At 66.7% G+C, this 48,797-nt stretch carries 46 protein-coding genes, 1 pseudogene and 1 riboswitch (1 of these 48 only partly in view); of the genes and pseudogenes, 30 read left to right on the forward strand and 17 right to left on the reverse strand.

The genetic code is table 11. The features are described from left to right. The 9 genes from VE25_RS07570 to VE25_RS07610 form a co-directional block, all read left to right on the forward strand. Positions 1 to 448, forward strand: partial view of an ABC transporter permease gene (locus VE25_RS07570; RefSeq protein ID WP_083988787.1) — the final stretch only. It extends 740 nt beyond the left edge of the window; only the last 448 of its 1,188 coding nucleotides appear in the window; its start codon lies beyond the left edge, outside the window; it ends in the stop codon at positions 446 to 448. 10 nt (positions 449 to 458) lie between these two features. Beyond that, on the forward strand, positions 459 to 1,517 hold the full coding sequence (locus VE25_RS07575) for an ABC transporter ATP-binding protein (protein ID WP_046107991.1): 1,059 nt from the start codon (positions 459 to 461) through the stop codon (positions 1,515 to 1,517). Next, positions 1,514 to 2,569, forward strand: a complete 1,056-nt coding sequence (locus tag VE25_RS07580; protein WP_046107992.1) for an ABC transporter ATP-binding protein — start codon at positions 1,514 to 1,516, stop codon at positions 2,567 to 2,569. Before VE25_RS07575 ends, VE25_RS07580 begins: the two co-directional genes overlap by 4 nt. Before the next feature lie 79 nt (positions 2,570 to 2,648). Beyond that, positions 2,649 to 3,524 (forward strand): phosphoenolpyruvate hydrolase family protein, encoded by an 876-nt coding sequence (locus VE25_RS07585; RefSeq protein WP_046107993.1) that lies wholly within the window; start codon positions 2,649 to 2,651, stop codon positions 3,522 to 3,524. Further along, positions 3,521 to 3,931, forward strand: a complete 411-nt coding sequence (locus tag VE25_RS07590) for a cupin domain-containing protein (RefSeq protein ID WP_046107994.1) — start codon at positions 3,521 to 3,523, stop codon at positions 3,929 to 3,931. Before VE25_RS07585 ends, VE25_RS07590 begins: the two co-directional genes overlap by 4 nt. A gap of 3 nt (positions 3,932 to 3,934) precedes the next feature. Further along, a complete protein-coding gene (locus VE25_RS07595; RefSeq protein ID WP_046107995.1) occupies positions 3,935 to 5,179 on the forward strand; it encodes a Tm-1-like ATP-binding domain-containing protein in 1,245 nt (414 codons plus the stop codon). 180 nt (positions 5,180 to 5,359) lie between these two features. Then, complete coding sequence (locus VE25_RS07600; protein ID WP_046107996.1) at positions 5,360 to 6,181, forward strand: SDR family oxidoreductase; 822 nt, start codon at positions 5,360 to 5,362, stop codon at positions 6,179 to 6,181. Continuing rightward, a complete protein-coding gene (locus tag VE25_RS07605; RefSeq protein WP_046107997.1) occupies positions 6,175 to 6,909 on the forward strand; it encodes a FadR/GntR family transcriptional regulator in 735 nt (244 codons plus the stop codon). The genes VE25_RS07600 and VE25_RS07605 overlap by 7 nt, the downstream gene beginning before the upstream one ends. After that, entirely contained in the window at positions 6,909 to 7,583 is a 675-nt protein-coding gene (locus VE25_RS07610) for an RraA family protein (protein ID WP_046107998.1), read from the forward strand. Before VE25_RS07605 ends, VE25_RS07610 begins: the two co-directional genes overlap by 1 nt. A 76-nt stretch (positions 7,584 to 7,659) precedes the next feature. On the opposite strand, the gene VE25_RS07615 is transcribed toward VE25_RS07610, so the two are convergent. From VE25_RS07615 to VE25_RS07630, 4 genes are all read right to left on the reverse strand, one after another. Next, a complete protein-coding gene (locus VE25_RS07615) occupies positions 7,660 to 8,448 on the reverse strand; it encodes an IclR family transcriptional regulator (protein WP_046107999.1) in 789 nt (262 codons plus the stop codon). Between the two features lie 80 nt (positions 8,449 to 8,528). Next, positions 8,529 to 9,161 carry a DAK2 domain-containing protein gene (locus VE25_RS07620; protein WP_046108000.1) on the reverse strand — a complete coding sequence of 211 codons (633 nt, stop codon included), beginning with the start codon at positions 9,159 to 9,161 and terminating at the stop codon, positions 8,529 to 8,531. A gap of 6 nt (positions 9,162 to 9,167) precedes the next feature. Then, positions 9,168 to 10,163 carry a dihydroxyacetone kinase subunit DhaK gene (locus VE25_RS07625; protein WP_046108001.1) on the reverse strand — a complete coding sequence of 332 codons (996 nt, stop codon included), beginning with the start codon at positions 10,161 to 10,163 and terminating at the stop codon, positions 9,168 to 9,170. 54 nt (positions 10,164 to 10,217) lie between these two features. Beyond that, positions 10,218 to 11,153 (reverse strand): dihydrodipicolinate synthase family protein, encoded by a 936-nt coding sequence (locus VE25_RS07630; RefSeq protein WP_152664551.1) that lies wholly within the window; start codon positions 11,151 to 11,153, stop codon positions 10,218 to 10,220. A 337-nt stretch (positions 11,154 to 11,490) separates the two neighbouring features. On the opposite strand from VE25_RS07630, the gene VE25_RS21755 reads away from it, so the two are divergent. The 3 genes from VE25_RS21755 to VE25_RS07650 all read left to right on the forward strand — a co-directional run bounded on the left by VE25_RS21755 (position 11,491) and on the right by VE25_RS07650 (position 15,353). Continuing rightward, positions 11,491 to 13,023, forward strand: coding sequence for a tripartite tricarboxylate transporter substrate-binding protein (locus VE25_RS21755; protein WP_052731807.1), 1,533 nt, complete (start codon positions 11,491 to 11,493; stop codon positions 13,021 to 13,023). Between the two features lie 3 nt (positions 13,024 to 13,026). After that, positions 13,027 to 14,541, forward strand: coding sequence for a tripartite tricarboxylate transporter permease (locus VE25_RS07645; RefSeq protein WP_046108003.1), 1,515 nt, complete (start codon positions 13,027 to 13,029; stop codon positions 14,539 to 14,541). 84 nt (positions 14,542 to 14,625) lie between these two features. Next, positions 14,626 to 14,738: riboswitch (TPP riboswitch) on the forward strand. Then, entirely contained in the window at positions 14,730 to 15,353 is a 624-nt protein-coding gene (locus VE25_RS07650; protein ID WP_046108004.1) for a YkoF family thiamine/hydroxymethylpyrimidine-binding protein, read from the forward strand. Its footprint overlaps the riboswitch before it by 9 nt. Here the strand turns inward: VE25_RS07650 and VE25_RS07655 are convergent. After that, positions 15,343 to 16,329, reverse strand: a complete 987-nt coding sequence (locus VE25_RS07655) for an MDR family oxidoreductase (protein WP_046108005.1) — start codon at positions 16,327 to 16,329, stop codon at positions 15,343 to 15,345. The two genes, VE25_RS07650 and VE25_RS07655, sit on opposite strands and share 11 nt — an antisense overlap. Positions 16,330 to 16,588: 259 nt before the next feature. Between VE25_RS07655 and VE25_RS07660 the strand changes: the two genes are divergently transcribed. The 8 genes from VE25_RS07660 (at position 16,589) to VE25_RS07695 (ending at position 26,104) form a co-directional block, all read left to right on the forward strand. Then, on the forward strand, positions 16,589 to 17,629 hold the full coding sequence (locus VE25_RS07660; protein WP_046108006.1) for an ABC transporter substrate-binding protein: 1,041 nt from the start codon (positions 16,589 to 16,591) through the stop codon (positions 17,627 to 17,629). 194 nt (positions 17,630 to 17,823) lie between these two features. Then, positions 17,824 to 18,648, forward strand: a complete 825-nt coding sequence (locus VE25_RS07665; RefSeq protein WP_046108007.1) for an ABC transporter permease — start codon at positions 17,824 to 17,826, stop codon at positions 18,646 to 18,648. Further along, positions 18,645 to 19,436, forward strand: a complete 792-nt coding sequence (locus VE25_RS07670) for an ABC transporter permease (protein ID WP_046108049.1) — start codon at positions 18,645 to 18,647, stop codon at positions 19,434 to 19,436. The genes VE25_RS07665 and VE25_RS07670 overlap by 4 nt, the downstream gene beginning before the upstream one ends. A gap of 9 nt (positions 19,437 to 19,445) precedes the next feature. Continuing rightward, positions 19,446 to 20,519, forward strand: coding sequence for an ABC transporter ATP-binding protein (locus VE25_RS07675; RefSeq protein WP_046108008.1), 1,074 nt, complete (start codon positions 19,446 to 19,448; stop codon positions 20,517 to 20,519). 175 nt (positions 20,520 to 20,694) lie between these two features. Beyond that, positions 20,695 to 22,020, forward strand: coding sequence for an amidohydrolase family protein (locus VE25_RS07680; RefSeq protein ID WP_046108009.1), 1,326 nt, complete (start codon positions 20,695 to 20,697; stop codon positions 22,018 to 22,020). Further along, on the forward strand, positions 22,017 to 23,402 hold the full coding sequence (locus VE25_RS07685; RefSeq protein ID WP_046108010.1) for a M20/M25/M40 family metallo-hydrolase: 1,386 nt from the start codon (positions 22,017 to 22,019) through the stop codon (positions 23,400 to 23,402). Before VE25_RS07680 ends, VE25_RS07685 begins: the two co-directional genes overlap by 4 nt. A gap of 7 nt (positions 23,403 to 23,409) precedes the next feature. Beyond that, positions 23,410 to 25,209: an adenine deaminase gene (locus tag VE25_RS07690; RefSeq protein WP_201776058.1), complete on the forward strand. Its 1,800-nt coding sequence runs from the start codon at positions 23,410 to 23,412 to the stop codon at positions 25,207 to 25,209. Beyond that, positions 25,202 to 26,104 carry a nucleoside hydrolase gene (locus tag VE25_RS07695; RefSeq protein ID WP_046108012.1) on the forward strand — a complete coding sequence of 301 codons (903 nt, stop codon included), beginning with the start codon at positions 25,202 to 25,204 and terminating at the stop codon, positions 26,102 to 26,104. Before VE25_RS07690 ends, VE25_RS07695 begins: the two co-directional genes overlap by 8 nt. Positions 26,105 to 26,224: 120 nt before the next feature. On the opposite strand, the gene VE25_RS07700 is transcribed toward VE25_RS07695, so the two are convergent. Beyond that, complete coding sequence (locus VE25_RS07700) at positions 26,225 to 27,391, reverse strand: M20 aminoacylase family protein (protein ID WP_046108013.1); 1,167 nt, start codon at positions 27,389 to 27,391, stop codon at positions 26,225 to 26,227. 73 nt (positions 27,392 to 27,464) lie between these two features. On the opposite strand from VE25_RS07700, the gene VE25_RS07705 reads away from it, so the two are divergent. Then, positions 27,465 to 28,178, forward strand: coding sequence for a phosphoribosyltransferase (locus VE25_RS07705; RefSeq protein WP_046108014.1), 714 nt, complete (start codon positions 27,465 to 27,467; stop codon positions 28,176 to 28,178). Here VE25_RS07705 and VE25_RS07710 read toward each other — a convergent pair. After that, complete coding sequence (locus tag VE25_RS07710; RefSeq protein ID WP_046108015.1) at positions 28,148 to 29,227, reverse strand: citrate synthase; 1,080 nt, start codon at positions 29,225 to 29,227, stop codon at positions 28,148 to 28,150. The two genes, VE25_RS07705 and VE25_RS07710, sit on opposite strands and share 31 nt — an antisense overlap. Before the next feature lie 78 nt (positions 29,228 to 29,305). On the opposite strand from VE25_RS07710, the gene VE25_RS07715 reads away from it, so the two are divergent. The 3 genes from VE25_RS07715 to cydB all read left to right on the forward strand — a co-directional run bounded on the left by VE25_RS07715 (position 29,306) and on the right by cydB (position 33,163). Next, positions 29,306 to 30,430 carry a citrate synthase gene (locus VE25_RS07715; protein ID WP_046108016.1) on the forward strand — a complete coding sequence of 375 codons (1,125 nt, stop codon included), beginning with the start codon at positions 29,306 to 29,308 and terminating at the stop codon, positions 30,428 to 30,430. A 317-nt stretch (positions 30,431 to 30,747) separates the two neighbouring features. Then, positions 30,748 to 32,169 (forward strand): cytochrome ubiquinol oxidase subunit I, encoded by a 1,422-nt coding sequence (locus VE25_RS07720; protein ID WP_046108017.1) that lies wholly within the window; start codon positions 30,748 to 30,750, stop codon positions 32,167 to 32,169. Next, the gene (cydB, locus tag VE25_RS07725; protein WP_046108018.1) at positions 32,159 to 33,163 is read left to right on the forward strand and encodes a cytochrome d ubiquinol oxidase subunit II; all 1,005 of its coding nucleotides are present in this window, start codon (positions 32,159 to 32,161) and stop codon (positions 33,161 to 33,163) included. Before VE25_RS07720 ends, cydB begins: the two co-directional genes overlap by 11 nt. Before the next feature lie 342 nt (positions 33,164 to 33,505). On the opposite strand, the gene VE25_RS07730 is transcribed toward cydB, so the two are convergent. From VE25_RS07730 to VE25_RS07760, 7 genes are all read right to left on the reverse strand, one after another. Continuing rightward, entirely contained in the window at positions 33,506 to 33,886 is a 381-nt protein-coding gene (locus VE25_RS07730) for a YciI family protein (RefSeq protein WP_046108019.1), read from the reverse strand. A gap of 130 nt (positions 33,887 to 34,016) precedes the next feature. Then, positions 34,017 to 34,508 (reverse strand): SRPBCC family protein, encoded by a 492-nt coding sequence (locus tag VE25_RS07735; RefSeq protein WP_201776057.1) that lies wholly within the window; start codon positions 34,506 to 34,508, stop codon positions 34,017 to 34,019. 31 nt (positions 34,509 to 34,539) lie between these two features. Further along, positions 34,540 to 34,881, reverse strand: coding sequence for an ArsR/SmtB family transcription factor (locus tag VE25_RS07740; protein ID WP_046108020.1), 342 nt, complete (start codon positions 34,879 to 34,881; stop codon positions 34,540 to 34,542). A 198-nt stretch (positions 34,882 to 35,079) separates the two neighbouring features. Further along, positions 35,080 to 35,517 carry a VOC family protein gene (locus tag VE25_RS07745; RefSeq protein ID WP_046108021.1) on the reverse strand — a complete coding sequence of 146 codons (438 nt, stop codon included), beginning with the start codon at positions 35,515 to 35,517 and terminating at the stop codon, positions 35,080 to 35,082. Between the two features lie 250 nt (positions 35,518 to 35,767). Beyond that, positions 35,768 to 38,413 (reverse strand): DNA ligase D, encoded by a 2,646-nt coding sequence (gene ligD, locus VE25_RS07750; protein WP_046108022.1) that lies wholly within the window; start codon positions 38,411 to 38,413, stop codon positions 35,768 to 35,770. 4 nt (positions 38,414 to 38,417) lie between these two features. Continuing rightward, on the reverse strand, positions 38,418 to 39,302 hold the full coding sequence (ku, locus tag VE25_RS07755; RefSeq protein WP_046108051.1) for a non-homologous end joining protein Ku: 885 nt from the start codon (positions 39,300 to 39,302) through the stop codon (positions 38,418 to 38,420). 275 nt (positions 39,303 to 39,577) lie between these two features. After that, a complete protein-coding gene (locus VE25_RS07760) occupies positions 39,578 to 40,681 on the reverse strand; it encodes a TRAP transporter substrate-binding protein (RefSeq protein WP_046108023.1) in 1,104 nt (367 codons plus the stop codon). Between the two features lie 225 nt (positions 40,682 to 40,906). On the opposite strand from VE25_RS07760, the gene mctS reads away from it, so the two are divergent. Both mctS and mctR read left to right on the forward strand, forming a co-directional pair. Beyond that, positions 40,907 to 42,283 carry a two-component system sensor histidine kinase MctS gene (mctS, locus tag VE25_RS07765; protein WP_046108024.1) on the forward strand — a complete coding sequence of 459 codons (1,377 nt, stop codon included), beginning with the start codon at positions 40,907 to 40,909 and terminating at the stop codon, positions 42,281 to 42,283. Further along, complete coding sequence (mctR, locus tag VE25_RS07770; protein WP_046108025.1) at positions 42,280 to 42,921, forward strand: two-component system response regulator MctR; 642 nt, start codon at positions 42,280 to 42,282, stop codon at positions 42,919 to 42,921. The genes mctS and mctR overlap by 4 nt, the downstream gene beginning before the upstream one ends. A 15-nt stretch (positions 42,922 to 42,936) precedes the next feature. Here the strand turns inward: mctR and VE25_RS07775 are convergent, their stop codons facing one another. The 3 genes from VE25_RS07775 to VE25_RS07785 form a co-directional block, all read right to left on the reverse strand. Then, a complete protein-coding gene (locus VE25_RS07775; protein ID WP_046108026.1) occupies positions 42,937 to 44,325 on the reverse strand; it encodes a TRAP transporter large permease in 1,389 nt (462 codons plus the stop codon). Then, entirely contained in the window at positions 44,325 to 44,900 is a 576-nt protein-coding gene (locus VE25_RS07780; RefSeq protein ID WP_046108027.1) for a TRAP transporter small permease subunit, read from the reverse strand. Before VE25_RS07780 ends, VE25_RS07775 begins: the two co-directional genes overlap by 1 nt. 142 nt (positions 44,901 to 45,042) lie before the next feature. After that, positions 45,043 to 46,194, reverse strand: coding sequence for a helix-turn-helix transcriptional regulator (locus tag VE25_RS07785; RefSeq protein ID WP_046108028.1), 1,152 nt, complete (start codon positions 46,192 to 46,194; stop codon positions 45,043 to 45,045). Between the two features lie 240 nt (positions 46,195 to 46,434). Here VE25_RS07785 and VE25_RS23820 point away from each other — a divergent pair. From VE25_RS23820 to VE25_RS07800, 4 genes and pseudogenes are all read left to right on the forward strand, one after another. Continuing rightward, positions 46,435 to 46,854, forward strand: a pseudogene (locus VE25_RS23820) (hypothetical protein); the annotation flags it as partial. A 51-nt stretch (positions 46,855 to 46,905) separates the two neighbouring features. Next, positions 46,906 to 47,820, forward strand: a complete 915-nt coding sequence (locus VE25_RS22940) for a YadA family autotransporter adhesin (RefSeq protein ID WP_052731808.1) — start codon at positions 46,906 to 46,908, stop codon at positions 47,818 to 47,820. 3 nt (positions 47,821 to 47,823) lie between these two features. Beyond that, positions 47,824 to 48,117, forward strand: a complete 294-nt coding sequence (locus VE25_RS07795) for a hypothetical protein (protein ID WP_046108029.1) — start codon at positions 47,824 to 47,826, stop codon at positions 48,115 to 48,117. A gap of 112 nt (positions 48,118 to 48,229) precedes the next feature. Beyond that, a complete protein-coding gene (locus tag VE25_RS07800) occupies positions 48,230 to 48,607 on the forward strand; it encodes a hypothetical protein (protein ID WP_046108030.1) in 378 nt (125 codons plus the stop codon). Positions 48,608 to 48,797 lie beyond the last annotated feature (190 nt).

Raw genomic sequence — 48,797 nt, forward strand, 5'->3', positions numbered from 1 at the left:
GGCCGACTGGTCGATATTGCAGATCTACTTCGCCATCACCGTGATCCTGTCGCTGATCGGCTGGACGGGGCTGGCGCAAGTCGTGCGAGGACGCGCCCTCGCCCTTCGCGAAGAAGACTTCATCATGGCCGCGCGCCTCAGTGGCACCAGCCGCACCAGGATCATCGTGCGGCACATGGTGCCCTCCTTCATGAGCCATATCATCGCCGCGCTGACGCTTGCGGTGCCGGAGATGATCATCGCCGAGACGGCGCTGAGCTTCCTCGGCCTTGGGCTGCGCTATCCGGCCATCAGCTGGGGCGTGCTGCTGCAGGAAGCGCAGAATCTTCGTTCCATCGCGCTTGCCCCGTGGCTGCTGGCGCCCGGCGCCATGGTGGTGATCGCGGTGCTCGCCCTCAACTTCTTCGGCGACGGTCTGCGCGACGCGGCCGACCCGTACAAGCGCTAGGGAGGCAGGGATGCAGAACCAGACCGTCCCGTCCGACTCACCACTGCTCGAACTGCGTGACCTGCGCACCGGGTTCGCCTTGCGCGAAGGCTATGTGAAGGCCGTCGACGGCGCGAGCTTCTCGGTGGCGCGCGGCGAGACCATTGGCGTCGTCGGTGAGAGCGGGTGCGGCAAATCGATCACCGCCCGCACGATCCTGCGCATCGCCGGCACCAACGACAGCGAGCTCGGCGGTGAGGCTCTGTTCCGCCGGCGCACGCGTGATGGCCGGCCCGGCGAAGTCGTCGACCTCCTCAAGCTCGCGCCCAATGGACGCGAAATCCGCAGCATCCGCGGCGCCGAGATCGCCATGATCTTCCAGGAGCCGATGACCGCGTTCAGTCCTGTCCATACCATCGGCAACCAGATCATCGAAGCGATCCAGCTGCACCATCCCGTCTCCAAGGACGAGGCGCGCGCCACCGCCATCGACATGCTGCGGCGGGTCGAGATGTCCAACGCCGAACGGCGGATCGATGCCTATCCGCACCAGCTCTCGGGCGGCATGCGCCAGCGCGCCATGATCGCCATGGCGCTGGTCTGCCGGCCGCAGCTCTTGCTCGCCGACGAGCCGACTACGGCGCTCGACGTCACCACGCAGGCTCAGATCCTGGCGCTGATCCGTCAATTGAAGGCCGAGCTCGGCATGAGCGTGATGATGATCACGCACGATCTCGGGGTCGTCGCCGAAACGGCGCAGAACGTCGCCGTGATGTATCTCGGCAAGGTCGTCGAATACGCCGACGTGCGCGCTCTCTTCCACGATCCGAAGCACCCCTATACCCAGGCCCTGCTCGCTTCGATCCCCAAGCTCGGGCGCGAGGCGGGCGCGCGCCTCCACCCCGTCAAGGGCATGGTGCCGAGCCCGTTTAACCGCCCGCGCGGCTGCCCGTTCAACACGCGTTGCCCGAAGGCGATGCCGGGGGTCTGCGACGTGGATATGCCGGGGCCGACGACGATCAAGCCCGGACATACCGTCAGCTGCTTCCTTTACGGAGCCGGCGATACCCGCACGGAGGCCGCACAATGAGCGTCGCAGAGCAGAACGCCGCCCGATCGTCCGACACCGCGCGCGCCAGGCACCGCCTGCTCGACGTGCGCAAGCTGACCAAGCACTACCCCATCACCGAGGGCCTGCTGCGGCGCGAGGTGGCCCGCGTGCGCGCCGTCGACGACGTGACCTTTCACGTCGATACCGGCGAGACATTGGGGCTCGTCGGCGAAAGCGGTTGCGGCAAGACCTCGACCGGCCGCTGCCTGCTGCGCGCCATCGATCCGACCTCGGGCGAAATGGTCTTCGACTACGGCGACGGGCGCGTGGTCGATATCGCCAAGCTGGAAGGCCGGGCGCTGAAGGACCTGCGCAAGGACATGCAGATGGTGTTCCAGGACCCGTTCTCGTCCCTGAACCCGCGCTGGACCCTTCTCGACCTCGTCGGCGAGCCGCTCGTCGCCTTCCGCGTCGCCAAGGGGCGCGAGCTCGAGGACCGCGTCGCCGAGCTGCTGCGCCGCGTCGGGCTGCGGCCCGAATACCTGCGGCGCTATCCGCACGCCTTCTCGGGCGGCGAGCGCCAGCGCATCAGCATCGCGCGGGCCCTGGCGCTCAATCCGCGCCTCGTCGTTGCCGACGAGCCGGTCTCGGCGCTCGACGTGTCGGTGCGCGCCCAGACGCTCAATCTCCTGGAAGACCTGCAGCAGGAACTCGGGCTGACCTACATCTTCATCTCGCACGACCTCAGCGTCGTGCAGCACATCTGCGACCGGGTCGTCGTCATGTATGTCGGTCAGGTGGTCGAGGTCGCCGACACCTCCAGCCTCTTCTTCACGCCGAAGCACCCCTACACCGAGGCGCTGCTCTCGGCGGTGCCCAAGCCCGATCCCGATCTCGCCTCCAGCCGTATCGTGCTGAAGGGCGAGGTCGCCGATCCCAGCAACGTGCCCAAGGGCTGCGCGTTTCATCCACGCTGCCCTTACGCCGTCGATCACTGCCGGCAGGTCGAGCCCAAGCTCGAGACGCTCGGCGACGGCCGGCAGGTCCGTTGCCACAGGGCGCATGAGCTCAGCCTTTCGGGAGTAGAATAGCGTGATATTCCCCGGATCAGTGCGGCGGGGCGCCGGCGCGCGTCCGGTTCGTTCGTAAGTACCACGGAGCTACAGGCCTATGCGCCGACAGGATATCGTTGAAAAGTTGAAAGCGCAGATCGCGGCCGGACGCCCGGTCGTCGGGGCCGGCGCGGGCACGGGGCTCTCGGCCAAATGCGTCGAGGCGGGCGGGGCCGACATCATCGTCATCTACAACTCCGGCCGCTTCCGCATGGCCGGCCGGGGATCGCTGGCGGGCATGATGCCATATGGCGATGCCAACCAGATCGTCGTCGAGATGGCGGCGGAGGTGTTGCCGGTGGTGCGCCGCACGCCGGTCCTCGCAGGCGTCTGCGGCACCGACCCCTTCCGGCTGATGCGCGTTTTCCTGCGCCAGATCAAGGAGATGGGCTTTGCCGGCGTGCAGAACTTCCCGAGCGTCGGGCTGATCGACGGCGTCTTCCGGGCCAACCTGGAAGAGACCGATATGGGCTATGGCAAGGAGGTCGAGATGATCGCCATAGCTCACGAGCTCGACCTGCTGACGACCCCCTATGTGTTCAACCCGCGCGAGGCCGAGGACATGGCGCGGGCGGGCGCGGACATCCTGGTGCCGCATGTGGGGCTGACCACCAAGGGCACGATCGGTGCGCAGACCGCCATAACGCTCGACGACGCGGTGCGCGTCGTGCAGGACATGCACGACGCGGCCAAGGCCGTGAACCCGGACATCATCGTCCTCTGCCATGGCGGCCCGATCGCCGAACCCGAGGACGCGCAATACGTTCTGAGCCGCACATTCGGCATCAATGGCTTCTTCGGTGCATCGAGCGCGGAGCGCCTGCCCACCGAAATCGCCATCACCGAGAACATGAAGCGTTTCAAATCGATCTCCTTCGCCGATGTCAGGGACACACGGCAGGACGAGACAGTGGACCATGGGAGGAACGGATGAGCCTGGTGAAACCCGACAGCGTGCCGACGCAGACCTTCGACTGGGGGATGATCAAGTGGTTCATCACCCCGGGAGCGACGCCGGGCGCCGGCATGACGTTCGGCGAGGTGATCCTGCTGCCGGGCGAAGGACATACACGCCACAACCACCCGGAAGCCGAGGAGATCCTTTACGTGCTCTCCGGGACCGGCCTGCAGATGGTCGACGACAAGCCGCCCTACCCCGTAGGTCCGGGCGACACGATCTACGTGCCCACCGGCATCTATCATTCGACCGTCAACGACGGCTGGGAGCCGCTGCGCCTCATCGCCGTCTACAATCCCGGCGGCCCCGAACGCGACCTCGAGGCCCTGCTGGACTTCCGCGAGGTGCCGGCCGGCACCAGGGCCCGGCTGATCCGGGGTTGAGCCATGGCGCGGGTCGTGCTCCTCGGCACCCTCGACACCAAGGAGGCCGAATACCGGTTCTTGCGTGAGAAGATCCTCGCGGCCGGCCATGACGTTGTCGTCATCGACGCCGGCATCACTCCGTATGTCTCGGGCATCGCCGACTACGACAGCACATTCGTGGCGCGCGCCGCCGGCCATGACGTTGCAGCGCTCGCCAGCGCCGGGGACCGCGGGGCGGCGGTAAACGCCATGGCCGAGGGAGCGGCGGCCGTGGTGCTGGACCTCCTTTCCGGGCAGGGCTTCGACGGCATCTGTGCGCTCGGAGGATCCGGGGGCTCGGCGCTCGCCACCCACGCCATGCGGACCCTGCCGATTGGGGTGCCCAAGCTAATGGTCTCGACGGTCGCTTCGGGCGATATCGGGCCCTATGTCGGCACGTGCGACCTGACGATGATGCATTCGGTCGTCGACATCGCCGGCCTCAACCGCATCAGCGCGCGCATTCTCGAAAACGCGGCGGGCGCCATCTCCGGCATGGCCGCGGCCTATGCCGCGCGCGACCGGCAGGCGAGCCACCGTCCGGTGGTCGCGGCCACCATGTTCGGGGTCACGACCAAGGGTGTCATGGCGGCAAAGGAGTGGCTCGAAGAGCGCGGCTACGAAGTTCTGGTCTTTCACGCGGTCGGCACGGGCGGACGGGCGATGGAAGCGCTCGCGGCCGATGGCTATCTCGACGGCATCCTCGACCTGACGACGACCGAACTCGCCGACGAACTCGTCGGCGGCATCTTCTCGGCCGGCCCCGACCGTCTGCGCGTCGCCGCGCGTCACGCGGTGCCGCAAGTGGTTTCGGTCGGCGCGCTCGACATGGTCAATTTCGGGCCGCGCGACACCATACCCGCGAAGTTCGCCGGGCGCCGGCTCCATAAGCATAACGCCAGCATCACCCTCATGCGCACGACCCCCGCCGAATGCGCCGCCCTTGGCGGGATCATCGGCGAGCGGCTGGCGAGCGGGATATCCCCGACGCGGGTCTTCCTCCCCTTGCGCGGGATATCGGCGGTCGCGGTTCCCGGCGGCATTTTTCATGACGCCGAGGCGGATACCGCCCTCTTCACGTCCCTCCGTTCAGCCCTCCCGACCCATATCGAGATCACGCAGCTGGATACCGACATCAACGACCCGGCCTTCGCGACCGCCGCCGCCGCGGCGCTCGACGAGCTCATCACGAAGGCCGGGCGCCCAAGAAGGGCGAGCGCCGGCTAAGCGCAGCTCCGCTCCGCCGCCGGCGACCGGGGCGAATGCCGGTCTCGACGCCTCAATAGATCGTCCCGCGTTTCCCCACACAGCGTTTGCGATTGCCATGCCGCATGCCGGGTACCCTGCTCTTGCACCGATATTGCACTTATGTCATATGACTTATGTCATAAGTTGCGAGCAGGGTTGATGTCGAATATCTTCAGCGTCGAGGGCAAGGTCGTTGTCGTTACCGGTGGGCTTGGGCAGCTGGGGCGCGAGTTCGCGTCCTCGCTCGCCAACGCGGGCGCCAAGGCCGCCATCTATAGCCGCCGGCCAATCGAGGACGCCGAGCTGGACCGGCTTTTCCCGGGCCTCGGGCGGGACCGGCTGCGCGTCTATGTGGCGAGCGTGACCGACAAGGAGGCCCTGGAGGCCGCGACCGACCAGCTCGTTGCCGACTGGGGCGTGCCGCATGCGCTGGTCAACAATGCCGGCATCGACTCCAAACCCGACGGCGCGGCCGACCAGAACGGCCCCTTCGAGACCTACCCGCAGAAGTACTGGGACGAGATCATCGACGTGAACCTCACCGGCGTGATGCTCTGCACACAGGTCATCGGCTCGCGCATGGCCGAGCTCAAGCGCGGCAGCATCATCAATGTCGGCTCGATCTATGGCATCGTCTCGCCCAACCAGGCGCTCTATGCCTATCGCGAGGCGCGCGACGGCGTGCCCTTCTTCAAGGCCGTTTCCTACGCCGCCTCGAAGTCCGGCCTCGTCAACCTGACCCGCTATGTGGCGACCTACTGGGCGCCCAAGAACGTGCGCTGCAACCTCATTTCCTTCGGCGGCGTCAAGACCGGCAGCTTCGACAAGGAATTCGTCGAGAACTTCCTCGCCCGCGTGCCGCTCGGACGCCAGGCCGAGAAGGGCGAATACAACGGCGTCATCCAGTTCCTGGCCTCCGACGCCTCAAGCTACATGACCGGCTCCAACGTCGTCGTCGACGGGGGCTTTACCGCGTGGTGACCCCTGGCGCTCCCGACCGCGGCAAGCTCTCCGACCTCGTGGTTTCGGCCATCGAAGCCGAGATTCTTGCCGGCGAGCTCAAGGTCGGCGAGCGCCTCGTCTCCGAAGCGGACCTGGCGCGCCGGTTCAACATCTCGACGCGGTCGGTGCGCGAGGCCATGCAGATCCTCGAGACCAAGGGGCTCGTCCGCCGCCGGCACGGCGAGCGCGCCGAGGTGGTGCGCGACGATGTCGGACAGTTCCTCGATTCCCTGACGGCCACCGTCCGCTCGCTCTTCGCGCAGGATCCGGGCTACCTCGTCCAGCTCATGGACGTGCGCAGGATGATCGAGCTCGAGGTCGCCGGCAGGCTCGCGGGCGGCGAGGGAAAGCTTTCGCCGCAGATCGAGGCGGCGCTTACCGATCTCGCCGCCGCCAAGGACTTTTCCCAGTATGCCGAGGCCGACGCCGATTTTCACCGGGCACTGGTGCAGTCGCTGGGCAACGAGATCCTCTCGACCCTCTATGGCAGCCTCTATGGCCTGATCTCCGAGATCATCCGCCTCACCAGCCGGGTGCCCTCCAAGACGCAGGCGGAAGGCGTCGCCGAGCACCAGCACATCTTCAAAGCCATCCAGTCGGGCCAAGTCGAGGAGAGCCGCCGGCTCATGCGCGAGCATATCGACAACAGCACGACCTATCTCCAACAGGCGGTCGACGCCGGAAAAGTGCGGGAGCAGAAACCCTGATGGGCTACGACTACAACAACACCGACTGGGATGCGATCAAGCGCCTCTCCAAGTGGTATTCCGGAGACATCCATGACGTGCTCGACGGGCGCGGACCCTATGGGTACCTCAAGGGCATCAGCCAGTTCGGCGTGCTGCAGCCCGGCCAGGTGATCTGCGGCCCGGTCTCGACCGTGCGCTACGAGCCGAGCACCCGTGTCGGCCAGCCGCAGGACGTCTACCATGGCGCCATCGATGCGGTGGTCAAAGGCGGCATCCTCGTCGTCGATTCCTCCTGTGCCGAAGGCTCGGGAAGCGGCGAACTGATGTGCACCGGCGCCAAGACCAAGGGCGCGGCGGCGACCGTCGTCAACGGTACCGTGCGCGACCTCGCCGAAGTGCGCAAGCTCAACTATCCGCTCTTTGCTAAGGGCATGAGCCCGGTCGGCGTGTCCGGCCGTATGGAGCCGGCCCACTACCAGGTCGAGCTCGATATCGACGGGGTGAAGGTTCGTCCCGGCGACGTGCTCTTTGCCGACATCACCGGATGCGTCGTCATCCCCGCCGGGCTCGTTCGCGAGATCGCAGACGCGGCCGACGCCAACGGCATTGCCGAAGTGCGTTGCCGCGAGCGCATTCTTGCCGGCGAGAACCTGCGCGATATCTGGCCGGTCGGCTCTGCCGGCCCGGTCTGACGAACATCGACCGGCCCCCAACGGGGCCGGCTTCTCATGTTTGCCGCGCTTTCAGAAGGAGGGGCCGGTGGCAGGATCAGCGCTGGAAGCCGAGCCTCTGCGAGATGAGGTTGGCGTGGTAGATCACGACCTTGTTGAGCTCGTCGACTTCGCTCATCGGCAATTGCCATGCCGGCGCACTGACGCTGATGGCCGCGAATACCGCCCCGGTCTGGTTGCGGATCGGCGCGCCGAGGCACCGCAGGCCCGGCTGGTGCTCGCCATTGTCTATGGCAAAGCCACGCTCGCGGGTCGCATGCAGCTCCTCGCGCAGCGCCCCCGGCTCGGTGATCGTCGTCTCGGTGAAGCGCTCGAGGCCGGCCTCGATGACGCGGGTGACGGTTTCCTCGGGCTGGAAGGCGAGGATCGCCTTGCCGACGCTCGTGCAGTAGGCGGGCGAGTTCTCGACGAGCCTGTCGGAGCTTCCCTCGACCTCGGTACGCTGGATGACGACGGCGCGCAGCCCGTCGAAGACGGCCAGGTGCACCGCCCTGCCCGTCAGGCGCTGCAGGGAATCGACGATGGTGCGCCCTTCCCGGTTCAGCTCGAGATTGGCGAGGACGATATTGCCGAGCTCGAAGAGGCGCAGGCCCAACCGGTAGGAATCGCGCTCCCGATCCTGCTCCACGAACCCGACTTCGCGCATGGCCGCCAGCAGCCGGTGCGTCGTCGAGCGCGGATAGCCGGTGCGCGCGCAGATATCGGCAAGGCTCAGCGCACGGTGCGTGGTCGAGAAACAGTCGAGGATACGGGCGACCTTGGTCAGGGACTTGAGCCCCTCGTCGGACCGGCCCGGCTTCGTTTGCGGCGCAGAGATCTCGTTCATCGCGTCTTCTTCGGCTCGCCCTTGCGCGGCGTTTCGCCGCCGACTCCCGTTGATCTTTCTAGATTATCGCACGTGCCTTGTCAGGACGGGGGCCCCGCCTGATGCGCACCCTTCGTCACGGCCCTCACCAACTCGGCCAGCGCCAGCATGCCCGGATCGTCAAGCCCGACGCTCCTGTCGGCGAACATGCGGGCGCGCCCCATGGTGCAGGGTCGGTCGCGGAATTCGGCGAGGACATCGTCCATGGCCGCCACGGCGGCTTTGGCAAGAGCCTCAGGATTGGACTTGCGGTCGAGCGCCCTGGCCAACGCATCGAGCCCGTCGATGATGGTCTTGGCGCCGAGCTCGGCCTTGCCGCGCATCATGGCGGCGTCCCGCACCTTGCCGATGATCGGCCCGAGCCGGTCCCAGCCGATCTCGGCCTGCCCCGCCGTCTCCTTGCCCGCCGTCATCATCGCGGTGATGACGAGGGTGCCGAGGCTCGAGCCCGTCGAGGCCGCGCCGGCTTTGGCAAGCGCCATGAACGCCGCGCCGAGGTCCGGCTGGGCTTCGATGTCGACCGCCGCGAAGGTGGCGATGAGGCGCGCGAGCATCGAGCCGGTGTCGCCATCGCCGAGCTTAGCGTCGGCGGCGTTGAGTTCGTCAGTGAGGGTTTCCATGCGCGCATTCGCCCGTTTGAGGGCAACCGCAAGATCGTGGGCGGTGAAGGCCATGATGTTTTACCCCACCTGCCAGAAGGGACATTGGGCGGGAGCGGCGAGCAGCGGTTCGATCTCCTCGTCGAGATAGCAGAGGCTGATCGAGGCGCCGCCCATTTCCATCGAGGTCACATAGGGCCCGGTGAGGCGCTGACCGATGGCGATCCCCGCCTCGTCCAGCACCTTGGCGACGCGCCGGTAGATGATGAAGAGCTCTTCGAAGGGCGTGGCGCCAAGGCTATTGACGAGAACCGCCACACGGCGCGCGTCCTGCGGGCGCTCGGCCAGCAGCAGGCCCATCATCTCGTCGACCAGCTCGTCGACCGGCCGGATCGGCTTGCGCCAGATGCCGGGCTCGCCATGGATGCCCATACCCATCTCGATCTCGTCGTCGGCGATGGTGAAGTTGGGACCGGCGGCACCGGGAATCTGGCAGGACGAAAGCGCGATGCCGATGGTGCGGGTGCGATCGACCGCCTTCTGCGCGGCAGCCGCCACCGCGTCGAGGTCGCCGCCGGCCGCGGCCTTCGCGCCGGCGGCCTTGTAGGCGAAGATGAGGCCGGCGACGCCGCGGCGCTTGGCCGTCTCGTTCGGGCCGGCACTGGCGATGTCGTCGGTGCCGAGAACGGTGCGGGTCTCGATGCCTTCCATGGCCGCGAACTCGCCCGCCATTTCGAAGTTCATCTTGTCGCCGCCATAGTTGCCGAAGAGGCAGAGAACCCCTGCCCCGCCATTGGCTGCCGCGATCGCGTCCTGGCAGGAATTGATCGTCGGGCCCTCGAAGACGTTGCCGATGGCGCAGGCGTCGAGCAGGCCCTCGCCAACGTAGCCGGTAAAGAGCGGCAGGTGGCCCGAGCCGCCCCCAGAGACGACTCCGACCTTGCCCAAGGGCATGGTGCGGCTGCGCGCGATGGCGCGCCGGTCGTTGCCGACGTGGACGAGCTCGGGATGGGCGGCGCACAGCCCATCGAGCATCTCGTCGACATAGTTGGCGGGATCGTTGATGAGCTTCTTCAAAATCGCCTCCCCAAAGAGTGCGGCCGGCAGCCGGTGCCGTCGGCCGGCATCCTATCAGGCCGCCGAACGGCCGCGTACGGTCACCAGTTCGAGCACGGGGCCGAGCGCGGCGTCGATCTTCTTCTTCTGCTCGTCGGTGACCTTTTCCATGGGCGCGCGCGGATGGAAGAAAGCCAGGCCCTGGCGCGACTGCACGTACTTGACGCAGGCGGGCAGGTTGTCGTGCCGCATGGCGTTCCAGAGCGCGTTGAGGCGGAAGTGGATGTCCTTGGCGGTCTCGTGGTCGCCGGCTTGAACGGCGTCGTAGAGCTTGACGGTCACGCCGGGAACGGCGCAGGTCAGTGCGCTGATCGCGCCGTGGGCGCCGAGCGAGAAGGCGGAATAGAGCAGCGCGTCGATGCCGCTGAGGATGAGGTTCTCGGGCTTGGCGCGCAGCAGCAGGTCGGAAACGGACTTGAGGTCGCCCGAGCTCTGCTTCATGCCGACGACGCCCGGCACCGCCTCCATGATCGACAGCATCGCGTCGACGCTGAGATAGTTCCAGGGAATGACGTTGTAGATGAGGATCGGCGTCTTGGTCTCTTCCCAGATGGCGCGAAAGTGCTCGATGGTGGCTTCGAGCTCCGGCTTGAAGAGGTAGTGCACGGGCGTCACCTGGAGTGCGGCGATCTTCATGTCGCCGAGCGCCTTGACGCGGTCGATGGCCTCACGGGTCGACTGCACGATGAGGCCGGCGACGAACGGCACGCGGCCGGCGGTCGCCTCATAGGCCTCGGTCATGGCCTCGACGAACTCGCCATGCGAGAGAGTATGCCCCTCGCCCGTCGAACCGCCGACGACAACGCCGCGCACGCCCGATTCGACCATGAAGTCGACCTGGGGCTTGAGCGCGCCGCGCACGAGGTTGCCCTGTTCATCAAAGGGCATGGAAAGCGGGGGCAGGATACCCGTCAGGGTCTGGCGCACCGACTGGGCCACCGGGTTGGTCATCGTCTTCCTCCATCAGCGGGCGTGACCGCAAACTGCCGGTCACCCCCTGGTTTCGATCCGGGCGTCGCGCCGGAGAGGCCATCTCTCTGCGCACGACACAAATTCCACTATGCGGAATTCATTTCCACTAACATTGTTTTAGTGCGACACGATCGATGCTGTCAATCCGTCTTTTTGTCGCCAAAGACTGGCCTTAACGGGTCGTAAAGTAGAATGGGAGCACTTCGTTGCTGTCGGAAGCGCCTTGTGCTTAATTCCGTATTGCGGTACAGAGTGCCGCTGTGTGGTAGATTATCTTTCACCAAAAGGCGCCAGGACGGCGCCAACGGGAGGTTCCATGAACATCGTGAAGAAAATCGTGCTCGCGGCCACCGCGACACTGGCCATGGTCGGCTCGGCCGTGGCTCAATACCCCGAGCGTCCGCTCACGCTCATCATTCCCTGGGCAGCGGGGGGCGGCACCGACGCCACCGGCCGCATCATCGCGACCATGCTCGAGGAAAAGCTCGGCCAGCCCATCACCATCAACAACCGCACGGGCGCCGGCGGCATCGTCGGGCACGAGGAAATCAAGGCGGCGGCGCCCGATGGCTATACGCTCGGGATCATCACCACCGAGCTTTCCATGTACAAGCCCGTGGGCACGGCCAACCTCAGCTACGAGGACTATGACCTGATTGGGCTCTTCAACGCCGATCCGTCCGCAGTGTTCGTGCGCGCCGATTCGCCCTACCAGACCATGGCGGACCTGGCCGAGGCGATCAAAGCCGACCCGGCGGCTATCCAGGCGAGCGGGGCCAACTTCGGCGGCCTCAACCACCTCTCGTGGGTGAGCCTGGTGCAGTTGCTGGGCGCTCCGGCCGAGAAGGCCTTCTGGATCCCGACCGACGGCGCCACGCCTTCGCTGCAGCTGCTGGCGTCCGGCGCCATCGACGTCGCCGTCTCGCAGTTCCCCGAGGCGCAGGCCCTGGTCGATGCCGGCGAAATCCGTCCGCTGGCGTATCTCGGCAACGAGGCCAACCCCAAGCAGCCGGACGTGCCGCCGCTGACCGACGCGCTCGGCCTCGAATTCTCGATCGCCGGCTGGCGGGGCCTCGCGGTGCCCAAGGGTACCCCCGAGGAGATCGTGACCCAGTTGACCGGGCCCTTGAGGAGATCGTCAACTCCGAGGAGTTCAAGACCTTCATGGACGGCCGCAACTACGGCGTGGTCTGGGCCGGTGGCGCCGATTTCGAAGAGTATCTGCGCACCCGCGGCGAAGCCTTCGACGCCGCCATTACGACGGCCGGCCTCGTCGCCGGCTGATACGAGACAAGCGTTTCGCCCCGGCCGGCCCTTGGGCCGGCCGGGGCTTCGTCTGCTTGAGGAGGAAAACATGAAATCCAGAAGTCTCGCCGACCTGGCGCTCGGGATCGTCTTCGCCCTGGGCGGAGCGTTCATCCTCAGCCAGGCCCTCGCCATCCGGGGGATGCCGGGCATGCCCGTCGGTCCTGGCCTGTTCCCCACCATCACCGGCATCGGCATGATGGTTTTCGGCGCTGTTCTCGCCTTCCAGGCCTGGTTCGCGCCTGCGAGCGAGGCGAGCGCCATCGTTCCCGAAGGCAGCGATGCGCCGCAGTCGCTCGACACGCAATCGTCGCTGCTCAACCCGTTTTCTCTGGGCATTCTCGCCTGCGTCGTCGCCAGCATCGTCCTCATCCCGATCCTCGGCTTCCTGATCGCCGGCACGCTGGTGACGTTCGCAGTCGTGCTCCTGGGGGGCGGCCGGCTTCTAACGGCGCTGATCTTCGCGCCGCTCGCGACAGGGCTCATCTACGCCGCCTTCGTCTACGGTTTCCGCGTGCCGCTTCCGCACGGACTTCTGGGGTAAACCATGGACGCGTTCGTTACCGCTCTCGGCCTGGTCTTCAATCTCGAGACCCTGCTCGTCATCGTCGCCTCGGCGATCTTCGGCCTTTTCGTCGGCGCCCTTCCGGGCCTGACCGCCACCATGGCGACGGCCCTCCTGGTGCCCGTCACCTTCTACATGGCGCCGATCCCGGCGATCGCCGCCATCATCTCGTGCACGGCCATGGCCATAACCGCCGGCGATTTGCCCGGCACGCTCCTGCGCATCCCCGGCACGCCTGCGTCGGCGGCCTATGTCGAGGACTCCTACCGTATGGCCCAGAACGGCCAGGCGGGCCTCGCCATTGGCATCGGCGTCATCGGCTCGGTGCTGGGCGGGCTCTTCGGCTTCGTCTTCCTGCTGTTCACAGCCCCTGCCCTCGCCAAGTTCGCGCTGGGGTTCTCGAGCTTCGAATATTTCTGGCTTGCCGTGCTGGGTCTCAGCTGCGCCGCGCTCATTTCCTCGGGCGGCATCGCCAAGGGCGCGCTCTCGCTGCTGCTCGGCCTCTTCATTGCCCAGGTCGGGCTTGACCCTCTGACGGCCGCGCAGCGCTTCACGTTCGGGTCGACGGAGCTGGCCGGCGGCATCAGCTTCATTCCGGCCATGATCGGCATGTTCGCCCTGGCCGAAATCCTGCGCGCCGGACGCAGTCCCATCTCCAAGGTGCCACAGGTCAACGTGCGCAATCCCTTCAAGGGCACGCTCAAGGTCATCTGGCAGTACCGCAAGAACCAGGCGCGCGGTTCGATCATCGGCAGCCTCATCGGCGCCCTGCCGGGCGTCGGCGGAGATCTGGCCGCGTGGGTCACCTATTCACTCGCCAAGCGCACCTCCAAGACGCCCGAGAAATTCGGCAAGGGGCACCCGGAGGGCCTGGTGGAAGCCGGCGCCACCAACAACGCCGCCCTCTCCTCCTCGTGGATTCCGGCCATGGTCTTCGGCATTCCGGGGGACGCGGTCACCGCCATCGCCGTCGGCGTGCTGGTCATGAAGGGCCTCGATCCGGGGCCGCAGCTCCTGACCGTCAATCCGCACAACTTCTATGCGGTTATGCTCGTCTTCGTCATCGCCAATCTGCTGATGCTCCCGCTGGGATATGTCGCGGCCCGCTCGGCGCGGCGCATCTTCGAAGTGCCCCGGGCGCTTCTCAACGCGGCGATCCTGCTGTTCTGCATCGTCGGGTCGTATTCGATCAACAATACCATGTTCGGCGTCATCATCATGCTGGTCCTCGGCATCGTGGCGTTCATCCTCGAGTCGCGGCAGTTCGCCATCGCCCCGATCATCCTCGGCATCGTGCTCGGTCCCCTCGTCGAGCAGAACTTCACCACCTCAATGATGATCACCAGCGGCAATTTCCTTGGCTTCTTCAGCCGGCCGATCGCGGGCGCCCTCGGGATAGCGACCCTGGTGATCTGGGGGCTAGCCATCGCCGCCACCATCATGCGGGCCCGCAGGGCGCGCGCCGAGCAGCTTTCCGCACAGACGTCTCCTCCCTGACGTCGACGGGGCCGCCGGGTACATGCCCGGCGGCCTTTCTCCATCCAGCACCTTCTCATGGCGCTCGGAATCCTCTAAGCAGGGCCACATCCACAGGGGTGCCCCGTTATAGCCGGGGCTGAGATGCGGGCGGCAGGCCTGCGGACCCTATAGCTGATCTGGATCATACCAGCGGAGCGAGAGGGACCATGTATTCAGGCGTCCAGTTTTCCCTATATCCCATGGCCGACGATTTCGTCGGCATCATCACCGGCGCGCTCGGCGCGCTCGATTCCTACCGCGATCGGTTGAGGATCGAGACGGACGATATCTCGACCCTGCTCGTCGGCCCGCCGGAACTGCTGTTTCCGGCCATGCGCGACCTCTTCGTCTCGGTGGCGGCGTCGGGCGTCCATTGCGTGCTCTCGGCCAGCGTCTCGCGCGGGTGTCCGGGCGGCGAGGACCAGTCGATCTGCGATACCGACGAGCCCATCGGCTCCGTCGCCGAGCTGCCCCGACGCATCGAGGCCGCGGTTCGCAAGGTTGCGGAAGCGCCACGGACCGGCCAGCCGGTCGCCGGCCAGTTCGCGCTCTACGTCCTCGGCTCGGACACGCACATGCCGGAGGTTTATGGCTGCATAGAGCTGCTGGAGCGCTCGGACGTCCTCGACCGGCCCAAGAATTTCGTGACCAAGGTCAAGGGGGACGCCGGCGCGGTGTTCGAGGCCCTCAGCGAAACCTTCATGCGCTTCGGTCCGAGCGAGGGCCATATCACCCTCGACATCACCATCTCCGCCAACAGCCCCAGCCCTGGGGCTGATCTCAGACCCTGACGATCCGCCGCCCCAGCACCCTGCCCGCCAGGATGTCCTCGGCGGCGGCTGGCAGGTCGGCAAGGCCGATCTCCTCGACGAACGGTTCGTAGCCGGTGGCATCGAAAAGCTCGACAAGCCGCGTCCATGCCTCGACCCGCGCGGCGTAGGGCTGCATGACGCTCTCGATGCCGGCGAGCGTGACGCCGCGCAGAATGAACGGCAGCACGTTCGTCTCGAGCTCGATGCCGCCCGCGTTGCCGAGCGTGGCGACCGTGCCGCCGTAGTTGACCTGCCGCAGCAATTTGCCGAGCACCGCCCCGCCGACGCAATCGACCACACCGGCCCAGCGCGCGCTTTCCAGGGGTTTGTCCGGTTCGGCGAGGAACGCCTCGCGCTCCAGTACCTCACGAGCGCCCCGCGCCTTCAGCATATCCGCATGTTCGGGGCGACCCGAGAGCGCGGTCACCTCGTATCCCAACCGCGCCAGCAATCCGACAACGATCGAGCCGACACCGCCGGCGGCGCCGGTCACCATCACCGGTTCGCCATCAGGCCTCACACCGGATGCCTCCAGCCGGTTGACGGCGAGCATGGCCGTCAGGCCCGCCGTGCCCAGCACCATCGCCCAACGGGTAGTCGCGCCGGCAGGCAGAGGCACCAGCCAGTCGGCCTTGACCCGGGCCCGCTCGGCATAGCCGCCCCAGTGCACCTCGCCCACCCGCCAACCGGTGAGGATGACCTTGTCGCCCTTGGCGTAGCGCCCGTCGCCGCTCTCGCGAACGGTGCCGGCAAAGTCGATGCCCGCCACATGCGGATAGCTGCGCACCAGGCCACCACGGCCGGTAAGACAAAGTCCGTCCTTGTAATTGAGACCCGCCCACTCGACGTCGACGGTCACTTCGCCTTCCGGCAGGTCGTCGTCGACCAGCATGCGCACGGATGAGGTAGGCACCCCATGTTCATTCCTGTCGGTCACCAACGCCCGGAACGTCATGCCTTTGCTCCCTTTGTCCCATCCCCATAGCAGCCTTGCGCGCCACAGGAAAAGGCGGGACGGAATCCATGGGAAAACCCAAATCGCCACATGGACACGAACGGGCAAAAATCGTGGTGATAAACCGCTTCACGTTTCAGCAAGCTTAAACTATGAGCTTGCGCGCCATACGCCGCAAAAATAGGCTGCCGGTTCGGGAGGCCGTATCAACCGGCGCCGGCGGAGCCCCTGGCCGCCATGCAAAAGGAAACCACTCGACATGCGTAAGTCTCTGGCCCAATCCCTCGCCCTGGCGCTTGCCGCCACGAGCGCGCTCACGGCTGCCCCGGCCATGGCGCAATCGCGCACCCTCACCATCTCCTGGTGGGGCTTCAACGGCGAGAAGCTCGAAGCCATCGTCCTCGCGCCCTTCCGCGAGATGTGCGATTGCGAGCTCGTTTTCGAGACCGGCAACAATGCCGACCGTCTCAACAAGCTGCAGATCCGCGGCGGCACCGGCGTCGACGTTGCCTACTTCTCCGACAGCTTCTCGCAGACGGGCATCGAACTCGGCCTCTTCCAGCCGGTCGATCGTTCCAAGATCCCCAATATTGAAGGGATCTACGAGCTGGCGCAGGCGCCGCAGGGCGAGTTCGGCCCGGCCTACACCATCGGCCGCGTCGGCATCGTCTACGACGCCGAGCAAGTCGATCCGCCGATCACCTCGTGGAACGACCTCTGGCGCGAGGATCTCGCCTCGTCGCTCTCGCTGCCGGGCATCACCACCACGGCCGGCCCGATGGTCGTCCTCAAGGCCGGCGAGCACGCCGGGGTCGACGCCTATGCCGACGCGGACGGCGCCTTTGCGGCGGTCACCGAGCTGCAGCCCAACGTCGTCAAGAACTACAACACCGGCTCGGAGATGATTAACCTCTTCTCGACCGGCGAGGTGAAGGCGGCCATCGCCCAGGACTTCACGCTGGGACAGATCCAGGCGGCGGTGCCGTCGGTCGTGTGGGCCGATCTCGAGGAAGGCTCCATCGCCACCCTCAACACCGTCAACATCCCGACGGGCGCCGCCGAAGTCGATCTCGCCCACGAGTTCATCAACTTCATCCTCTCGCCCGAGATCCAGCAGACGCTGGCCGAAGAGGGCGTCGACGCGCCTGTCCACACCGCCGTCGAGCTGACGCCGGAGCAGGCTGCCCTCTGGACCTACGGCGCCGATGTCATCGCGGGCCTGCAGCGCATCGACTACACCGCCATGAACGCCGCCAAGGGCGGCTGGGTCGACCGCTGGAACGAAATCTTCGGCATGTAATAAAGGTTCGGCGCGAGGCTTGCTTCGCGCCGAAAATTTGCACCGGACCGCATCCCCACAGGGTCATCCCCGCGAAAGCGGGGAACTCTGTTGGGTTCATTTTCTGCTGAAAACAGAGGTTCCCGCTTACGCGGGAATGACCCGGAGATATAGATGCGGCATCGGACCTGTGAGCAGCAGTTGGATCTCACCTCATGAAACGCTTCGCCGGCTGGACGCTGGCTTCTCCGGCCACCCTCGTCATCATCGCCTTCCTCGTCCTGCCGGTGCTCGCCACCTTTTGGACGACGTTGACGACGCCCGGCGGACCGCTGGAGCCTTATCTCGCCTTCTTCGGCAGCGGCTTCCGCCGCACCGTGCTGTGGCGGACGATCCAGGTGTCGCTGGCGACGACCGCCATAGCGCTTGTCGTCGGGTTCCTCACCGCCTACGTCATCTCGCGGGCGCCTCGGTGGTTGAAATCGATCCTCATCATCGCCGCCGTCTTCCCGCTGTTGACTGGCGTCGTGGTGCGGTCCTTCGCCTGGCTCATCATCCTCGGGCGCAACGGCATCCTCAACAACTTCCTCATCTCCATCGGCGTCACCGACGAGCCCTTCGCCATGCTCTACACGCAAGGCGCTGTCATAACCGCCATGGTCTACCTCTTCGTGCCGCTGATGATCCTGACGCTTGCGGGGGTGCTCGAGTCCATACCCGACGACCTCATTCAGGCTTCCGCGTCGTTGGGCGCAACGCCGGCGGCGACATTCCGGCAGGTCATCCTGCCGCTCTCGGTGCCGGGACTCATCGTCGGCGCGGTGCTGGTCTTCACAGGCAGCTTCACCTCCTACGCCACGCCCCAGCTCCTCGGCGGCGAAAGCGTGATGATGATGGGCACCCTTATGTACCAGCAGGCCATGGTCACCTTCGACTGGGTCAGCGCCTCGACCATCGCGATGGTGATGGTGGTCATCACCATCGCCATCGTCCTCGCCATGACCCGGCTCGCCCGCCGCCTCAATCCGATGGCCGTCTGATGACCCGCTCCGTACATCCCGCGCTCATCGCGCTCGCCGTCCTCGTCTTCATCTTCCTCGTCGGGCCGCTCGTCATCGTGGTCGGTGCGGCACTCAGCGACACGAGCTATCTCACCTTCCCGCCGCAGGGCCTATCGCTGCGCTGGTTCGAGAACATCTTCGAGATCGCCGCCTTCCGCCGCACGATCGTCACGAGCCTGCAGATCGCCTTCATCTCGACCGGCATCGCGCTCCTCATCGGCATCCCTGCCGCCTATGCAATGAACCGCTACCGCGTGCAGCTGCCCGGGTGGCTCTCGACCCTCTTCGTGCTGCCGGTGCTGGTGCCCGAGCTCGTGCTCGGCTTTTCGCTCCTGAAGTCGGTCGCGGTGCAGTTCACAATCCCCATCTACATCTCGCTCGTCATCGGGCACACTCTGCTCGTCCTGCCTTACGTCGTGCGCGTCATCAGCGCGAGCCTCGCCGGGTTCGACTTTTCGGTCGAGGAAGCGGCGGTCAGCCTCGGCTCACCGCCATTGAAGACCTTCTTCACCATCCTCCTGCCCAATGTGCGCTCGGGCGTGATCGCCGCCTTTATCCTGGCGTTCATCACCTCGATCAACGACGTGTCGATCTCGATCTTCATGACCGGGCCCGGCATATCGACGCTACCCATCCAGATCCTCGCCCATACCGAGCAGTTCTTCGATCCGACGGTCGCGTCCGTCTCGGTGCTGCTCATGGTGCTGACCGTCGCCGTCATGGCGATCGTCGAGCGCACCCTGGGCCTTACCTTCCTTGCCAAGTAGAGCCGCCTCGTGACCCAACGCCTCGTTCTCGATCACATCACCGCCCACTACGGCTCGACCCGCGTGCTCGAAGATCTCTCGCTCGACATCGCCGAGGGCGAGCTGGTCTCGCTGCTCGGCGCCAGCGGCTGCGGCAAGACGACAACGCTGCGCCTCATTGCCGGATTCCTGACCCCCACCGCCGGCACCATCACGCTCGGCGGCAAGGACCTGACGCGCCTGCCTGCCCACAAGCGCGACATCGGCCTCGTCTTCCAGAACTACGCGCTCTTCCCGCACCTTTCCGTCGCAGACAATGTCGGCTTCGGCTTGAAGCAGCGTGGCATTGCCGGCGAAGCGCGAGCCAAGCGCGTCAATGCAATGCTCGAGCGCGTGGGCCTTGCCCACCTTGCCGAGCGCCTGCCCGGCGCGCTCTCGGGCGGCCAGAAGCAGCGCGTGGCGCTCGCGCGCGCCCTCGTCATCGAGCCGCCGCTGTTGATGTTCGACGAGCCCCTCTCCAATCTCGACGCCAAGCTGCGCGTCGACATGCGCGTCGAAATCCGCCAGCTCCAGCGCGCCAACGGCACCACTTCGGTCTACGTGACCCATGATCAGGAGGAAGCATTCTCGATCTCCGACCGCGTCGCGATCATGCATCAGGGCCGCATCATGCAGCTCGACACCCCCGAGATGCTCTACCAGCGCCCGGCCAACGCGTTCGTCGCCCGCTTCGTCGGTTTCGAGAACCTCATCCAGATGAAAGTCATCGCCCGCGAGGGCGGCAACGTCACCGCTGAAGCGGCCGGGGGCGTGCGCCTCTCGCTCTCGGCCGACCGGTTCGGCGCCATTCCCGACCGCTTCATCCTCGCCAGCCGCGCCGACGGGCTGGCTGTCACCGACGATCCGAACGCCGACGGCATTCCGGCGACCCTTGGCCTTCGCACCTATCTCGGCCGCGCCTATCAGTACCAGTGCGAGACGCCCGCCGGTCACCTCCTCGCCAACGGCCCCCTCACCCGTCCCTTCGCGCCGGGAACCGCAGCGCGGCTCGTACCCGTGCCCGAGCAGTGCACCATATTGGCGCCGGAGGACCAGAACCGGTGATCTTGTTGGTGGCCGCAGACACCCCCCTCCCATCCTCCCCCGCAAGGGGGGAGGTGTGGGCCTGTGCTTTTGGAAAGACTTTGCCACGAGCACTATGCGACACCTCCCCCCTTGCGGGGGAGGATGGGAGGGGGGTACCACGCGCCGCGTCCAGCACCGACAGGGTCCAGTCAGAATGACCACCCTCCTCACCAACGCCTGGGTGCTGACGCTCGACGATGCCATGACCCAGCACGAGCGCGGCTGGGTCCATATCGAGGGAGATACCATCGTCGCCCTTGGCTCCGGCGCCCCACCCGACATCCCCGGCGCCGAAGCCGTCGACTGCGATGGCGATATCGTCATGCCGGGCATGGTCAACACCCATTGCCATATGGGCATGTCGGTCTTCCGCGGCCTCGGCGAGGACGTCGACGACCGGCTCTACCGCTATATCCTGCCGCTCGAGCGCAAGTTCGTCACGGCGGCGATGGTGCGCGCCGGCTCCGCCCTCTCGGCGCTGGAGATGATCCAGGGCGGCGTCACCACCGTCGCCGACATGTATTATTTCGAAACCGAAGTCGGTCGCGTCGCCGCCGAGGCGGGCCTGCGCGCCATCGTCGGCCAGACCCTCGCCGATTTCGACCCGCCCGACCACAAGGACTTCGACCAAGGGTTCGCGAGGGTCGAGGAGCTGGTCGATGCGTTCGCCGGCCATCCGCTGGTCACCCCCTCCATCGCCCCGCATGCCCCCTACTCAACCGGCCTCAAGGTCATGGAGCGCGTCGCCCAGTGGTCCGCCGATCACCCGGACGTGCCGGTGCAGATGCACCTCGCCGAAAGCACGCTGGAGGTGAACTGGGCCCGCGACACCCACGGCAAGTCCACAGTCGCCGTCACCCGGGATGCGGGTCTCCTGAAGCCCAACCTCATCTGCGCCCACTGCCTGCAACTGGATGACGCTGACATCACCATGATGTCCGAACACCAGGTCTGCGCCGTCACCAATCCGCGCTCCAACGGCAAGGCCGGCCGCGGCATCGCGCCGGTCGAGAAGCTGCGCAATGCCGGCATCCCGGTCGGCATCGGCAGCGACGGCGCCATGAGCGGCAACACGCTCGACCTCTTCAGCCAGTTCGCGCCCGTCTCGATGTTCGCCAAGCTGCTGGGCGGCTCCCGCAAGCCCCTGCCCGCGGTCGAGGTGGTGCGCATGGCGACCATCGAGGGCGCCCGCGCCCTGAGCCTCAACCTCAAGACCGGCTCGCTGGAATCCGGCAAGCAGGCCGACCTCACCCGCGTCAGCCTCGCGGCCGAACGGCTGCATCCGATCTACGATCCCTATTCCATGCTGGTCTTCGCCGCCCTGCCGAGCGATGTCACCGACACCATGGTCGCCGGCCGCTGGCTGATGCGGGATCGGCAGGTGCTAACCCTCGACCGCAAGAAGACGCTGCGCGACGCGCTACAGATCGCCCGGACCTTCAAGGCGGAAATGATCCGCATCGACGAAGAAAAGTCATGACCACACAACACCTTGCCGCCGTTCTCGATGAAGTTGATTCAACGCTGGACGCGAGCCTTGCCCGCCTCTTCGACTTCATTCGCATCCCCTCGATCTCGACCGATCCGGCCTATGCCGGCGATTGCCGCCGCGCCGCCGACTGGCTCGTCGGCGAGCTGACCGCCCTCGGCTTCGATGCCTCGGCACGCGACACCACGGGCCATCCGATGGTCGTCGCCCATGGTTCCGAGGAAGGCCCGCACGTCCTCTTCTACGGCCACTACGATGTGCAGCCGGTCGATCCGCTCGAGCTTTGGACCGCGCCGCCCTTCGAGCCCTCGCTCGTGCCGCAACCGGATGGCGAAACGCATATCCGCGGGCGCGGCGCCTCCGACGACAAGGGCCAGCTCCTGACCTTCATCGAGGCCTGCCGTGCCTGGAAGGCGGTGACGGGCAAGCTCCCCATCCGCGTCTCCATGCTCTTCGAAGGCGAGGAGGAGGCGGGCAGCCCAAGCCTTGCGCCCTTCCTCGAGGCCAGCGCCGCCGAGCTCAAGGCCGACGTTATGCTGGTGTGCGACACCGACATGTGGGACCGCGACACCCCCGCCATCACCACCATGTGGCGCGGGCTCGTCGCCGAGGAATTCGAAGTCACCGCCGCCGACCGCGACCTGCATTCGGGCATGTTCGGCAATGCGGCGCGGAACGCCGCCGAAGTGGTCGGCGCCATCGTCGGTCGGCTGCGCGACGCGGACGGCCGGGTGTTGGTCCCCGGCTTTTATGACGGCGTTCGCGAATTGCCCGAGGCGATCAAGGCGCAGTGGAGCCGCCTGCCCTTCGACGAGGTGAAGTTCCTCGGCGACGTCGGCCTCTCCGTGCCCGCCGGCGAGAAGGGCCGCAGCGTCCTCGAGCAGATCTGGGCGCGTCCCTCCTGCGAGATCAACGGCGTCAGCGGCGGCTATACCGGCGCGGGCTTCAAGACCGTCATCCCGGCAAAGGCCAGCGCCAAGGTCTCCTTCCGGCTCGTCGCCGGCCAGGACCCCATCGCCATACGCGACAGCTTCCGCGCGTTCGTGCGCAGCCTCGTGCCGTCCGATTGCTCGGTCGAATTCAAGTCCTTCGGCGCCGCCCCGGCGCAGGTAATGCCGCTCGAAGGCGATTTTCTGACCAAAGCCCGCCAGGCCCTGACAGACGAGTGGAACCGCGAGGCGGCGCTCGCCGGCACGGGCGGCTCTATCCCCATTCTCGGCGAGTTCAAGCGCCGGCTCGGCATAGATTCGCTGCTCGTCGGCTTTGCCCGCTTCGACAACCGCGTCCACAGCCCCAACGAAAAGTACGATCTTTCGAGCTTCCACAAGGGCATCCGCTCGTGGGTGCGCATCCTCGCCGCGTTCGCGCAATAGGGAGACAATCATGGCCATCACCCGCTTTTCCGTCGCTCCGCTCTGGCAGCAGACCCGCACCCTTGCCGACGTCGCCAGCGGCCGCGCGCCGGCCGACCTCGTCATCACCGGCGCGCGCATGCTCTCGACCTATTCGGAGCGCATCCTGCCGGAGCGGGAGATCTGGCTCTCGGGCGGACGCATCGCCGCCGTCAAGCCGGCGGGCGCCCACAGCGCCGGCCCCGCGCCCAAGGCCGTCTACGATGCCCGCGGCGGCATCATCGCACCCGGCCTCGTCGACCCGCACATCCACATCGAAAGCTCGATGGTCACCGCCTGCGCCTACGCGGAAGCGGCGCTCCTCAATGGCACGACCACCATCTTCTGCGACAGCCACGAGATCGGCAACGTCATGGACGTCGCCGGTGTCGAGGCTATGCTGGAAGATGCGCGTCTCGCCCCGCTCTCGATCTTCCTGACCGTTCCCTCGACGGTGCCCGCGACCTCGCCCGAGCTCGAAACCGCCGGCGGCGACCTCACGCCCGAAAAGATCGGCGCCATCTTCGACAAATGGCCGGAAGCCGCCGCGCTCGGCGAGAAGATGGACTTCGTGCCCGTCGCCATGGGCGATCCGCGCGCCCATGCCATCATTGCCGAAGCTCTGAAGCGCGGCCGGCCGGTCTCCGGCCATATCTACGGACGCGAGTTCGTCGCGCCTTACGCCGCCGCCGGCGTCACCGACACCCACGAGGCCATCGACCGCGACATCTCCGAGGATTTCGCCGAGGCCGGTATCTGGGTGTTCCTGCGCGGCGGCAATCCGGCGACACCCTGGAATTCCATCGTCGAGGCCATCAAGCCGATCACCGAGCTCGGCGTCTCGCACAAGCGCTTCTGCGTGTGCACCGACGACCGTGATGCCGATGACCTGCTCGCCTTCGGCTTGGACTGGGTCGTGCGCGAGGCGATCCGCTGCGGCGTCAGCCCGGAAAAGGCGTGGTCCATGGGCTCGCTGCACGGCGCCACCCGCTTCGGCATGAGCGAGGAGATCGGCGGCCTCGGCGGCGGACGCCGCGCCGACCTCGTGCTGCTCGATGATGAACTGAAGCCCCGCAACACCTGGTACGGCGGCGAGCTGATGGTCGAGGACCGAAGGGTGACGCCCGTGCTCGAGGAAACGCTGGAGCAGCGCTACCGCTATCCGTCGGCTGCCTACAACACCGTGCATCTGCCCAGGAACCCAAAGCTCATACCCGATCTGCCGACCGAGCCGGTGACGGTCAACGCCATCGGCATCGAGATGCCGGGCATCGTCCTGCCGCACCGCAAGGTCGCCATCGAGCCGGCCAACGACTGGGCGGCGATCCTCGATCAGCACCGGCTGACCTTCGTCTCCGTCATCGAGCGGCACGGCAGGTCCGGCACCGTCGCCAACGGGCTCCTGCAGGATTTCGGCCTGACGAGCGGCGCCGTCGCCTCCAGCGTCGGGCACGACTCGCACAACATCATCGTCGCCGGCACCAACGAGGCCGACATGGCGCTGGCCCTCCAGGCCATCGAGGAGGCCAGTGGCGGCATCGTCGTCGTGCGCGACGGGAAGGTTGCCGCCTTCGTCGGCCTGCCCGTCGCCGGGCTGATGTCGGACAAGCGCGTGCACGAAGTCGCCGCCGAGAACCAGGCGCTGAAAGAGGCCTGGCAGGCGGCCGGCTGCACCATCCCCTATATGGGCTTCAACCTCATCCCGCTCTCGGTGATCCCGGAAATCCGCATCACCGACATGGGGCTGGTCAAGGTGCCGGAGATGACGCTGGTTCCGCTCTATGACTAGGCGCCGCGTCGTCATCGACACCGATCCCGGCCTCGACGACGCCGTCGCCATACTTCATGCCCTCAACTGCGGGCGTTTCGATGTTCTGGGCCTGACGACCGTTGCCGGCAATATCGGCCTCGACGTCGTCACCCGCAACGCCGGCCGCCTGTTGGCGCTGATGGGCCGCGGCGACATTCCGGTCTTCGCCGGCGCCGCTGAGCCTCTGGTGCGCAAGGGGATCGACGAGGCGGCCATTCACGGCGACGACGGGCTCGGCTGCGTCATCCTGCCGGAACCCGCCGCCGCGCCAGGCGAAGATGCCGTCGGCTGGCTCGCCGACCTCCTCGCCCGCGAGGAGCCGGGTACGGTCGACATCTTCGCGCTCGGACCTCTCACCAACGTTGCAACCCTCGTCTTACTCCATCCCGCCGCTGCCAACCGCATCGGCCGGATCATTGCAATGGGCGGAGCGATCGACGAGAAGGGCAATGTCGGCCCGCGCTCGGAGTTCAACCTCGCCTGCGATCCGGAAGCCGCGGACATCGTGCTGCGCGCCGGCCTAGACCTCACGCTCGTGCCGCTCGACGTCACCCGGCGCGTACGCGCCGACCGCGACTACGTCGCAGGCCTGCGCGCTTCCGGCGTCGCGGGCGAGACCGCTGCCGGCTTGATCGAAGCCTATTTCCACAATGCCACCGGCCGCGAGAGCCGCCCCCTGCACGATCCCTGCGTCATGCTGCTGGCGCTCGCGCCGGAGATGTTCCGCATCGAAACGCGCGATCTCGCCGTCGACCTCGGCGGCGGACCGGACGCGGGCGCGCTGGTCGGGGAGGGCGATACGGTTGCAGTGAAAGTGGCGATGGGCGTGGATGCGGATGCGGCGCTGGCACTGTTGGCCGGAGGGCTGGCATAGGACTTGTGCCACGCCCTCGTGGTTCGAGGCTCCGCTTCGCTCCGCACCTCAACAGCCCTCATGGTGAGGTGCGCCGGCAGGCGCCTCGAACCACGAGGGCGTGGCAACGTAGGCCAACCGTTACCGCAACTCCCCCTCCACCAGCGCTCTCCAGAACCGTGCTCCGGTGAGGATCGCCGCGTCGTTGAAATCGTAGCGCGAGTTGTGGTGCAACGCGCCGTCGACCGCCGGCCCGTTGCCCAGCCAGACATAGGCGCCCGGCACCCGATTGCCGAACTCGGCGAAATCGTCGCCGGCCGTCGAGGGCGGAAAGTCCGTCACCACCGGCCGCTCCGTCGCCGCCCGCGCCGCCGCCAGCGCCCGGCGGGCCGCATCGGCGTCGTTGACCACGGGTGGAATGCGCCGCTCGAAGGCGTAGTCGACCTCGATGCCGAAGCTCGCGACCACCCCGCGCGCGAGCGTGCCGATCTCCGCCTCCAGGAGGTCACGCACCCCGCCCGAATAGGCCCGCGCCGTGCCGCCGATGCGCATGGTGTCGGGAATGACGTTGAGCGCGCGAAAATCCCCTGCTTCCAGCGCGCAGGCGCTGACCACCGCCGGCTGCAGCGGGTCGACACGGCGCGCGACGATAGTGTGCAGCATGGTCAGGAACTGCCCCGCCGCCGTCACCGCGTCGCGCCCCAGATGCGGCTTGGCGCCGTGCGTGCCGGTGCCCCGGAACGTCACAGTCCAGCTGTCGGAGGAAGCAAGCTGCGGTCCCGCCACCACCGCCATTTCGTCCGGAGCCAATCCCGGCATATTGTGCAGGCCGTAGACCGCATCGACCGGGAACCGCTCGAAGAAGCCGTCGGCGATCATCGCCTTGGCCCCGCCCCGGCCCTCCTCGGCCGGCTGGAAGACGAAGTGCACCGTGCCCGAGAAGTCGCGCGTGCGCGCCAGATGCCGGGCGGCGGCGAGCAGCATCACCGTATGCCCGTCGTGCCCGCAGGCATGCATGGTGTTGGGCGTCTTCGACATGTAGTCGCGCGCGGCGAGCTCGGGCATGGCGAGCGCATCCATGTCGGCGCGCAGCGCAATGCGCCGGTTGCCTTCGCCCACCCGCAGCGTGCCGACGACGCCCGTCCTGCCGAGGCCGCGGGTGACCTCGATCCCCGCCTCCTCCAGCCACTGCGCGACGATCCCGCTGGTGCGCACCTCCTCGAAGCCGAGTTCGGGGTGGGCGTGGAGATCGCGCCGCAGCGCCGTCATCGCCTCGATTTCGAAGGGGTCGTTATCGCCGGGTTGCATATCGGCCAAGCTGTTGAAATATAGGCGTGCACCATCGGGCAAAGCCGATGGCGCATCAAGGAAAACCTCGCTCTTGCCGCTCTCTCCCCACGATTTCTGGCAGACGCTCGCCCCCGCCGGCACCTATCCCGCGCCGGACGACCCGGCAGGCCATATCGAGGGCTTTCCCGCCCACCTGCCGGACGGGCGCGAGCTGCTCCTGCCGATCCGCGTGCTGCCGGGCGACGGGCAAAGCGCCGTCGCCTCGCTCATCGTCAATCAGGCAAGCTTCGCCGTCGAGGATGCACTTGCGGGCGCCCTTGCGCGGCTCCTCTCGCCGCACGCCCCCGAGGTGATCATCGGTGTGCCGACCCTCGGTCTCACGCTCGCCAGCAATGTGGCGCGCCACCTCGGGCACACGCGCATGGTGCCGCTCGGCACCTCGCGCAAGTTCTGGTATCGCGAGGACCTGGCCGAGCCGCTCTCCTCCATCACCAGCCCGACGCACGGCAAGACGCTGTTCATCGATCCGCGCATGCTGCCGCTCGTCGAGGGCCGGCGCGTCGCCGTCGTCGACGATGTGGTCAGCTCCGGCAAGTCGATGGCCGCCACCCTGCGGCTCCTCGGGAAAGCCGGCGTCTCCCCCATCGTCATCGGCTGCGCCATGCTGCAGGGCTCCGCCTGGCGGCATAGCCTTGCCGACTGGGCCGACCGCATCGTCGCGCCGCTCGCGACACCCCTCCTGACGCTGGCAGGCGACGGGCGCTGGCGGCCGGCTCAGGCCGCTTCCGGCACTGGTCCGATATAGCGCGATTGCGGGCGGATCAGGCGGCCGTCCGTCGCCTGCTCGCGGGCATGGGCGAGCCAGCCGATCATGCGCCCGGCAGCAAAGAGCCCGGTGAAGGAATCGCGCGGGAAACCCTGCGCCTCGAGCAGCAGCACGGTATAGTAGTCGACATTGGTGCGCAGCGGCCGGTCGGGCTTGTGCCGTGCCAGCAGCGCCAGCGCCTCCGCCTCGACCGCCTCGGCGAGCGCGATGCGCGCCTGGTCCACCTGCCCCGTCGCGGTCAGCCGCTCCAGCACCGCTTTCAACGCGTCGGCGCGCGGATCGCGCACGCGGTAGACCCGGTGCCCGAAGCCCATCAGGCGCCGGCCGTGGGCAAGCTCGTTCGCGAGCCACGCGGGTGCATTCTCCGGCCGGCCGATGGCATCGAGCATGTCGAGCACCGGCCCCGGCGCGCCGCCATGCAGCGGCCCCTTCAATGCGCTCAGTGCTGCCAGCGCCGATGACGTCAGCCCCGCCCCGGTCGAGGCGATGACGCGCGAAGCGAAGGTCGAGGCGTTGAGGCCGTGGTCGCTGACCATGACGAGGTAGCCGTCGAGCGCCGCGGCGTGCTCCTCCGTCGGCCGCTCGCCGCGCAACATCTGCAACATGTCGGCCGAATGCCGCAGGCTCTGGTCCGGCGCGACGACCGCCTCGCCCCGCTGCCGTCGCAGGATCGCCGGCAGGAACACGGCCGGCCCGGCCAGCAGGCGCAAGGCGGAAGCTGCGTCATCGCCGTCCTCCAGCCGCCCGAGCAGCACCCGCATGGCGTCGACCGGCGGCATGGCGAGCAGCAGGTCGTCGAGCGCCTCGACATGGACGAAAACCTGCGCCCGCGCGTCGGCAAGCGCAGCCTGGCTGATCGCCGCATTGCCGAAGAACTGCCCGAGCAGCAGGTGCGCCACGTCCTCGAACCGGTATTCCGCCACCAGCCTTGCCAGCGGCAGGCCGCCGATGACCAGGCGACCGGCCGCGCCGTCGACGTCCGACAGGCGCGTTTCGGCCGCGACGATATCTTCCAGTCCGCTTTTCATGGCGTTTCTCCTTTGCTGTTCATCAGTTTGGCGCTAGATTGATTGACGTCAATCTTGATGCAATTGATCAATATCAGTATGCCCTGGCTCACCGCACCACAGGCCCTTGCCCTTCTCGGCACCAAGCCGCAGACGCTCTATGCCAATGTCAGCCGGGGCCGCATCCGGGCCAAGCCCGATCCCGCCGACACCCGGCGCAGCCTCTACAGCGCCGAGGACGTGCGCCGTCTCGCCGCCCGTCCCGGTGGCCGGCGCGGCAGCGAAACGATCGCCGCCGAGGCGATCCGCTGGGGTGATCCGGTGCTCGCCTCATCGATCTCGACCATCGCCGACGGCAGGCTCTTCTACCGTGGCCGTGACGCCGCGCACCTTTCGGCAACCGCGACGCTGGAGGAGACGGCAGCGCTGCTCTGGGATGTGCCCTCGCCGCCCCGGATTTCGTCTGCCGAGCCCGGAATACCGGCGCTGTCATCCGCGCTCAGCGTTCTCGCCACCCACGCCGCCAGCGACGCGCCAACGGCAGACCGCCCCTTTGCCGCCCTGCAAGAGGACGCCGGAACCGTCCTCGATCTCGTCGCCGGCGCGCTGGCACCCGGTGCCGCGCACCCGCTGCACCTGCGGCTAGCGGCGGCCTGGGACCGTCCCGAGGCCACCGATGCCCTGCGCCGCGCGATGGTCCTCCTCGCCGATCACGAGCTCAACGCCTCGACCTTCGCCTGCCGCGTTGCGGTCTCGACCGGCGCGCCGCTTTCGGCGGCGGTGCTCTCGGGGCTCGCCACACTCACTGGCCCACGGCACGGCGGCGCCTGGCGGGCGGCGCGCGCCGCCGTGGCGCAGACGGCCGGCGACGAACAGGCCATCCGCGACTATCTCTCCGAAGGCCGCGCCATCCCCTCCTTCGGCCACGCGCTCTATCCGGATGGCGATATACGGGCGGAAGCGCTGCTCGAAAGCTTCGAGATTCCCTCGCCCTATGCCGCGCTCCGCAGGATCAGCGAGGAGGTGTTCGGCGATCGCGTCAACATTGACTTTGCCCTGGCAGCGCTCGCCAGTGCTCACCGGCTGCCGGACGATGCCCCTCTCGTCCTCTTCGCCCTCGCCCGCTGCGTCGGCTGGCTGGCCCATGCCATTGAGCAGGCGACCAGCGGCGGCCTCATCCGCCCCCGCGCCCGCTATATCGGACCGCCACCTGTGCGGGCTTAGGCACAATTCGGCCCCTGCCCACAGGGTCATTCCCGCGAAAGCGGGAACCTCTGTTTTCTCCTACCTGCGCCGCAAACGGAGGTCCCCGCTTTCGCGGGGATGACCCCGCTGGAGGGGAGAGTTCGCAGAAGCCACGAACCCCCACGGCCAACAGGCGCTTACAGCCCGCCGGGAATCTGCCACCTTGAGGCCCACATTGTGGCGTGCTGTCGCAGACACCTTTGGTCGCATGATCTTTTCGGCCGCAACGGACTTAATATCCTCGTAGCGTTGCCATCGCGACGCATCCCGTTCCGGGCAGATATTGGGGGTTGGCGATGTTCATGGGGATGACGGCGGAAATCCTGGCGCGGATCCAGTTCGCGTTCACGGTCTCCTTCCACTTCATCTTTCCCGCCTTTTCCATCGGCACGGCCGCCTATATCGCGGTGCTGAACGCCTTGTGGCTGTGGAAGCGGGACCCGGCCTACCTCAAGCTCTTCGAGTACTGGAAGACGATCTTTGCCGTGACCTTCGGCATGGGCGTCGTCTCGGGCATCGTCATGAGTTACCAGTTCGGCACCAACTGGGCTGTGTTCTCGGACAGGGCCGGTCCGGTCATCGGCCCCTTGATGGGCTACGAGGTGCTGACGGCCTTCTTCCTCGAGGCCGGGTTCCTCGGCATCGCGCTCTTCGGGCGCAAGCGCGTCGGTGATGGGCTCCACATGTTCGCGGTCGTGATGGTGGCGGTCGGCACGCTGATCTCGGCGACCTGGATCATCTCGGCCAACAGCTGGATGCATACCCCCGCCGGCTTCTCGGTCGACGCCAACGGCAATTTCGTGCCGGAGGACTGGTGGGCGATCATCTTCAACCCGTCCTTCCCCTACCGCCTGACGCACACCGTGCTCGCCGCGTTCCTCACCACCGCCTTCGGGGTCGGGGCCGTCGGCGCCTGGCACCTCCTCAAGGACCGCGAGAACCGGCAGGCGCGCATCATGTTCTCCATGGCCATGTGGATGGCGGCCATCGTCACGCCCATCCAGATCTTCGTCGGCGACCAGCACGGGCTCAATACCCTCGAGCACCAGCCGGCCAAGATCGCAGCGATGGAAGGTCACTACGAGACGCAGCGGGGCGCACCGCTCATCCTCTTCGGCATTCCCGACGACGAGGCGGAAGTGACGCGCTACGCCATCGAGATCCCCAAGCTCGGCTCGCTGATCCTCACCCACGATCCGGACGGCGAAATCCTCGGCCTCAAGGAATGGGCGCGCGAGGACCGGCCGCCGGCGATCATCCCGTTCTTCACCTTCCGCATCATGGTCGGCATCGGCTTCCTGATGCTCGGCGTCGGCCTTTGGTCGCTGTGGGCGCGCTGGCGCAAGACCCTCTACACCAGCACCTGGCTGCACCGGGCCGCGCTCGTCATGGGGCCTTCGGGGTTCGTGGCGGTGCTCGCCGGCTGGTACACCACCGAGGTCGGCCGCCAGCCCTATACCGTCTACAACCTCATGCGCACGTCCGAGAGCCTGTCGCCCGTCGATGCGCCCGCGGTCGGCGCCTCGCTCATCGCCTTCGTCGTCGTCTACTTCATCGTCTTCGGCGCCGGCGTCTTCTACCTGCTGCGCCTCATGCGCCGCACGCCGGTGCTGGACGAGGACCACGAGCTCGACAAGGGGCCGCACCGCGCCGCCGGCATCACCCCCGGCCCCGCCCAGGAAGAGCCGATCCGCTCGGGAGACCAACATGCCAATTGATCTGCCGACCGTCTGGGCCGGGCTCATCGCCTTCGCCGTCCTCGCCTATGTCGTGCTCGACGGGTTCGACCTGGGCGTCGGCATCCTCTTCCCGCTGTTCCCCGAACGCCGCGACCGGGACATCATGACCAACTCCGTTGCTCCCGTCTGGGACGGTAACGAGACTTGGCTGGTGCTCGGTGGCGGCGGGCTGATGGCGGTCTTTCCGGTGGTCTACGCCACCGTGCTGCCCGCCCTCTACATGCCGATCATCCTGATGCTCTTGGGCCTCATTTTCCGGGGCGTCGCCTTCGAGTTCCGCTGGCGCACCCAGCGCGGCTCGATCTGGTGGGACGTCGGGTTCTTTGCCGGCTCGACCATCGCCGCGTTCATGCAGGGCATCGCGCTCGGCGCGCTGGTCAAGGGCATCGCCATCGCCGACCGTTCCTATGTCGGGGGCTGGTGGGATTGGCTAAGTCCCTTCTCGATCCTCACCGGCCTCGCGCTTGTCGTCGGCTATGCGCTTCTCGGCGCCACCTGGCTCAACCTCAAGACGACCGGTGGGCTGCAGGAGCGGGCGCGGCGCATCGCCATGATCACGGGCGTCGGCACCGTCGCCCTCATCGGCGTCGTCAGCCTCTGGACCCCGTTCATCAACCCGGTCTATTTCGACCGCTGGTTCGGCTGGCCGACGGCGTTCTTCTCGGCGTTCGTGCCGCTGCTGGTCGCCGTATGCGTCGCCGCGCTCTGGCATGGGCTGACGACTGACAAGCACCTGCAGCCGTTCCTCGCCGCGCTCGGACTTTTCGTCCTCTCCTTCGTCGGCCTCGGCATCAGCTTCTACCCCTATATCGTGCCGGGGGCCCTCACCATCGAGGAGGCCGCCGCGCCCGAGAGCTCGCTGGCGTTCCTGCTCGTCGGAGCGGTGGTGCTGGTGCCGATCATCCTTGCCTATACCGGCTACGCCTACTGGGTGTTCCGCGGCAAGATCGATCCCGAGGAGGGGTATCACTGATGGCCGGGCGGCAGCTGGGCAGCCGCCTCGTCTGGTTCGTGCTGCTGTGGCTGGGGGGCGTCCTCGCGGTCACGGCAGTCGGATTGGTGATCCGCGCGTTCCTGATGCCCGGTTGACTGCCAGGTCATGTGGACAGCGCGCCGCAAGGCGTGGTTTTCGAGGACCGGCGCGCAGCGTACGTTCGGGTAGGTGAGCACCGGAAGCGCGGAAAATCGCGCTTTGCAGGCCGCCATCACCTGACTGTCCACACGACCTACGCGATGGCCGGGTTGACGAGAAACACCGCCGCCGCCATCGAGACGACGAAGACGATCGTGCTCAGCGCCACAAGGCGTTCCCTGATCATTTTCCTTCTCCTTGCGCTTGGTAGAACATCTGCCGGATTTCGATGGTGAAGGCGAAGCCGGGCCAGTGGTCGACATGGAGCTGGGCGAACCGCCGGCTCCAGTAGAGGATGTCTTCCCTGCTCGCGACGTTATAGATGGCGTAGCCGCCGATCACTTCCTTGGTCTCGCTGAACGGCCCGTCGATGGTGCTGATGTTGCCCTTGGGGTCGACCATCATCAGCGCGCCCTTGCCCGTCGGCAGCAGCCCACCCTGTTCGACGAGCACGCCGGCGGCCTCCGCCTCGGCCCCGAGCCGCATGATCGCATCGAACAGCGCCTGCGGCGGCCCTTCGATCGGGGCCGGCTCGGGGGATTTGACCAGGGTCATGAATTTCATCGTTTTCACCTCACATTTGAGCCGATTCTTGCGGCCGCTCTCGACAAGACGACGAACGAGCCTTCGCAGAATCGACACGGGGCCGGCACAATTGTGCCGACCCGCCTGTAAGGATGTGTCAGGAGACCGCTCAGGCCTGCTGCAGGTCGGCGAGCAGTTCCTCGAGCTTGTCCATGCTCTCGCGGGCGCCCCCTTCCATGCCGGAGGCGACCATGCCGTCGCGCTCCTCGATGGTGTCGAAGCGCGAGATGCTCCTGTAGAAGGTCTTGCCGTCCCGCTCCTCGAAGGTGTGGGTCTCGACCAGCGTCTTGTCCTCGAACATGCCTTCGACGCCGAAGGTGTTGACGAGCTTCTCGGGCTCGACCACCTCGAGGAACTTGCCGATGAACACATAGGCGTCGCCTTCGGGCGTCTCCTGCTGGTAACGCCATTCGCCGCCGACGCGCACGTCCTGCTTGATGATCTTGGTGGTGTAGTTCCTGGGCCCCCACCAGCGCACGATATGCTCCGGCTCGGTCCAGGCTTTCCAGACGAGGGCGCGTGGAGCGTTGAGGGTGCGGGTCATGATGATGACGGGCTCATCGGCCGGAGTTTCGACCTTGAGGGGATTGAGGGCGTTCACTTCGGGTCTCCTTGGATTGGCTCTGCTTGCGTCAATGCTGCTTGCTGTCGTCGCCGCCCTGCAGTTGCGCGAGGTAGTCCTCGAACTGGTCGAGGTTCTGCTCCCAGAAGCGGCGGTATTCGGCCAGCCACCCGTCGAGATCCTTGAGCGGGCCGGCCTCCAGGCGGCATGGACGCCACTGGGCGTTTCTGCCGCGCGAGATGAGCCCGGCCTTCTCCAGCACCTTGATGTGCTTGGAAACGGCGGCAAGGCTCATGTCGTAAGGTTCTGCCAGTTCCCCGACGCTCGCCTCCCCGTGCGCCAGCCGGGCAAGGATCGCCCGCCGGGTGGGGTCGGCCAGGGCCGAGAGGACAAGGCTGAGTTGGTCGGTCATTTGTATTCAACCGTTCAGTTTTTAACTGATTGGTTGAATATAGGTCACGAAGAGCATTGTCAACCGAAAAGTTGAATACTCCTTGGGACTGCTGCGGCGGCTTTCGCGGATGGCCCCACCCGCCCTGGCGACCTAATCGTGCTCAACGAGAAAGCGGCCGGCCATAGAGGGCGAACCTCTAACAGGACGGCCTTCCGCTCAGCTGAGTTCCTGGGCGAGTCCGATGAGAAGCCCTTCAGGCCCACGGATGTAGCAGAGCCGATACACGTCGTCATACTGGACGACTTCGCCAACGAGTTGCGCGCCGCGCGTGCGAAGCCTTTCGAGTGTCTCGTCGATGTCGTCCACGGCGAACATGACGCGCAGGTAGCCCAGGGCGTTGACCGGGGCGTTCCGGTGATCTGCGACGACGGGCGGCGCCAGGAAGCGGGAGAGCTCGAGTCGGCTGTGGCCGTCCGGCGTGCGCATCATGGCTATCTCGACACGCTGATCGCCCAGTCCGGTGACGCGCCCGGCCCACTCCCCTTCGACCTTGCCCTGACCTTCCAGTTCGAGGCCGAGCTCGCGAAAGAAATCAATCGTCGCCGCCAGGTCTTCGACGACGATTCCCACGTTGTCCATCCGCTTCAGCGCCATGTTTTTCCAATCTCCCAGGTGCGTTCCAGTGAGGGCTTCAGGCTTTACCTTCATCCCACCGATGTCGTTCCGGCGGAGCATCGTCCCATCTTGACGGACGTCCCCTTAGGTTGTGTGGACAGTTAGGTCAGGGTGAGCCGAAAAGGGTGGTTTTTGAGAACCGGCGCGCAGCGTACGTTGGGGTACGTGAGCACCGGAAGCGCAGAAAACCGCCCTTTGCAGGCCGCCATCACCTAAATGTCCACACAACCTAGTCCGCGGGCTTTCCGATCTTGTCCAGCATCGCCTTGGTCAAACCCTGCTTGAGGTCGAAATAGCCCTTCCAGGCATCGGGCCCATCCGCCAGCGCCGCAGCATCGGCGAGGGAGAACTGGTTGGCCGCCTCGACCGATTCGAGGTCCTCCCAGGTCAGCGGAACGGCCACTGGCGCACCCTGCCGCGAGCGGGTGGACCAGGGCGAGATGGCGGTGGAGCCGCGCTCGTTGCGCAGGTAATCGATGAAGAGCTTGCCCTTGCGCTTGGCCTTGGAGAGCTGCGAGGTGAACCGGTCCGGCTGCTCTCCGGCAAGCAGCTGCGCAAAGCCGCGGCAGAAGTCCTTGACCTGCGGCCACTCGTATCGCGGCCGGATCGGCACGACGACGTGCACGCCCTTGCCGCCGGTGACGAGCGCGAAGCTCTCGAGGCCGATGCTCTTCAATACATCGCGGATGTCGAAGGCGGCGGCCTTGACCTTGTCGAACCCCAGCCCCTCGTCCGGATCGATGTCGAAGATCAGCCGCTCGGGCTTCTCGATGGTCTTGCGCCTGGCGCCCCACAGGTGCCACTCGAGCACGTTCATCTGCGTGCCGGCGATGAGCCCGGCGAGGCTGTCGATATAGAAATAGTCCTCGGTCTCGCCCTCCTTCTCGACGATCTCGACCGATTTCATCTCATCGGGGAACCCACCCGTATCGTGCTTCTGGAAGAAGCAGTATTTCGCCCTGCCCTGTGGGCACCGCAGCAGCGCCAGCGGGCGGTCGGCGATATAGGGCAGCATCCGCTCGGCGACGCGGGCGTAGTAAGCGACGAGCTCGGCCTTGGTCACCCCCTGCTCGGGATAGACGACGCGGTCGGGGCTCGTCAGCCGCACGCCTTCGCGCTCGGCCGCCGCCAGGCCCTCGTCGACAGGCAGATGCGTGCTGGACCCGGCCTTCGCCTTGGCCGTGCTCCTGCTTTTGGGTTTGGGCGCGGCCTTCTCGACCGGTTGCGGCGTTTCCATGGCGATCTCTCCCGCCGGTTTGTCCTCGCGCAGGCCGAGGAACGAGGGATGGCGCAGGTGCCGGTCCGGCGTCTCCTCGGTGAAGGCGATCTCGGCCACGAGCTCCGGCTCGACCCATTTCGCGCGCCGCGCCTCGCGCGGGACCTCGACGAAAGGCTTGCTCTTTCTGGCGAGCGCGTCCAGCTTTTCCTGCAATCGGCCGTGCTCCTCGACGCCGAACCCCGTGCCGACGCGTCCGCGATAGATGAGCTTGCCGTCCTCGAATGTGCCGAGCAGCAGCGAGGCGAAGCCGCGCTTCTTGTCCGACGGGCGCCAGCCGCCAATGACGAATTCCTGCCGCTTGGCGCACTTGACCTTCAGCCAGGAGCGGGTGCGCTCCCCGCGATAGGGCGCATCGGCGAGCTTGGCGATGATCCCCTCGTGCCCAGCCTGGCAGATATGGTCGAAGACCCGCTGCCCGTTGCCGGTGACGTGCTCAGAATACTGGATCGGCGAGGAGCGTTCGATCTCGCCCAGCAACTCCTTGAGCATCTCCTTGCGCTCGCGCAGCGGCCGGCGGGCGAGGTTTTCGCCATCCCGCTCAAGAAGATCGAAGGCGAAGAAAACCAGGGGATCGCCCTTGCCGATCGCGGTCTTCAACGTCGAGAAATCCGTGCGCCCCTTCTCGTCGAACGCGCAGATCTCGCCGTCAATCAGCGCCGAACCCTTGGTGATGCGCGAGAACGGATCGACGAGCACGCCGAACTGATCCGTCCAGTCGTTGCCGTTGCGGGTATAGAGCCGCACCGCGCCGCCCGAGATCGCGGCAATGCACCGGTAGCCATCGAACTTCATCTCGAAGACCCAGTCGCCGCTGTCCGGCACCGCATCGACGAGGGTTGCGAGCTGCGGCGGGCGGAAGGCCGGCAGCGGCAGCTTGCCGGGCGGCGGGGTGCGTGCGCCCTTCGCCGGTGCAGGCCGGTTCTCGTCCTCCTTGTCCTCGTCGGAGTGCCAGACGGCCTTGGCGGGCGTTCGCGTGCGCTTCCTGGGCTTCAGGCCCTTGGCGATCTCCTCCAAACTGCGGCCGGTCGAGACCGAGCGGGTAAAGCGCCCGGTCAGCGTCTCCTCGGACCGGGCATAGCGGTCGCGGTGCTTGATGAGGAGCCAGTTCTGTCGGGCGGCCTTGCCGCGGCGCGGGGTATCGCGGCCCTTCATGTGGACGAGCACCCACTCGCCTTTCATGCGCTGGCCGTGGATGCGCATCTTGAGGTCGCCGTTCTTGAGGCCCTCATGCGGATCCTCCAGCGGCTCCCAGGTGCCCTCGTCCCAGAGCATCACCGTGCCGCCGCCGTACTCGCCCTCGGGGATGGTGCCTTCGAACCCGCCATAGTCGAGCGGGTGGTCCTCGACGCGCACGGCAAGGCGCTTGTCCTCCGGGTTGTCGGAGGGCCCCTTGGTCACCGCCCAGCTCTTCAGCACCCCGTCGAGCTCGATGCGGAAATCGTAATGGAGGCGCGTCGCATCGTGCTTCTGCACGACGAAGGCGAGCGGGCTGTCGGTGCGTTCCGCCCTGCGGCCCCTGCCCTTCGGCTCCTGGGTCCTGGCGAAATCGCGCTTGGTCCGGTACTCCTTGAGCAGCGTGTCCGCCTTGGAGGCCATGGGATCAGCTCGCTTTCTTACGCGTGCCGGAGCCCGATTTTGTCCGGGACTTGCTGCTCGATGCCGGTTTTGCCCGCGTCTTGCCCTTCGCGCCGCCGCCTTCGAGGCTTTCCTTCAAGGCCGACATCAGGTCGATGACGTTCTCGCCGGAAGGCCGGCCGGCGGGCTCCTCTTCCTTGGCCGTGATCTTGCGGCCCTTCGACTTCAGCTTGCGCCCGATGAGTTCGCGCAGCGCCGCCTGGTAGTGGTCCTTGAAGACCTTGGCATCGAATTTGGCCGTCTTCTTCTCGATGAGCGCGGTCGCCACATCGAGCAGGTCCTTCTCGGCCTTCTTAGACGAAATCTCGCTGAAATAGGGGTCCGCCTTGCGGATCTCGTCCTCGTAGTGGAGCGTCTCCAGCATCAGGCCACTGCCGGTCGGCTTGATAGCAACGAGGTATTCCTTGCCGCGCAGGGCCAACTGCCCGAGGCCCACCTTCTCGGTCTGCCGCAGCGCATCGCGGATGACGCGGAAGGCGTCTTCGGCAAGCTCGTCGGTCGGCACGACGAAATAGGATTTGTCGTAGTAGATCGGGTCGATCTCGCAGGCCCCGACAAACTGGGTCAGCTCCAGCGTCTTCTTGGTCTCGAGCTTGACCGCGTCGAGCTCCTCGTCGGTGAGGAGCACATAGTCGCCCTTCTCGTACTCGAAGCCGCGCATGATCTCGTCGCGGTCGACCGGCCCGACGCCGGCGACCACCTTCTCGTAGCGGATGGGCTTGCCTGTCGGCTCGTGGATCTGCCGGAACGAGGGCTTGGCGTTCGACTTGTGGGCGCTGTAGAGCTCGACGGGAATCGAGACCAGCGAAAGGCGCAACTGACCTTTCCAGATGGGGCGTGACGCAGGCATGAGCGGCTCGCGGGAGCGTTGATTTTCCAAGGGCTCAACGCGAGGCCGGCGGCAAGCGTTCCTGTGGCCCCCTCGCACCTTCTCCCACGAGGGGAGAAGGGGCGGTGCCAAGCGCGAGTTCAGGTTCGCACCGAGCCGGTGGTTGTACCCCTTCCCTTCTCCCCTTGTGGGAGAAGGTGGATCGCGCAAAGCGCGAGACGGATGAGGGGAGACAATCAGGCAAAAGCAGAAGGCCCGGCGTTCCTGCCGGGCCTTCCTCAGCATTTGCTCCCCGCCTACTCGAGCGTGAAGTACTGCTCGCGGGCGCGCAGGAAGAGCGAGTCCGTGCCGTCGGTCTTCTGGCGGACGATGTTGAGCGCCGAAACGAAGCTCTCGGCGGTCTTCTTGGTCAGCTCGTCGCCGCCCTCGCGGATTTCGGTCAACAGCTCCTTGGCAGCGGTGGCGCCTGCCTCGAGGATTTCCTCGGGGAACTGGCGCACCTGCACCTGGTGCTCATTGACCAGCGATTGCAGCGCGCGCGGATCGTTGGCGGCGAAATCGGCGGCCACCGCGTCGTACTCGGCCTGGCAGACGTCCTTGACGATCGCCTGCACGTCGGCCGGAAGCGCGGTGAACTTAGCCTTGTCGACGACCAGCTCGGTGGCGAGACCCGGCTCGATGAAGCTCGGGAAATAGTAGTTCTTGGCGATCTGGTAGAAGCCGAGCGCCAGGTCGTTGTAGGGGCCGACGAACTCGGCCGCGTCGAGCGTGCCCGACTGCAGCGCGGCGAAGATTTCACCGGCCGCGAGGTTGGTCACCGAAGCGCCGAGCTTGGCCCACACCTGTCCGCCGAGGCCCGGGGTGCGGAAACGCAGGCCCTGCACGTCGGCAACGCCCGTCAGCTCATTCTTGAACCAGCCGCCGGCTTGCGTGCCGGTGTCGCCCGAGAGGAACCCCTGCAGGCCGAACTGGTCGTAGATCTCGTCCCATATCTCCTGGCCGCCGAGATAGCGCACCCAGCCGGTGAGCTCGCGGCTGGTCATGCCGTAGGGCACGCCCGTGAAGAACGACAGGCCCTGGCTCTTGTTCTGCCAGTAGTAGGCCGCGCCATGGCTCATCTCGGCCGAGCCGTCGATGACGGCGTCGAGCGCCTGCAGGCCCGGCACCATCTCGCCGGCGGCAAAGACCTGGATGGTCAGCCGCCCGCCGGTCGCCGCGGTGATGCGGTCGGCAAGGCGCTGGGCGCCGACGCCGAGGCCCGGAAAGTTCTTCGGCCAGGTCGTCACCATGCGCCAGGTGGTGTTGCCCTGCGCGATCGCAGGCGTCGCCAGCCCCGCGGTCGCCGCGGCAGCCCCGACCGCCGCCGTACCGGCGGACTTGAAGAATTCACGTCTCTTCATCGATATCCTCCCAAGGAACCCCCGGCGGATCGTTGTCCGCCGCGCGCAGCAGCGCCTCCCCGAGGCGACAATCGCGCGCGATTAGACAACAGCCAAGCCGTGTTCGTGTCCAGTTATCGGGGTTGCGGCAGAGGCGAATTCCGTCGAAACCTACCCACAACTACGCAGAGCAGGTGCCGGAATCCGGTGCTAAGCTCTCGCTCCTGGGGAGGAGCCCGGACAGAAATGAACCTAAGACAGCAGATCCTGGCGCTGGCGGTGCTGCCGCTGGTGCTCGCCATCCTTGCCATCACCGCGCTCGTCACGTTCCAATCGACGCAGCTTGCCCGCGCCAGCATTTCGACCTTCGAGCGCAATCTCCTGCGCGCCAAGGAGAACGAGCTCCTCAACCTGACCAACATGGCGATCTCGGCGATCGATGCGATCTACTCGGCCGCCGGGCCCGACGATGAGGCGGCCAAGGCGCGGGTGCAGGAAATCCTCTCGGCGCTCGACTACGGACCGGATGGCTATTTCTTCGTCTACGACTATGACGGGGTGAACATCGTCCATCCCCGCCAGGCGTTCCGCCACGGCCGGAACTGGATGGAGATGGAAGATCCGGACGGCAACCGCGTGATCTACAACCTCATCGAGCGGGCCAAGGAAGGCGGCGGGCTCCACCAATACAAGTGGGAAAAGCCCTCGGCCGGCACCATCGCCGACAAGCTCTCCTTCGCCGTCGGCCTCGACAAGTGGCGCTGGATGCTGGGCACCGGCGTCTATCTCGACGACGTCTTCGCCCAGACCGCCGCCGCCGAGGCGGATCTGCGCTCGCACATCAACACCACCTTCATCATCGTCGCGGCGATCACCGTGCCCATCGTCTTCGGCGTCTTTCTCGCCAGCTTCATGCTGACGCTGCGCGAGCGGCGGCTGGCCGACACCAAGCTCAAGGCGCTGACGCAGCGCGTCATCGACGCGCAGGAGGAGGAGCGCGCCCGTATCGCGCGCGAGCTGCACGACGGCATCTCGCAGTCCATGGTCGCGGCGCGCTATGCGCTCGATCTCGCCGGCGCCAAGGTCCGCGCCGGGGCGGCAGACGCGCCCGCGGTCATCGAGCGTGGAGCGCAGGGGCTCAATGCCGCGATCAAGGAAGTCCGGCGAATCTCCCACGACCTGCGCCCCGGCGTGCTCGACGACCTGGGCCTCAGCTCGGCTCTCGAAGCGCTGACCAACAGCTTCGCCGAGCGCACGGGGATCGTCGTCGAGCTGCAATCGGTCGCGTTCAAGAACCTGCTGCTGCCCGAGGCCAAGACAGCTCTCTACCGCGTCGCCCAGGAAGCGCTGACCAACATCGAGCGCCACGCCAACGCCACGCGTGTGCGCATCGCCGTTTCCAGCGGCAGGAACGGCGCACAGCTGCTCATCGAGGACGATGGACGCGGCTTCGACGATGCGGCGCGCACGCAGGGCGGCCTCGGCCTGCGCAACATGCAGGAGCGCATGGAGCATTTCGGCGGCTCGCTGGAGGTCAGGTCCACCCGCGCCGGCACGACGCTGAAGGCTCGCCTGCCCAAATCCACGTACATTACCCAGTCGCCGGAGCTGCAGCCGGCATGAGCGACCCCATCCGCGTGCTCATCTGCGACGACCATCCGCTGGTGCTGGAGGGCATCCGCTCGGTGCTCGAGACCTACGGGCATATCCAGGTCGTGGGCGCCGTTGGCTCAGCGGAGGCGGCGCTGGCGCTGGCGCAAACGACGGCGCCCGACGTGGTGATGCTCGACATCAACATGCCCCAGCTCAGCGGGCTCGACGCCGTCGAGCTCTTCCGCGAACGGCTCCCGAACGCGCGCCTGCTGATGCTCTCCATGCACGACAGCCGCGAATACATCTCGACGGCGGTGATGTACGGGGCTTCCGGCTACATCCTCAAGGACGTCTCGACCGGCGAGATCGTCTCGGCCATCGAGACGGTGGCGGCGGGGGGCAGCTATTTCTCCTCGGGCGTTGCCGACGTGCTGCTCCAGCGCCGCGGCAGGAACGATGCGGCGATGCCGCTGACCACCCGCGAGCAGGCGGTACTCCTTCTTCTGGCACGCGGCAAATCCAACAAGGATGTCGCGGTCGAGCTCGACATTTCCGTGCGCACCGTCGAGACGCACCGCAAGAACATCAAGAAGAAGCTCGGCATCGCCACGACCGCGGGCCTGACGCGCTACGTGATCGACAACGGGCTGATCGGCGCGGGGGAATAGCCGCGCCGGTCAATGTCAGTACAGCACGCCCGGCAGCCAGGTGATGAGCTGCGGGAAGACGAACAGCGCCAGAAGCGCCACGACCTGCAGGATCACGAACGGGATCACCCCGCGATAGATCATGCCCGTCGAGACGCGCGGCGGGGCGACTCCGCGCAGGTAGAAGAGCGCGAAGCCGAAGGGCGGGGTCAGGAAGCTCGTCTGCAGGTTGACGCCCACCATCACGCCCAGCCAGATCGGATCGAGCCCGAGGGTCAGCAGCACCGGCGCCGTGATCGGGATCACGATGAAGATGATCTCGAAGGTGTCGAGGATGAACCCGAGGATGAACATTATGAACATGACGATGATCGCCGCGCCGATGGCGCCGCCCGGCATCGAGGCGAGGAACTCGTGCACCAGGTTGTCGCCGCCCATCATGCGGAAGACGACCGAGAAGACCGCCGCCCCGAAGAGGATGATGAAGACCATCGAGGTGATCGTCGCCGTCGAGATCACCACCGCGTGCAGGATGCGCAGGCTGATGCGGCGGCGGAGCGCGGCGAGGATCAGTGCGCCCACCGATCCCACGGAGGCCGCCTCCGTCGGCGTTGCGATGCCGCCGAGGATCGAGCCCAGCACCGCAACGATCAGCAGCAGCGGCGGAATGAGGGCGACGACCACCTCGCGCAGGAGGTGCTGGCGCTCTTCGGCCGGAACAGGTGTCGCCGGACACGATTTTGGATCGGTCACCGCCTTGAAGACGACGAAGAGGATATAGAGGACGACCAGCACCAGCCCCGGCAGGATCGCGCCGGCAAACAGCGCTCCGACGGAGACCGGTTCGGGCGCGAAATTGCCCTTGGCCATCTGCACCTGCTGGTTGATGCCCGCGAGCATGTCGCCCATGAAGATCAGCACCGTCGAAGGTGGGATGATCTGGCCGAGCGTCCCCGAGGCGGCGATGACGCCGGTCGCGAGCTCGGGCTTGTAGCCGGCGCGCAGCATGGCGGGCAGCGAGATGAGCCCCATGGTGACGACCGTGGCCCCGACGACCCCGGTCGAGGCGGCGAGCAGAGCCCCCACCACCACGACCGAGATGCCGAGGCCGCCGCGCAGGTTGCCGAAGAGCTTGCCCATGGTCAAAAGCAGCTGCTCGGCGATGCCAGAGCGCTCCAGCGTCACGCCCATGAAGATGAAGAGCGGCACGGCGACCAGCACTTCGTTGATCATCAGGCCGATGTAGCGCGGCGCCAGCGAGCCGAAATTCGACGGGTCGAAGACGCCCAGCCACCAGCCGACGAGCCCGAAGATCAGCGCCGTGCCGGCGAGCGAGAAGGCGACGGGAAAGCCGATGAGCAGCACTCCGATGACGCCGACGAACATGAGGGCGGAGAGGATTTCTCCAAGAAGCACGGGATCCATCAGTGGGCTCCCTCGGCGGGCAGTTCGCTTTCCTCTCGCGGATAGCGCAGACGCTCGGGCAGCAGGTCCTCCCGGCCCGCGAGCACCAGGATCGAGCGCGCCGCGATGGCGAGGCCCTGCAACGAAACCAGCCCGGCAAAGACGAGGATGAAGCTCTTGAGGACGAAGAGGCCCGGCATGCCGCCGATGTTGCCGGAGCCCTCGCGCAGGCCCCAGGAGCGCGCGACGTTCACCCAACCATAGGTCGCAACGATGTACATGAACGGTAAGAGGAACACGACGACGCCGAAGAGGTCGGCGATCGCTTTCCGGCGCACCGGCCAGGGCCGATAGAAGATATCGACCCGCACGTGGTCGTTGCGCAGCAGCGCGAACCCGGCGACGCCGGTGAACATGGCGCCCGCGACCCAGACGTAGAGGTCCTGCATCCAGAGGACCGAGGTGTGGAAGAAATAGCGCTGCACCACCACGGTGAAGCAGACCAGGACACAAACCAGCGCCAGCCAGGACAAGACCTGCCCGACGACCCAGTTCAATCCGCCGACGAGGCGGATGAACCCAGCGAGCACATGCATTTGCCGATACCTCCCCCCGCTTCTTCTTCTGATTGCGGGTACTGGACGGATAGGTCAAATGCGGTACGGCGCGCAACCGCCGTTTCCGGCGGGCAAGGGCCTTTTCGCCCGGACCCCGTAGAAGTGGGTAGGCGCGGTAAGCTTAAGGCGCAACCGGCAGCGTGAGCGAGGCGGCGAGCGCCACCAGCTCCGACTGCCTGTGGGTGCCGGTCTTGGCGAAGATGTGCTGGAGGTGCGTCTTGACCGTGCTCTCACGCACGCCGAGGAGCCCGGCCGTTTCGGCGTTCGAGCGCCCGGCAAGCACGTGCTCCAGGATCGCGACCTCGCCGCCCGTCAGCCCGAAGAGCGCGGCGAACGTGCCGTGCGGGTTGAGCGGATGGGAGGGGGTCGCCGGGGCGACGAAGACGGCGGCGACGGCTCGCGGCGCCAGCCCCGTGCGCGCCTCGCCATAGTGCAGCGGCAGCACGTGCAGAACGCTCGCGACCGCATGCTCCTTTCGGATCGGGATCCCGAACGCCCGTTCGGCCATCGCGCTCTCGTTGCGCTGCGCCTGCGCCACCGCCTCGGCGAGCGCCGCCATGGCCGGACCGGTGCGCACCTGCAGGCGCCCGCCGGCCGACTGGATCGGATTGCCGGCCGCAAACAGCGCCTCGGCCGCCCGGTTGGCATGGACGATGCGCAGGTCCGCATCGACGAGGACGATGGCCGCCGTCACCCGGTCGAGCACCGCCTCCAGCGTCGTCGCGGTCATCGCGCGGATGTCCATCAGCCGGCTGATGGCGACGGAACGCTGGACATGGGGGATGAAGAGGAGCGCGTTGTCGACATCGTCCTGGGTGACGAGCCCCATGCTCCTGTGCCGGCCCATGCCGATCGAGCCGAGGGTCGTTGCGTCGCGCGCGACCATGAACGCCATGCCGTCGTCGAGTCCCTGCGGCCCGCCCCATTCGGCGTAGTAACGGTTCTGCCTCCAGGTTCGCGAGTCGCGGATCCATGAGTGGACCTGCGGCTCCTCGATCGGATAGCGCATGATGCGCTCGATGCCGCCCCACTGCTCGAGCATGTCAGGCCCGTATTTGGGCATCAGCGCCAGCCACTCGTCCGGCACGCCGCTCGAGACGTTGAGCAGCAGGTCGCCCGAGGGCAGCGCATTGAGGCCGAGGGCGGCATTGGCGAACCCAAGGACCTCGTGCAGCGCCTGCAGCGCCTTCGTCCAGCCGCCCGGATCGATCGCGCAGTCATAGATCATCGCGATCACATCGGAGACCCGCTGGGCGGCGAGCGTGGCGGTCATGATCGGCTTCCTCGGTCCGGCGTGTGGCCATATCGCGACACCATACGACAATATCCGAGAAAACCCGCCAGGCATCATCCGTTTGGTGGATGCGCTGCATGCGTGGGGGCCCGTAGCGTGCCGGGGCAATGCGAGTCCGCGGCCGGGGATGCCGGGAGCGCTGGTTGCATGGGGGCGATTACGATGTGGGGATTGAAGAAAGCCGGCGCGGGGATTTGGCTGGTGGCGCTGGTGGTGTCGATGGGTTTGTCGGTGGTGCCCGAGGCACAGGCCCAAGCGTGCGCCAACACAGGTCCAGGTTCGCTCTCACTTGTTTGTGGAGACGGCGCGACAACAGGAGGTAGCGCTGCCTCCACAGCAATCGGTTCTCTCAGCAATTCCACGGCAACCTTCAGCGTAGCGGTTGGTGCCGTTGCTAAGGCGACAAATACTGAAGCCACCGCCGTCGGAGCCGGAACAGAGGCATCCGGCTCTTCCAGTACTGCCGTAGGGGGAAGGTATGACCTGGATGGCAGTACCCTCGTCACCCCGGACGAAGTGACATTTGCAAGCGAGACCGGGGCCTCTGCTTTTGGCGCGGCGGCACAGGCGACCGAACAATTCGCCACTGCCCTCGGCACCGCTGCCACCGCCCGGGGGATAGGCAGCACGGCCACGGGTTTCACTAGCATTGCCGCGGGCGTCGGGAGTTCGGCCCTCGGGTCCGCGAGTTTGGCGCTCGGCGACTACAGTTCGGCCCTCGGCGGCCTCGCCTACGCCGGAGCCCACTACGCGACCGCGGCCGGCACCTACAGTGCTGCAACCGGCGACGAGGCGGCGGCGTTCGGAGCGCAAGCCTGGGCAACGGCCTACCGCGCCACTGCAATCGGCACCGCGAGTCGCGCTCATGGCGAAACGAGCTTTGCCGGCGGCTACGACAGCTATGCCAGCGGCGACAGCTCCGTTGCGCTCGGCAACAGGTCGGCGGCCACCGCAGACGGAGCCATCGCCATCGGTGCCGGCTCCCAGGCCTCGGGCGTCAACGCCATCGCGATCGGCACCAATGCCGTGGCCACCGGCTCGGTCGCCGTCGGCAACGGCGCCATGGCCGGCAGCGGCGGGGCGGCTTTCGGCGACGGAACGGCGGCGACCGGGACCGACAGCACGGCTGTCGGTCCCAATGCCGTTGCGACTCACGCCAACGCCGTCGCCATCGGCGCCCATTCGGTGACCGGCGCCGACAATACCGTCTCGGTTGGCAGCGCCGGCAACGAGCGGCGCATCACCAATGTCGCGCCGGGCGTCGCCCCGACCGACGCGGCGACCGTCGGGCAAGTCAACGGCGCCGTCGCCGGCGTCAACGATGCGATCGCCGACATGAGCGGCCAGATCAGCGGAATTCACGAGTCCATCTCCGATCTCACCGGCGGCATCGCCGCCGTCGCGGCGCAGGCCCCAGTGATCATGCCGTCGGCGCCTGGCAAGACGACGCTCTCGCTCAACACGGCCTATTACCGCAGCACGCTCGGCATCGGCGTCGGCGTCGCCCATCGCCTTGACCTGCCGAGCCCCACGGTCGTCTACGGCTCGTGGAGCAATGGCGGCGGCGAGAACGTGGTGCGCGCCGGCGTCTCGACCGAGTTCTAGGCGATGAAGTTCCGGTTCCTGGCCGGGGCGCTGGCGGGCATGTTCGTCATGCCTGCCAGCGCCCAACAGTCGGATTGGGAGACCATGCCGCGCATGGAGCTCGAGTGGCAGTATGCCGGGCCGCTGCGCGACACCGTGATCCAGCGCTGGCGCGATCCGGTGGGCGGAGTGGTCTGCTACATCTACCTGCCGGTCATCGCCTCGCATTCGCCGCCGATGTCCAACGGCTTCGTGCAATACGGCCCCAACGGCATCGGCAGCATCAGTTGCCTTGCTGCGGCCAAGGCGGAAGATTGAGTCCCGCGCCTGAGGCAAGTGCGCCAACTCCTTGACCCTCCTCGCGAACCGCGACTTATCCCCTCCGCTCCGGCTGCGCCTATCCTTTGCCGTTTCAACACGGAGAACTGCAATGGATAGACCCTCGGCCCGCATCACCGGTCTTTTCGAGACCGTCGCTCCCCAGGTCCACCTGCTCCTCGAGCAATGGCTCGACAACGCGCCACGCAAGGAGCCGGTCTCGCCCGCCACCGTCACGGGCATCAACAGGCTGCTGGCGGCCGTGCGCAAGATCGTCTCGCGCGAGCCTTCCGTCCCGTTCATCGCCGGCCTTGCCCCTGGCAAGTCCGCTCTGCCCGGCGAGATCTTCGTCGCCCTGCTCAAGGCCGACATCGCCCTCGCAACCTTCGCGCGCCGCCACAGCACTGTCATCAACCGCGAACGCGTCTGGACCCGCCGCCACGGCGACCGCTGCCCCTATTGCGGGTCGATGGAGACGATCGGAGACTAAAGGAACCGATCTTCCGGTGTTCACCGCCCACGTGAGTGCCCGCTGAATCACCGTGGATGCCGGCGCGCGTACATGCGCTGCCGGTCCCACCGGCTGTCATCCCGGCCTGCGCTGTGATGACAGCGGTGGGTAGGCAGGATGGTGCCACAGGCACAATGCTGCCCCTCCCCCTTGAGGGGAGGGGTTGGGG

The organism is Devosia geojensis (assembly GCF_000969415.1).
Lineage (GTDB): Bacteria > Pseudomonadota > Alphaproteobacteria > Rhizobiales > Devosiaceae > Devosia > Devosia geojensis.

What these genes read in the sequence shown, in the direction of transcription:
- VE25_RS07580 (WP_046107992.1), top strand. Translation starts at nt 1,514, where the DNA reads ATGAGCGTCGCAGAGCAGAACGCCGCCCGATCGTCCGACACCGCGCGC.
- VE25_RS07575 (WP_046107991.1), top strand. Translation starts at nt 459, where the DNA reads ATGCAGAACCAGACCGTCCCGTCCGACTCACCACTGCTCGAACTGCGT.
- VE25_RS07760 (WP_046108023.1), bottom strand. Translation starts at nt 40,681, where the DNA reads ATGAAGAGACGTGAATTCTTCAAGTCCGCCGGTACGGCGGCGGTCGGG.
- mctR (WP_046108025.1), top strand. Translation starts at nt 42,280, where the DNA reads ATGAGCGACCCCATCCGCGTGCTCATCTGCGACGACCATCCGCTGGTG.
- VE25_RS07645 (WP_046108003.1), top strand. Translation starts at nt 13,027, where the DNA reads ATGGACGCGTTCGTTACCGCTCTCGGCCTGGTCTTCAATCTCGAGACC.
- VE25_RS07655 (WP_046108005.1), bottom strand. Translation starts at nt 16,329, where the DNA reads ATGACGTTCCGGGCGTTGGTGACCGACAGGAATGAACATGGGGTGCCT.
- mctS (WP_046108024.1), top strand. Translation starts at nt 40,907, where the DNA reads ATGAACCTAAGACAGCAGATCCTGGCGCTGGCGGTGCTGCCGCTGGTG.
- VE25_RS07590 (WP_046107994.1), top strand. Translation starts at nt 3,521, where the DNA reads ATGAGCCTGGTGAAACCCGACAGCGTGCCGACGCAGACCTTCGACTGG.
- VE25_RS07780 (WP_046108027.1), bottom strand. Translation starts at nt 44,900, where the DNA reads ATGCATGTGCTCGCTGGGTTCATCCGCCTCGTCGGCGGATTGAACTGG.
- VE25_RS07610 (WP_046107998.1), top strand. Translation starts at nt 6,909, where the DNA reads ATGGGCTACGACTACAACAACACCGACTGGGATGCGATCAAGCGCCTC.
- VE25_RS07630 (WP_152664551.1), bottom strand. Translation starts at nt 11,153, where the DNA reads ATGACCAACCCGGTGGCCCAGTCGGTGCGCCAGACCCTGACGGGTATC.
- VE25_RS07800 (WP_046108030.1), top strand. Translation starts at nt 48,230, where the DNA reads ATGGATAGACCCTCGGCCCGCATCACCGGTCTTTTCGAGACCGTCGCT.
- VE25_RS07740 (WP_046108020.1), bottom strand. Translation starts at nt 34,881, where the DNA reads ATGACCGACCAACTCAGCCTTGTCCTCTCGGCCCTGGCCGACCCCACC.
- VE25_RS07585 (WP_046107993.1), top strand. Translation starts at nt 2,649, where the DNA reads ATGCGCCGACAGGATATCGTTGAAAAGTTGAAAGCGCAGATCGCGGCC.
- VE25_RS07785 (WP_046108028.1), bottom strand. Translation starts at nt 46,194, where the DNA reads ATGACCGCCACGCTCGCCGCCCAGCGGGTCTCCGATGTGATCGCGATG.
- ligD (WP_046108022.1), bottom strand. Translation starts at nt 38,413, where the DNA reads ATGGCCTCCAAGGCGGACACGCTGCTCAAGGAGTACCGGACCAAGCGC.
- VE25_RS07695 (WP_046108012.1), top strand. Translation starts at nt 25,202, where the DNA reads ATGACTAGGCGCCGCGTCGTCATCGACACCGATCCCGGCCTCGACGAC.
- VE25_RS07620 (WP_046108000.1), bottom strand. Translation starts at nt 9,161, where the DNA reads ATGGCCTTCACCGCCCACGATCTTGCGGTTGCCCTCAAACGGGCGAAT.
- VE25_RS07680 (WP_046108009.1), top strand. Translation starts at nt 20,695, where the DNA reads ATGACCACCCTCCTCACCAACGCCTGGGTGCTGACGCTCGACGATGCC.
- VE25_RS07710 (WP_046108015.1), bottom strand. Translation starts at nt 29,227, where the DNA reads ATGAAAAGCGGACTGGAAGATATCGTCGCGGCCGAAACGCGCCTGTCG.
- VE25_RS07615 (WP_046107999.1), bottom strand. Translation starts at nt 8,448, where the DNA reads ATGAACGAGATCTCTGCGCCGCAAACGAAGCCGGGCCGGTCCGACGAG.
- VE25_RS07720 (WP_046108017.1), top strand. Translation starts at nt 30,748, where the DNA reads ATGTTCATGGGGATGACGGCGGAAATCCTGGCGCGGATCCAGTTCGCG.
- VE25_RS07660 (WP_046108006.1), top strand. Translation starts at nt 16,589, where the DNA reads ATGCGTAAGTCTCTGGCCCAATCCCTCGCCCTGGCGCTTGCCGCCACG.
- cydB (WP_046108018.1), top strand. Translation starts at nt 32,159, where the DNA reads ATGCCAATTGATCTGCCGACCGTCTGGGCCGGGCTCATCGCCTTCGCC.
- VE25_RS07715 (WP_046108016.1), top strand. Translation starts at nt 29,306, where the DNA reads ATGCCCTGGCTCACCGCACCACAGGCCCTTGCCCTTCTCGGCACCAAG.
- VE25_RS07665 (WP_046108007.1), top strand. Translation starts at nt 17,824, where the DNA reads ATGAAACGCTTCGCCGGCTGGACGCTGGCTTCTCCGGCCACCCTCGTC.
- VE25_RS07700 (WP_046108013.1), bottom strand. Translation starts at nt 27,391, where the DNA reads ATGCAACCCGGCGATAACGACCCCTTCGAAATCGAGGCGATGACGGCG.
- VE25_RS07595 (WP_046107995.1), top strand. Translation starts at nt 3,935, where the DNA reads ATGGCGCGGGTCGTGCTCCTCGGCACCCTCGACACCAAGGAGGCCGAA.
- VE25_RS07775 (WP_046108026.1), bottom strand. Translation starts at nt 44,325, where the DNA reads ATGGATCCCGTGCTTCTTGGAGAAATCCTCTCCGCCCTCATGTTCGTC.
- VE25_RS07650 (WP_046108004.1), top strand. Translation starts at nt 14,730, where the DNA reads ATGTATTCAGGCGTCCAGTTTTCCCTATATCCCATGGCCGACGATTTC.
- VE25_RS07745 (WP_046108021.1), bottom strand. Translation starts at nt 35,517, where the DNA reads ATGGCGCTGAAGCGGATGGACAACGTGGGAATCGTCGTCGAAGACCTG.
- VE25_RS07730 (WP_046108019.1), bottom strand. Translation starts at nt 33,886, where the DNA reads ATGAAATTCATGACCCTGGTCAAATCCCCCGAGCCGGCCCCGATCGAA.
- ku (WP_046108051.1), bottom strand. Translation starts at nt 39,302, where the DNA reads ATGCCTGCGTCACGCCCCATCTGGAAAGGTCAGTTGCGCCTTTCGCTG.
- VE25_RS07600 (WP_046107996.1), top strand. Translation starts at nt 5,360, where the DNA reads ATGTCGAATATCTTCAGCGTCGAGGGCAAGGTCGTTGTCGTTACCGGT.
- VE25_RS07685 (WP_046108010.1), top strand. Translation starts at nt 22,017, where the DNA reads ATGACCACACAACACCTTGCCGCCGTTCTCGATGAAGTTGATTCAACG.
- VE25_RS21755 (WP_052731807.1), top strand. Translation starts at nt 11,491, where the DNA reads ATGAACATCGTGAAGAAAATCGTGCTCGCGGCCACCGCGACACTGGCC.
- VE25_RS07795 (WP_046108029.1), top strand. Translation starts at nt 47,824, where the DNA reads ATGAAGTTCCGGTTCCTGGCCGGGGCGCTGGCGGGCATGTTCGTCATG.